At 45.6% G+C, this 57,671-nt stretch carries 52 protein-coding genes (1 of these 52 running past the window's edge); 13 read left to right on the top strand and 39 right to left on the bottom strand.

Annotated features, from left to right (window positions below; translation table 11 throughout):
* From G5B06_RS04350 to G5B06_RS04310, 9 genes are all read right to left on the bottom strand, one after another.
* Nucleotides 1-816, bottom strand: the 5' portion of a protein-coding gene (locus G5B06_RS04350) for an RNA-guided endonuclease InsQ/TnpB family protein (protein WP_244092655.1). 441 nt of this gene lie to the left of the window's left edge; only the first 816 of its 1,257 coding nucleotides appear in the window; its start codon is at nt 814-816; the stop codon falls past the left edge of the window.
* A gap of 54 nt (nt 817-870) precedes the next feature.
* Nucleotides 871-1,281 (bottom strand): IS200/IS605 family transposase, encoded by a 411-nt coding sequence (tnpA, locus tag G5B06_RS04345; RefSeq protein WP_180214424.1) that lies wholly within the window; start codon nt 1,279-1,281, stop codon nt 871-873.
* Between the two features lie 256 nt (nt 1,282-1,537).
* Nucleotides 1,538-2,101: a hypothetical protein gene (locus G5B06_RS04340; RefSeq protein WP_244092656.1), complete on the bottom strand. Its 564-nt coding sequence runs from the start codon at nt 2,099-2,101 to the stop codon at nt 1,538-1,540.
* Nucleotides 2,102-2,439: 338 nt separating this feature from the next.
* Nucleotides 2,440-4,050, bottom strand: a complete 1,611-nt coding sequence (locus G5B06_RS04335) for an amidohydrolase (RefSeq protein ID WP_173745709.1) — start codon at nt 4,048-4,050, stop codon at nt 2,440-2,442.
* A 3-nt stretch (nt 4,051-4,053) separates the two neighbouring features.
* On the bottom strand, nt 4,054-5,505 hold the full coding sequence (locus G5B06_RS04330) for an alanine/glycine:cation symporter family protein (protein ID WP_173762891.1): 1,452 nt from the start codon (nt 5,503-5,505) through the stop codon (nt 4,054-4,056).
* 316 nt (nt 5,506-5,821) lie between these two features.
* Entirely contained in the window at nt 5,822-6,352 is a 531-nt protein-coding gene (locus G5B06_RS04325; protein WP_173771431.1) for a EutP/PduV family microcompartment system protein, read from the bottom strand.
* An 18-nt stretch (nt 6,353-6,370) separates the two neighbouring features.
* Complete coding sequence (locus tag G5B06_RS04320; protein WP_173762890.1) at nt 6,371-6,802, bottom strand: BMC domain-containing protein; 432 nt, start codon at nt 6,800-6,802, stop codon at nt 6,371-6,373.
* Nucleotides 6,803-6,813: 11 nt separating this feature from the next.
* Nucleotides 6,814-7,179 (bottom strand): BMC domain-containing protein, encoded by a 366-nt coding sequence (locus G5B06_RS04315; RefSeq protein WP_021977225.1) that lies wholly within the window; start codon nt 7,177-7,179, stop codon nt 6,814-6,816.
* Nucleotides 7,180-7,441: 262 nt separating this feature from the next.
* The gene (locus tag G5B06_RS04310; protein WP_148447374.1) at nt 7,442-7,945 is read right to left on the bottom strand and encodes an NUDIX hydrolase; all 504 of its coding nucleotides are present in this window, start codon (nt 7,943-7,945) and stop codon (nt 7,442-7,444) included.
* A 315-nt stretch (nt 7,946-8,260) separates the two neighbouring features.
* On the opposite strand from G5B06_RS04310, the gene G5B06_RS04305 reads away from it, so the two are divergent.
* The 3 genes from G5B06_RS04305 to aroD all read left to right on the top strand — a co-directional run bounded on the left by G5B06_RS04305 (nt 8,261) and on the right by aroD (nt 12,151).
* The gene (locus G5B06_RS04305; RefSeq protein WP_173762889.1) at nt 8,261-10,258 is read left to right on the top strand and encodes an FAD-dependent oxidoreductase; all 1,998 of its coding nucleotides are present in this window, start codon (nt 8,261-8,263) and stop codon (nt 10,256-10,258) included.
* Nucleotides 10,259-10,479: 221 nt separating this feature from the next.
* Nucleotides 10,480-11,358, top strand: coding sequence for a shikimate dehydrogenase (locus G5B06_RS04300; protein ID WP_118608570.1), 879 nt, complete (start codon nt 10,480-10,482; stop codon nt 11,356-11,358).
* Nucleotides 11,359-11,389: 31 nt separating this feature from the next.
* Entirely contained in the window at nt 11,390-12,151 is a 762-nt protein-coding gene (gene aroD, locus G5B06_RS04295) for a type I 3-dehydroquinate dehydratase (RefSeq protein ID WP_173762888.1), read from the top strand.
* A gap of 188 nt (nt 12,152-12,339) precedes the next feature.
* On the opposite strand, the gene G5B06_RS04290 is transcribed toward aroD, so the two are convergent.
* The 5 genes from G5B06_RS04290 to G5B06_RS04270 all read right to left on the bottom strand — a co-directional run bounded on the left by G5B06_RS04290 (nt 12,340) and on the right by G5B06_RS04270 (nt 18,962).
* A complete protein-coding gene (locus G5B06_RS04290) occupies nt 12,340-13,731 on the bottom strand; it encodes a hypothetical protein (RefSeq protein WP_173762887.1) in 1,392 nt (463 codons plus the stop codon).
* 194 nt (nt 13,732-13,925) lie between these two features.
* Nucleotides 13,926-15,125: an MFS transporter gene (locus tag G5B06_RS04285; protein WP_173762886.1), complete on the bottom strand. Its 1,200-nt coding sequence runs from the start codon at nt 15,123-15,125 to the stop codon at nt 13,926-13,928.
* A 5-nt stretch (nt 15,126-15,130) separates the two neighbouring features.
* Nucleotides 15,131-16,012 (bottom strand): shikimate dehydrogenase, encoded by an 882-nt coding sequence (gene aroE, locus G5B06_RS04280; RefSeq protein WP_173762885.1) that lies wholly within the window; start codon nt 16,010-16,012, stop codon nt 15,131-15,133.
* A gap of 166 nt (nt 16,013-16,178) precedes the next feature.
* Complete coding sequence (locus G5B06_RS04275) at nt 16,179-18,104, bottom strand: FAD-dependent oxidoreductase (RefSeq protein ID WP_173762884.1); 1,926 nt, start codon at nt 18,102-18,104, stop codon at nt 16,179-16,181.
* Nucleotides 18,105-18,122: 18 nt separating this feature from the next.
* On the bottom strand, nt 18,123-18,962 hold the full coding sequence (locus tag G5B06_RS04270; protein ID WP_148447387.1) for a sugar phosphate isomerase/epimerase family protein: 840 nt from the start codon (nt 18,960-18,962) through the stop codon (nt 18,123-18,125).
* Nucleotides 18,963-19,186: 224 nt separating this feature from the next.
* Between G5B06_RS04270 and G5B06_RS04265 the strand changes: the two genes are divergently transcribed.
* A complete protein-coding gene (locus G5B06_RS04265; RefSeq protein ID WP_148447389.1) occupies nt 19,187-20,095 on the top strand; it encodes a LysR family transcriptional regulator in 909 nt (302 codons plus the stop codon).
* A 94-nt stretch (nt 20,096-20,189) separates the two neighbouring features.
* Here G5B06_RS04265 and G5B06_RS04260 read toward each other — a convergent pair whose 3' ends face one another.
* From G5B06_RS04260 to G5B06_RS04235, 6 genes are all read right to left on the bottom strand, one after another.
* Entirely contained in the window at nt 20,190-20,978 is a 789-nt protein-coding gene (locus tag G5B06_RS04260; RefSeq protein WP_148447391.1) for a shikimate kinase, read from the bottom strand.
* Nucleotides 20,979-21,231: 253 nt separating this feature from the next.
* Nucleotides 21,232-22,131: a LysR family transcriptional regulator gene (locus G5B06_RS04255; RefSeq protein WP_148447393.1), complete on the bottom strand. Its 900-nt coding sequence runs from the start codon at nt 22,129-22,131 to the stop codon at nt 21,232-21,234.
* Nucleotides 22,132-22,174: 43 nt separating this feature from the next.
* Complete coding sequence (locus tag G5B06_RS04250) at nt 22,175-22,846, bottom strand: YkgJ family cysteine cluster protein (protein ID WP_173762883.1); 672 nt, start codon at nt 22,844-22,846, stop codon at nt 22,175-22,177.
* Nucleotides 22,846-23,226 (bottom strand): DUF6483 family protein, encoded by a 381-nt coding sequence (locus G5B06_RS04245; RefSeq protein WP_148447397.1) that lies wholly within the window; start codon nt 23,224-23,226, stop codon nt 22,846-22,848. Before G5B06_RS04245 ends, G5B06_RS04250 begins: the two co-directional genes overlap by 1 nt.
* Nucleotides 23,227-23,250: 24 nt before the next feature.
* Nucleotides 23,251-25,446 (bottom strand): DNA topoisomerase 3, encoded by a 2,196-nt coding sequence (locus G5B06_RS04240; protein ID WP_148447399.1) that lies wholly within the window; start codon nt 25,444-25,446, stop codon nt 23,251-23,253.
* Nucleotides 25,447-25,600: 154 nt separating this feature from the next.
* Nucleotides 25,601-26,275 (bottom strand): response regulator transcription factor, encoded by a 675-nt coding sequence (locus G5B06_RS04235; RefSeq protein WP_148447401.1) that lies wholly within the window; start codon nt 26,273-26,275, stop codon nt 25,601-25,603.
* 180 nt (nt 26,276-26,455) lie between these two features.
* Here G5B06_RS04235 and G5B06_RS04230 point away from each other — a divergent pair, with 180 nt between their 5' ends.
* Both G5B06_RS04230 and G5B06_RS04225 read left to right on the top strand, forming a co-directional pair.
* Nucleotides 26,456-27,388: a diacylglycerol/lipid kinase family protein gene (locus tag G5B06_RS04230; protein WP_148447403.1), complete on the top strand. Its 933-nt coding sequence runs from the start codon at nt 26,456-26,458 to the stop codon at nt 27,386-27,388.
* 84 nt (nt 27,389-27,472) lie between these two features.
* Nucleotides 27,473-28,162, top strand: coding sequence for a phosphatase PAP2 family protein (locus G5B06_RS04225; RefSeq protein ID WP_173762882.1), 690 nt, complete (start codon nt 27,473-27,475; stop codon nt 28,160-28,162).
* A gap of 56 nt (nt 28,163-28,218) precedes the next feature.
* Here the strand turns inward: G5B06_RS04225 and G5B06_RS04220 are convergent, their stop codons facing one another.
* Genes G5B06_RS04220 through sfsA form a run of 3 tightly spaced genes read right to left on the bottom strand, consistent with a single transcriptional unit; the run spans nt 28,219 to nt 30,980 of the window.
* Nucleotides 28,219-29,235 carry a glycosyltransferase family 2 protein gene (locus tag G5B06_RS04220; protein ID WP_148447406.1) on the bottom strand — a complete coding sequence of 339 codons (1,017 nt, stop codon included), beginning with the start codon at nt 29,233-29,235 and terminating at the stop codon, nt 28,219-28,221.
* Nucleotides 29,232-30,287 (bottom strand): A/G-specific adenine glycosylase, encoded by a 1,056-nt coding sequence (mutY, locus tag G5B06_RS04215; RefSeq protein ID WP_148447408.1) that lies wholly within the window; start codon nt 30,285-30,287, stop codon nt 29,232-29,234. Before mutY ends, G5B06_RS04220 begins: the two co-directional genes overlap by 4 nt.
* A 12-nt stretch (nt 30,288-30,299) precedes the next feature.
* Nucleotides 30,300-30,980 (bottom strand): DNA/RNA nuclease SfsA, encoded by a 681-nt coding sequence (sfsA, locus tag G5B06_RS04210; protein WP_173762881.1) that lies wholly within the window; start codon nt 30,978-30,980, stop codon nt 30,300-30,302.
* 149 nt (nt 30,981-31,129) lie between these two features.
* On the opposite strand from sfsA, the gene G5B06_RS04205 reads away from it, so the two are divergent.
* Together G5B06_RS04205 and G5B06_RS04200 are read left to right on the top strand one after the other, a co-directional pair.
* On the top strand, nt 31,130-31,750 hold the full coding sequence (locus G5B06_RS04205; RefSeq protein WP_173762880.1) for an HAD family hydrolase: 621 nt from the start codon (nt 31,130-31,132) through the stop codon (nt 31,748-31,750).
* Between the two features lie 2 nt (nt 31,751-31,752).
* The gene (locus G5B06_RS04200) at nt 31,753-33,111 is read left to right on the top strand and encodes an MATE family efflux transporter (protein ID WP_173762892.1); all 1,359 of its coding nucleotides are present in this window, start codon (nt 31,753-31,755) and stop codon (nt 33,109-33,111) included.
* Between the two features lie 96 nt (nt 33,112-33,207).
* Here the strand turns inward: G5B06_RS04200 and G5B06_RS04195 are convergent, their stop codons facing one another.
* The 7 genes from G5B06_RS04195 to G5B06_RS04165 all read right to left on the bottom strand — a co-directional run bounded on the left by G5B06_RS04195 (nt 33,208) and on the right by G5B06_RS04165 (nt 41,448).
* A complete protein-coding gene (locus tag G5B06_RS04195) occupies nt 33,208-33,507 on the bottom strand; it encodes a DUF3784 domain-containing protein (RefSeq protein WP_148447416.1) in 300 nt (99 codons plus the stop codon).
* Between the two features lie 97 nt (nt 33,508-33,604).
* The gene (locus G5B06_RS04190; protein ID WP_244094486.1) at nt 33,605-35,257 is read right to left on the bottom strand and encodes a L,D-transpeptidase family protein; all 1,653 of its coding nucleotides are present in this window, start codon (nt 35,255-35,257) and stop codon (nt 33,605-33,607) included.
* A 153-nt stretch (nt 35,258-35,410) separates the two neighbouring features.
* Nucleotides 35,411-36,763, bottom strand: coding sequence for an MATE family efflux transporter (locus tag G5B06_RS04185; RefSeq protein ID WP_173762879.1), 1,353 nt, complete (start codon nt 36,761-36,763; stop codon nt 35,411-35,413).
* Between the two features lie 189 nt (nt 36,764-36,952).
* Complete coding sequence (gpmI, locus tag G5B06_RS04180) at nt 36,953-38,494, bottom strand: 2,3-bisphosphoglycerate-independent phosphoglycerate mutase (RefSeq protein WP_173762878.1); 1,542 nt, start codon at nt 38,492-38,494, stop codon at nt 36,953-36,955.
* Between the two features lie 139 nt (nt 38,495-38,633).
* Nucleotides 38,634-39,929: a homoserine dehydrogenase gene (locus G5B06_RS04175; protein WP_148447422.1), complete on the bottom strand. Its 1,296-nt coding sequence runs from the start codon at nt 39,927-39,929 to the stop codon at nt 38,634-38,636.
* 54 nt (nt 39,930-39,983) lie between these two features.
* On the bottom strand, nt 39,984-41,102 hold the full coding sequence (locus tag G5B06_RS04170) for an Mbeg1-like protein (RefSeq protein WP_148447424.1): 1,119 nt from the start codon (nt 41,100-41,102) through the stop codon (nt 39,984-39,986).
* A gap of 124 nt (nt 41,103-41,226) precedes the next feature.
* Entirely contained in the window at nt 41,227-41,448 is a 222-nt protein-coding gene (locus tag G5B06_RS04165; RefSeq protein WP_173762877.1) for a hypothetical protein, read from the bottom strand.
* Between the two features lie 101 nt (nt 41,449-41,549).
* On the opposite strand from G5B06_RS04165, the gene G5B06_RS04160 reads away from it, so the two are divergent.
* Complete coding sequence (locus G5B06_RS04160) at nt 41,550-41,828, top strand: helix-turn-helix domain-containing protein (RefSeq protein ID WP_148447428.1); 279 nt, start codon at nt 41,550-41,552, stop codon at nt 41,826-41,828.
* Nucleotides 41,829-41,945: 117 nt separating this feature from the next.
* Here G5B06_RS04160 and tpiA read toward each other — a convergent pair whose 3' ends face one another.
* From tpiA to gap, 3 genes are all read right to left on the bottom strand, one after another.
* Nucleotides 41,946-42,695 carry a triose-phosphate isomerase gene (gene tpiA, locus G5B06_RS04155; RefSeq protein WP_015527001.1) on the bottom strand — a complete coding sequence of 250 codons (750 nt, stop codon included), beginning with the start codon at nt 42,693-42,695 and terminating at the stop codon, nt 41,946-41,948.
* A gap of 44 nt (nt 42,696-42,739) precedes the next feature.
* The gene (locus G5B06_RS04150; RefSeq protein WP_148447429.1) at nt 42,740-43,936 is read right to left on the bottom strand and encodes a phosphoglycerate kinase; all 1,197 of its coding nucleotides are present in this window, start codon (nt 43,934-43,936) and stop codon (nt 42,740-42,742) included.
* A gap of 186 nt (nt 43,937-44,122) precedes the next feature.
* Nucleotides 44,123-45,142: a type I glyceraldehyde-3-phosphate dehydrogenase gene (gap, locus tag G5B06_RS04145; RefSeq protein ID WP_021652276.1), complete on the bottom strand. Its 1,020-nt coding sequence runs from the start codon at nt 45,140-45,142 to the stop codon at nt 44,123-44,125.
* A gap of 265 nt (nt 45,143-45,407) precedes the next feature.
* Here gap and G5B06_RS04140 point away from each other — a divergent pair, with 265 nt between their 5' ends.
* Together G5B06_RS04140 and G5B06_RS04135 are read left to right on the top strand one after the other, a co-directional pair.
* Nucleotides 45,408-46,226, top strand: coding sequence for a histidinol-phosphatase HisJ family protein (locus tag G5B06_RS04140; protein WP_173762876.1), 819 nt, complete (start codon nt 45,408-45,410; stop codon nt 46,224-46,226).
* A gap of 74 nt (nt 46,227-46,300) precedes the next feature.
* Entirely contained in the window at nt 46,301-48,271 is a 1,971-nt protein-coding gene (locus G5B06_RS04135; RefSeq protein ID WP_173762875.1) for a hypothetical protein, read from the top strand.
* 64 nt (nt 48,272-48,335) lie between these two features.
* Here the strand turns inward: G5B06_RS04135 and G5B06_RS04130 are convergent, their stop codons facing one another.
* The 4 genes from G5B06_RS04130 to G5B06_RS04115 form a co-directional block, all read right to left on the bottom strand.
* Entirely contained in the window at nt 48,336-50,903 is a 2,568-nt protein-coding gene (locus tag G5B06_RS04130; RefSeq protein WP_173771429.1) for an HAD-IC family P-type ATPase, read from the bottom strand.
* A 90-nt stretch (nt 50,904-50,993) separates the two neighbouring features.
* Nucleotides 50,994-51,440, bottom strand: a complete 447-nt coding sequence (nifU, locus tag G5B06_RS04125; protein WP_015526995.1) for a Fe-S cluster assembly scaffold protein NifU — start codon at nt 51,438-51,440, stop codon at nt 50,994-50,996.
* A gap of 28 nt (nt 51,441-51,468) precedes the next feature.
* Nucleotides 51,469-52,656: a cysteine desulfurase NifS gene (gene nifS, locus G5B06_RS04120; protein ID WP_148447435.1), complete on the bottom strand. Its 1,188-nt coding sequence runs from the start codon at nt 52,654-52,656 to the stop codon at nt 51,469-51,471.
* 25 nt (nt 52,657-52,681) lie between these two features.
* Nucleotides 52,682-53,110, bottom strand: coding sequence for an RrF2 family transcriptional regulator (locus G5B06_RS04115; protein ID WP_015526993.1), 429 nt, complete (start codon nt 53,108-53,110; stop codon nt 52,682-52,684).
* Between the two features lie 122 nt (nt 53,111-53,232).
* Between G5B06_RS04115 and G5B06_RS04110 the strand changes: the two genes are divergently transcribed.
* Both G5B06_RS04110 and G5B06_RS04105 read left to right on the top strand, forming a co-directional pair.
* Nucleotides 53,233-54,567, top strand: a complete 1,335-nt coding sequence (locus G5B06_RS04110) for a polysaccharide biosynthesis protein (protein ID WP_148447437.1) — start codon at nt 53,233-53,235, stop codon at nt 54,565-54,567.
* A gap of 41 nt (nt 54,568-54,608) precedes the next feature.
* A complete protein-coding gene (locus G5B06_RS04105) occupies nt 54,609-55,640 on the top strand; it encodes a 3-deoxy-7-phosphoheptulonate synthase (protein ID WP_173762873.1) in 1,032 nt (343 codons plus the stop codon).
* Between the two features lie 159 nt (nt 55,641-55,799).
* Here G5B06_RS04105 and xerD read toward each other — a convergent pair whose 3' ends face one another.
* Both xerD and G5B06_RS04095 read right to left on the bottom strand, forming a co-directional pair.
* Nucleotides 55,800-56,684, bottom strand: a complete 885-nt coding sequence (gene xerD / locus G5B06_RS04100; RefSeq protein WP_173762872.1) for a site-specific tyrosine recombinase XerD — start codon at nt 56,682-56,684, stop codon at nt 55,800-55,802.
* Between the two features lie 204 nt (nt 56,685-56,888).
* Nucleotides 56,889-57,497, bottom strand: coding sequence for a stage II sporulation protein M (locus G5B06_RS04095; protein ID WP_021976877.1), 609 nt, complete (start codon nt 57,495-57,497; stop codon nt 56,889-56,891).
* Nucleotides 57,498-57,671 lie beyond the last annotated feature (174 nt).

Here is a 57,671-nt window from a genome sequence, read left to right as displayed (position 1 = left end):
ATCCTTCACTGTATTCTGCTTTTTTCTGTAAAGTCTCTGGATATGTTTCGATGATCCTGGATATCTTATCCCTCTTTCCGATTGCTGCGCATACCAAACAGACTGCACTCTGGCGATCTCTTTATGAAAGTATCTTTCCAATGAAAGATATTTCCTTCCAAGGATAAAAGTCCGGCCATTTCCGGAATCATAACAGGTCATCAGATTATGAAGTCCAGGATCAATAGATAAATAATGTCCATTCTGGGAAAGCTGCTCTGGTCCTTCAATCTCATAGATAACGATAAGGTCACATTTTCCGTTTTCCGGCGGATAGATCCGCAATTGTTTTATATGATCCATGTCCCTGAAAATCTTATTTTCAAGATATAGAAATCTTTCATGGATCCCATAGGTTTCTTCCATATAGATTTTCAGATCCTTTGGCAGAGACAGCCGCAGCTGGTCTGAACCTTTCTCATGCCGGATCCCCATCTGCATGTATGTGACCGGGATATTGTCCTGTTTAAAACGGGGCGGATTTGGATCTTTGATCCCTCCGGTCTTTTTCAGGACATAGAAAGATCTCCATGCTTTGTCCAGCTGCTTGCAGGTCTCCTGTGCTGTCTGTGACGGAAGCTGTCTGTACCACAGATCTCCTTTATGCGCTTTTTTCTGATAATACCAGTCAGGATACTTTTCCAGTCCCAGCTCTTTATAATGATGACGTTCGTAGTTGCAGACATTCCAGAGTTTGGAAGCTGCATAACACATATGCCCTATGATATTGGAATATTCCGGCCGGATCTTTACAGATGTTCTGTGTGACAGCAGCATTCCTCTTCCCCCTTTGGACAGCTATGCAGATAGAAATCTACACTCCACCTTGGTTTAATACGACTTGCTCTGATGCTCAATATAACGGCGGATATTTTCCTCCGATACAGATCCGATCGTTTCCACATAATAGGAATGGTTCCACAGCTCTCCCTTCCATAGCTGGTCTCTTATTTCCGGAAAACGTTCGAACAGTTTTCTGCCGGTGATCCCCTTCAGATACTTGACAATCGCTGTTATGGACAGTTTTGGTGGAGCTGATACAAAACAGTGGACATGATCACCTTCACCACATTCAAATAAATGAACAGTAAAACCTTTATCCTCAGCGATCTGCTGCACCAGTTCCTTTAGGTATTCCTCAATTTCTGGGTTTAATATCTTCCGCCGGTATTTCACCGACCACACCATATGGTAATTAATATTACACACACAAGTCCTGTAATGTATTAGATTTTCTTTCATACATATAGTATAACATAACAAGTAGAAATGCGCAATAAAAAACGAACATATTTTCGATTGATTATATGCCGGTTACGGCATTAATACCAAGGGATTGGGAGATTATTATATTATTTCAATGTGCAGATATGCACAATCCTGCGCTTTCATCTCGGTAATTGAATTGCCAAGGATTCCCGCTTATTGTCCTAAATATCAAAAAAGGATGCCAACGAATCAAAGCAGATTACGTAACATCCTCTTCTTTTTATTAGTGCTATTTTATAAATTCAACCGAATAGTAATACATGTACTCATTATCTGTATCTATATGCTCCCCTGCAATATCCTGTATTGGCAACGAGCTTAACCCTTTTTCTCCATAAATCAGTGCTGCTAATCCTTGCTCTGTTCCATACTCTATCTTGCATTTGTTTTCAATAGTCGTTGCTGATCTTCCATAATATTCCCTGTTTTTAACTCCCTCCAAAATTGGTATTTCTGTCATATATTTTGAATATTTATCTGCTGCGATGAGCTTTGCAGTAAAATTATCAAAATCCGGTGTAATGACAATCAATCCATTTGTGGAAGATTTCACATCTTCATAGGAAAGTTCCAAAACTTTTTTATGTGAAACTCGTTGTCCAAGCTGATATTCTGACAAGTAAATAGATAACGTTTTAAATGTATCCCTTGAATTGTATCGAAACATCATTGTTCCATCAATTCCTGATAACAATTCAGCAGTTTTCATTTCTATACTATCTGAGTCTACTGCTTCAATATAGTTTTGTGGTTGTCGCAATTTATTACATACGATGGATCCAAAAGTAACCATAGATATTCCCACTACAATAAGAAGCACTATAATGATTGACCAGTTTTTCGATAGCCTGAGGCTGGTCTCCTGTGGGTTGGTATTCGGAGTGTAATTTGAAATGATCCATACGGTTCTCCTTGTTGTTCTGAAATTTGTGGATATGTAAATACTGCCTGTTACTATATGTAAAGAGAGTGCTTTTATCTTTATTATTGTTGCTTTTACAGTATGTCATTCAGCGTAAAAAAGTATAGGGCAACCGAATATTTGTTCTATACTTTTTACTGCACCACACAAAAAGGCAGAGCCTGCTCCACTCAGACTCTGCCTCTCACTTTTTTCTTTTTATACTGCCGTCATTCTTCTACTTTTCTCTCATAAACGATCTCACCGCCAAGAACTGTCATATCCACTTTCGTGGTCTTGATCTCATCCGGATCAATCTTATAAATATCTTTCTCCAGAACTACGAAGTCTGCATTTTTTTCCACTTCGATGGTTCCGTTCTCGTCTTCTGTATAGGAAGCGTAAGCTGCGTTTTTTGTAAAAAGCTTCACCGCCTCATCTACAGACATTTTTTCGGAGGGGATCCAGCCTTCCTGTGGCTGACCGCTGATATTTTTGCGGGTGACTGCAAAATAAATATTCTCCATGGCATCAAAGCTTACCACAGGAGCATCCGAACCGCCGGACGTATGGATTCCCATATCCAGCATGCTCTTCCATGCATACACCTTATCCATACGGTGTGCGCCGATGGCAGGTTCCACTGTGTTCATATCCAGATCGATAAATACCGGCTGGATATATGCCAGAAGATCCTGGTCTTTCATCCCCTGCAAAATACGCGGATTGGTGATCTGGCAATGTACGATACCATGTCTGCCCTTTTTATTATCCTTCCGGTAAAGAGATTTCGCAGCTGCCTCAATGACCATATCCATGGCACGATCGCCGATACAGTGTACCGCTGCCTGCATCTGATGCTGGTCAAAAAAAGCAAACAGATCGTCAAGCTCATCCTGACTGAATGTGATGATCCCGGTATTTCCCGGCGAATCCTCGTAAGGCTCATTCATGGCCGCAGTTCTTGCACCAAGGGAACCATCCTGGATCAGCTTCATTGGTCCGACAGTAAAGTGATCCCCCCTCTGTCCGGTACGATATCCTTCCTCAATAAAAGCCTTCGCATCCTCCGCCCGCTCAAAAAGGCACTGCTCATAATGGCGGATACTCAGCTCCCCTCTGGCATCCAGTGCCTTGTAGGAGGCCATGATCCGACGCCAGTTTTTCCCCGGAAGTGAGGCAAGATCATCGGACTGTACACCTGTAAATCCACATTCATTCAGCTTCTTCGCACTGTATTTGATGTAGCCTTCCACTTCTTCCTGGGATGGTGCTTCCAATACGGAAGAATAAAACTGTACTGCATTTTCCTTCAGAAGTCCGGTATCCAGGTCAACCTCCTTCGCAATCTCCGGGAACTCCGGGATTTTTTTCAGAAGCTCCAGACCGCAGCTGTTGCACACAGCCACATGCCCGCAGACACGCACCATAATGATGGGGATTTCCGTTGAGAGCGCATCCAGCTCATCCTTGTGCGGATAGCGTGGCTTATCAAAATGCTCCTCATTCCAGCCTCTGCAGTAAAGCCAGGTCAGCTTCTGACCTTTGCTCTCCTCCAGTCTTTTTTTTGCTGCGGCAAGCATTTCCTCAACACTTGTACAGTCAAACAGTTTTACAGATCTTTCCACAAATGCATAATGCAGCATATGCATATGTGTATCCACAAAACCGGGCAGCATCAGCCTTCCCTTAAGGTCGATCCGTTTTTTGCAGGAAAAAGCTTCCGCTTCTTTATCAGTTCCCACAAAAACGATCCGACCATTTTCGATTCCCACAGCCTCTGCCACTTTTTCACTGTCATCCAGTGTTCTTATACATCCGTTAAAAAAAATTGTATCCACTGTTTATTTTTCCTCTTTTTCTTTTTTATCCTCGTAGAAAAGTGCCATATCCTTGTCTACCTTTCCGATTCCCATGTAACGCGCCTTGTAATCCTTCAGCAGTTTAAAGAAAGTACCACTTAAGATAAATAATGTGGCAACATTTACAAATGTAGGGAATACGGTTGTAAAGTCTGCAATTACCCACAGCTGCGCCGGTGTTCCGTTTCCGTAAAGAGTAAGCACTGTGACCAGAAGACCCCATAATGGTGTTCCAAGGATAAAAACCTTCTCTGCAATCTTCAGAACCTTCTGATTATTTTTCAGCCAGTGCTTCAGGATCACGCTGTAGTAGGTGAACCATCCGGTTGATGTTGTCAGTCCGAAAAGGAAGATACTGATCGCGATCAGTGCTCTCGCAACAGAGCCCATTCCGGACTCAAATGCTGTCAGTGTCAGCTCTGATCCCTGAAGTCCTGAATTCCAGTAGCCAGTGGTAATAACAACAAGACCTGTCATGGAGCACACTACGATAGTATCTGCAAATACCTCAAATGCTCCCATCAGTCCCTGTTTTACAGGATGATCTGTCTTTGCGGAAGCATGAATCATAGGAGAGGTTCCCCAGCCTGCCTCGTTGCTGTATACGGAACGGGCAAATCCAAGACGCATTGCTGTTGCAACACCGGCTCCCATAAATCCGCCGACTGCCGCCTGTGTTGTAAATGCGCCCTTGAAGATCATTCCAAAGGTTTCCGGCAGTTTGTCAAAATTCACTACCAGTATTGCGAGAGAGCCTACAATGTAAAGCATGCACATGATCGGTGTCATATAGGAAGAGATCACGCCGACTTTCTTTACACCGCCGATGATGATCAGATAAATCGCTGCCACATACAAAAGTGACGGTACGATGTACGGCAGGTGGAAGGTACTTCCGACAGCCTCTGATACTGTATAATTCTGCAAAGTAATGAACCATGTCATGAAAATACAGCCGCCGAACAGTACTGCAAAAAGTTTCCAGAAGGGAAGCTTTTTCTCTCCGCCAAGACCCTTCTGCATGTAGTAGGTCGGGCCTCCCTGGTACTCACCGTTTGGCTGTTTCTCTCTGTAGTATACAGCAAGTGTTACCTCTGCCATCTTGATGACCATGGCAAGAAGCGCCGCGATCCAGAGCCAGAATAATGCCCCAGGTCCTCCTGTTGCAATGGCCGTTGCAACACCGGACATATTGGATACACCAACAGTACCTCCGATCGCAATGGAAATAGCCTGGAACGGTGTCAGGCTCTTTCCGTCATCTCCGCCTTCCTGGCGACGTTCTTTACTGAACATGTTTTTCACAATGTAACCAAAATGGCGAAACTGGAAGAAACCGGAACGTACTGTCAGATATACGCCTGTAGCGAGGATCGTAATCAGCAACGGCAGTCCCCAGAGCCAGTTAGTCAGATTTTCAAATAACGCAAACATCTTTTTCCTCTCCTGTTCTTTGTATTCTTTTGTTTTTGCAACCCCATTCAGAAAATCCGTGTTTAACGCATAAAAAATCCCCGGAACATGAAGTGATGGGTCATCGGTGTTCTCGACATACAGCCGTTTGCCGTATATCTTCGAGCCCCGTTTTTATCATCTTTATCCTTCATGCCCTGGGGATCTTATATTCAGTCCACTAAATCTTCCAAACTGTTGTAGTATAACATAATTTCTGAATTATTTCTACTTATTCCGCAGGAAAATATGCATTTTTATTCACTAATTTATTCATTAATTAAAGATACCTTTTTTCCTACCGGATCGACTCCGGATACTCCACACCTTCCGGCATGGGGTCCCACTCATTGAGTCCAAGGCTCTGTTTAAACTTCGCCTGTTCCAGAGTGAGCTTCGGGAGATCATCTTTCAGATAATCCATCAGCTCGCCGATGCCTTCCCTGGTTTTATTATTTACCATAAAAATGCGCTCACAGCCCATGTTCTCCATCCACTGTCTGACCATGGGGATATTGGCATGGGGGGAATCCACCTTGGTAATGATCCCAATCAGCGGGCGGAGGAGAAAATTCCTGCTGCCATCACTGAACAGATTAAATGGCTCGTTGCCCGCCTGTACAATGGCAATCACATCCGCCTCAAAAGAGAAACAGGCAAGTCCCACGCTGAAATGCTTGGACTCTGCATATTCTCCCGGTGAATCAATGGTATCTTCATTTGTATTGGTATACTGGGTTTTATGATAATGAAGCTCCTCCCCTTTCAACGCCTGTGTCAGGGATGTTTTGCCGGCTTCACTTCGACCCATCAGAAAAATTTTTTTCATTTTTTATCCCGTCCTGCTCTAGCTTCTGTGGATCTTACAGACATCGAATTTCAATGTCTCATGGAAAAACCGCACCACTTCCTCCACAGCTGTCATCACTTCCGTAAAACCGCCTGTCAGGATCAGTGTCCCACAGAAACGATCCATAAATCCCACTTCCACATGAGCAGCCTTCACTGCAACATCTGCAGCCACTACAATAGCCTCCCAGGGTGTAACCCTGACCATACCGATGGCATCTCCCGTATGGTCCTCTCCTTCGTGAACTCCGATATGTAACGCAAGATTCTCATATACCGACTTGTCACTTGGTGTAAAAACATGTGCAAAAGAAAGCTCTTTTCCAGGTACTCTCACCCGGGTCAGTCGCAGCCTTTTTCCCTTAAGGTTCTCATAATCATCATGGAACAGCCGCTCCAGCAGTTCTTCCTTCGTTATCCGTTCTTCCATGGTGCACTTCCTTATCTCTTGGTGATCTTGCAGACTACATATCCAAGAGTATCGCGGAAATAGTCCACGATCTCTTCCATTGCTGTCTGCACATCGGAAATCTCTCCTGTTATGATCAGTGTTCCTGTAAAACGGTCTGCAAAACCAAGATATACATTGCCGCTCTTCACTGCGATATCAGATGCGATCACAGCGGATTCGGAAGGGGTCATATTCATGATTCCGATCGCAGATGAGCCATAGTCCACCTGTGGATTCAGTCCAAGCTTCTGATATATGATCGGTGCCGGACCACCCATGATATGGGCAAATGTGATCTCCTTACCGGCTACGGTCTCCTGTACGATTCTGATCTGGTCTTTATGTTCATCTGCCATTGATGATTCCTCGCTTTCAAAAATTTTGTAACATAGCATTGTCAAGATCCATGCTATCGATTTCTCGATCGATCTAATATTCGATAAGCCGGATTTTGTTCATCCGGCTTACAATTTCCCTACGTTAAATTTTACTATCTGTACCTCTTAATGTCAATACAATTCTTCGAAAACAAGGCAAAAAACAACGTTTTCAAAAATAAAAATCCACAGAAAACAACACTCATTTTCACATCAGTCCGGAAAACCAGTCAAAATCTGCTTAGAACTCAAACGCCTTCTTAATGCTGTCATAATGCAGGAATTTTCCCTCAGCTGCAAACGCTTTGATCTGATCCAGCGTTGCAAACATATATCCGTCTGTCTCTTCTGTCTGAAGTTTCAGATCCTTGTCTTCCACATCCATGACAAACCGGTACACATCTACAAAGTAATTATCTCCTTCCCCAGGGTTCTCTCTTTTATAGGTAAAAAGATATCCGCCTTCTGCCTGGCTAGCATCCAGTCCTGTCTCCTCTTTTACTTCACGGAGTACCGCATCCCTGGATTCTTCACCTGCCTGGGCAGCGCCGCCGGAAACTTCCCACCAGCCTGGAGCCCAGGCTTTTGTCATCACGCGTTTGGTAATGAGAAAAGTTTTGTCCGGTCTTGCCACCACACCTAAGACTGTCAGATGATATTCTCCATCTTTCAGGCACCAGTCGTTGCGCTTCATGGTACGTCCTGTCGGTTTCTTATCTGCATCGTAAATATCCCAGAATTCCATTTTTCTATCTCCTGTCTTTTTTACATTTCACGGTAATATGGTCTTACATTTCCGTCTCCCCGTGTTCTGTATCTTTTTTATTTGTTATGATACCACGCTAAAGTCCTGTATGTAAACCCTGGAATCTGCTACCCTTTTCCAGTTATTTTTTTTCAGCTGCTATCTGCACATTCTGCTCCTTTTATCTCATAAGAAAATCTATAGATTATTTTTATTATATCACTTGTATTATGAATTAGTTTTATAGATATTTTTGTTATATAATTAACACAAACAAACGATTCTATTTAAAATAACCAGGGAGGTTTTTTTCAGATGAAGAATGATTATCCGCATATTTTTTCCCCATTAACCGTTAAAAATATGACTATCAAGAACCGTATTGTTATGATGCCGATGGGCACCAACTACGGTGAACAGAACGGCGAAATGAGTTTTCTTCATATCAATTATTATGAGCAGCGTGCAAAGGGTGGCACAGGCCTCATCATCGTAGAGAACGCAAGCATCGATTCCCCGCAGGGCTCCAACGGAACCACACAGCTGCGCATCGATCATGACAACTATCTGCCACGTCTTTTCAAATTCTGTGAGAATATCCACAGATATGGAACAAAGATCGCGATTCAGATCAACCATGCCGGAGCTTCCGCTGTTTCTTCCAGGATCAACATGCAGCCGGTTTCCGCATCTGACATTCCATCCAAAGAAGGCGGTGAGATCCCGCGTCCTCTTTCCAAAGATGAGATCCTTCACATCGTAAAAAAATATGGTGAGGCTGCAAAACGTGCACAGACAGCTGGCTTTGACGCGGTAGAGATCCATGCAGGCCACTCCTATCTGATCAGTCAGTTCCTCTCCCCGATCACAAACAAGCGTACCGATGAGTTCGGCGGATCTGTTGAGAACCGTACCCGTTTCTGCCGTATGGTCATCGATGAAGTAAGAAAACAGGTAGGACCTTTCTTCCCGATCATGCTCCGTCTCAGTGCGGATGAGCTGATGGAGGGTGGAAATACACTGGAGGATACCCTGGAATACCTGGATTATCTTCAGGAAGAGGTTGATATCTTCGATGTTTCCTGCGGACTTAACGGTTCCATCCAGTACCAGATCGATGCAAATTATCTCCCGGACGGATGGCGTTCCTACATGGCAAAGGCCGTAAGAGAAAAATTCAACAAGCCATGTATCTCCATGGGTAATGTCCGTGACCCGAAGGTTGCTGAGCGTATCCTGGCTGACGGTGACGCAGACCTGATCGGTATGGGCCGTGGTCTGATTGCAGACCCTGCATGGGTAAACAAGGTTGCCACAGGTCATGAGTGTGACCTCCGCAAATGTATCTCCTGTAACGTTGGCTGTGCCGGAAACCGTATCGGTGTAAACCGTCCGATCCGCTGTACTGTAAACCCATCTGTTCTTGAGGGCGATGTATATAAGAAAAAACATGTAAATAAAAACTGCAACGTAGTTGTTATCGGCGGAGGCACTGCCGGACTGGAAGCTGCCTGTACAGCCGCAGAGGTTGGCTGCAACACCTTCCTTCTGGAAAAAGGCAATGAACTTGGGGGACTTGCATCTCTGATCTCCAGAATCCCAGCTAAGAACCGTCTGGCTGATTTCCCGCATTATCTCATGCATCGCGCAGAACAGCTTGAGAACCTTTACATCTTCAAAAACACAGAAGGAACACCGGAGAACATCCGCAAATTCCATCCGAATATCATCGTAAGCTCCACCGGTTCCGCTCCGCTCCTTCCTCCGATCACAGGACTGAAGGATCGTATTGACAACGAGAACTATAATATTTATTCTATTCTTGGTATGATCAGCCACATTAATGATTTTCCGAAGGATCTGGAAGGCAAAAAAGTCGTTGTGGTAGGCGGCGGTGCTGTAGGTCTTGATGTTGTGGAATTCTTCGCAGACAGAAACGCAGATATCTCTATTGTTGAGATGATGGATCAGATCGGACGTGATCTTGACCCTGTAAGCAAAAACGACACAAAGACCATGATGAAAAAACATAATGTACATCAGCTTACAAAAACTGCTCTCCTTGAGGTTAAGGATTCTTCCTTCCTTGTCAAGGGTGACGGCGAGCCTTATGAGCTTCCATTTGAGTACGGTTTCGTATGTCTTGGAATGAGAGCTCAGGGACAGCTTTACCAGAGCCTCACAGAGGAATTTTCTTCTGAGGATGTTGAGATCATGAACATCGGCGACAGCCAGAGAGCAAGACGAATCATTGACGGTACCCAGGAAGGACGCAATATCCTTACCATTCTTGAGCAGAAGGGATACCTTTAATATTTTTCCGCTATACCCTTTCCGGGAACATTTCCATCCTTCTACCGGAAAGTGTATATAGATCTGTTACAGTTCACTCGGTGATCCGTAACATAGATTTTCCACGTCTTCCTCCCCCGCAGCCGTTCGGAGATGTCCACAGCTTCTTCAGATCTATGTGGCGGGAGGTTTAAAAAAGACAAATCTTCATCCAGATTTTACCAACGAGAGGAGTTATTACCATGTCAGAAAGAATCACAGGACATACCGAACTGATCGGTCTTATGGCATATCCGATCCGTCACTCCAGCTCACCGGCCATGCAGAATGAGGCTTTCGCAAAGCTTGGCTATGATTATGCATACCTTGCATTTGAGGTTGGCGCAGACGAGATCGAGGATGCTGTAAAAGCCATCCGTACTCTGAAAATGAGAGGTTCTAACGTTTCCATGCCGAACAAAACTCTAGTAGGCCAGTACCTTGACGAGCTTTCACCGGCAGCAGAAATGTGCGGCGCTGTAAACACCATCGTTAATGATCATGGTCATCTTACAGGCCATATCACAGACGGTATCGGATTTATGGCAGCACTGAAAGACAATAACATCGACGCCATCGGAAAGAAAATGACCATCGTAGGTGCAGGTGGTGCCGCAACTGCTATCGAGATCCAGGCAGCACTTGACGGTGTAGGCGAGATCGTGATCTTCAACCGCAAAGATGAATTCTGGGACCGTGCAGTATCTACGGTAGAAAAGATCAACACCAGAACTTCAAGCCATGCTGTTCTCTATGATCTGGCAGATCTTGACCAGCTGAAAAAAGAAATGGCTGACAGTTATATTTTCGTAAATGCGACAGGTGTTGGAATGAAACCGCTGGAAGGTCAGTCCGTTGTTCCTGACAAGTCTTACTTCCGTCCGGAGCTTATCGTTGTTGACGTGCCTTACTCTCCTCTTGAAACTGCTATGCGTTCCATGGCAAAGGAAGTTGGCTGCAAGACAATGAACGGCCTTGGCATGATGCTTTTCCAGGGCTCCGCTGCATTTGAACTGTGGACCGGCGAGCCGATGCCGATCGAGCATATGAAAGAGATTCTTAACATCAGATACGATGACTGATAAAATCCCATCCGTATCGGAAAGGACCATTATGAAAACAGTTCAGGTAAGAAATATCACAATCGGAGAAGGCAGGCCGAAAATCTGTGTCCCGATCGTTGGACAAACAAAAGAAGATATCCTTCTTGAGGCAGGAACCTTCGCAAGAATCCCCGTAGACGTTGTAGAGTGGCGTGTTGACTGGTTCGAAGATGTTTTTGACACAGACAAGGTTCTGGATGTGGCAAAAGATCTCCAGACCGTTTTAAAGGACACTCCGATTCTTTTCACCTTCCGTACTGCAAAAGAAGGCGGAGAAAAAGCAATCTCCAACGAAGATTACAAAGCCCTCAACATGGCTGTCGCAAAAAGCGGCTATGTAGATCTCATTGATGTAGAAGCCTTCACAGGCGAGGAGATCGTAAAATGCATGATCCAGGAAGCACACAGCTATGGCGTAAAGGTCATCGCTTCCAACCATGATTTTGACGCAACTCCTGAGAAAGATGAGATCGTGCGCCGTCTTCGCATGATGCAGGACTATGGCGCAGATATCCCGAAAATGGCTGTTATGCCAAGAAACAAACAGGACGTGCTTACACTCTTAAGTGCCACGCTGGAAATGTCCCAGCAGTTCGCCGACCGCCCGATCATTACCATGTCCATGGCAGGTACAGGTGTTGTCAGCCGTCTCGCCGGCGAAACCTTCGGTTCCGCCCTTACCTTCGGTGCAGCTACCAAAGCTTCCGCACCGGGACAGATCAATGTCAGCGAACTTGAACAGGTTCTTGACATTATCCACAAAAGCCTGTGATCCCGTAACCTCCCATTGAAAGGATCTACGGCTTCGTTTAAGAAAGAACGTAAATTATAGACCAGATTTTAATCCCGTAAATAGCAAATCTATTTTGTAACAAAAACAAATCTCATGACCCAAAAAGAGGAACTGCGCTGACCCATCCAGTGCAGTTCCTCTTTTCTTATCTTTTGTAACTTTATTTATTATTTCTCAGCTTTTTCCTCAATGGCAGTTTCCTGAGCTTTTTTCCTGGGATCCCAGTTGGAAAGGAAAATGTTCAGTCCGAAACCTACAGCCAGCGCCCATGCGGATGCCCATGCAGTTCCCTGGGTTGCAAGGACAGCTGCCATAACACCGGCAATCATCTTGTCACGGTCTGTCTTACAGTAATCCATACCGATCCTTGCACAGACAAACGCCTGGAACATCAGAGTGATGGAAGAACCAACTCCGAAGATCGGCCGGAAGAAACTTACAACCGGAATGATCAGCACACTTAAAAAAGTTGCAATACGGAAGGATGCCATACCGCCAAGAAGAGATTTCATGGCTTTCTTTCCTTCTTTGTAGCGAATAGAGACAGATACTGTCATGCCAACCCATAACGGACCGGAAAGCGGCGGGAACGGTGCGATGATGGAAAGGATCAGATTTCGAAGACCGCTGACCAGGTTGGAGCGGCTGGAATTGAAATCAATGTACTCATCATCTCTGGACTGACGCGCCTCTGTGACAAGTGTCTCTGTGGTAACAAAATCACCAAACGCGATCACATAACATACAAGTGCCAGCGGAAGAGCCTTGATAAACATGGAAAGTGGCGGGATCCCCACACCGAAGATACTTACCTGTGAGATGATCTCTTTAAACTGCGGGATCTTGATAAAAGTTCCGATCTCAAGTCCCGGTTTATCCAGTTCTCCAACAAGAAGTCCTACCACCATAGCAATCAGATACGGGAAAAGATTTCCGTACCGGGCAACAAGATCCAGAAATTTATTATGCTGTCTCTTTTCCTGATATTTGTCGGAAAAGCTGATCAGGATCAGAAGACCAACACCGGCAACGATTGCCAGAGGATATTTATGCATGTTGCCGCCCTCTCCCAGCTGTCCTGCCATAACCGTAACCGGCGCAGCAAGAAGGATTCCACCCTTGACGGAATCCGGTACAGCATGGACAAATTTATCCGCAAGTTTGGTAACGCCCATAAATATGAACACAAGACCAACCAGCATCTGCAGGGCGATCATTGCCTGGATACGCTCTTTTCCCAGAGGAAAGCCTTCCAGGAATACGATAGTCAGCGGAAGGGTCGGCGTGATCCATCCGGGAACTACCGGATCACCAAGTAAACTGTGTAGCATATACAGCATGGTCTCTATGATCACACAGCTCCATGCCAGCTCATAAGGCAGCCCCAGATACTGTTCCAGATAAGGGACAGCCGCCAGTGCCGTAACACCAAGGATCAGACCCTGGATAAACTCTACGGACTCAAGTTTGTAGTGAATAAAGGGAAGACGAATCTGAAATGGCCCAAACGGAATGTAGGGCAGTTCGTTTTCTCTTCTCTGTCTTGCTGCACGCGCCATAACGATTCTCCTTTGTCAGTTTTTTTGATAATACATATATAGTATCTTCTGTTCTGGAAGTTTGTTAATTAACAAACATTTTCAGAAACGGCAAAGTCCAACCCGGGAATTGTTCCCGAATTGGAACTTTGATTTGCATAGATTCAGTCATCTTCGTCTGAATCCATACAATTATTCACTTATTTCACCCTGTCTCAGGCCTCTTTTCCACGGTTCATCTTGACGAACAGTGCAAGAAGGATTCCAACGAATGTCACTGCCATGTTAAGAAGCAGGATCATTCTCGGAGCGCTGGTTCCGGCAGTTTTTGTGATATAACCTGCCAATGTCAGGATCGTATAGTTTGCAACACTGGATGCGATCATAACCATGGATGTTGCAGTTCCCTTGTTCTCCGGGAAAAACTCAGCGGTTGTGGAAACAGCCAGCTGAAGCACTCCGCCTGCACCTGCGAAACCGATGACAAATCCACCAACGAGACAGATGGTCGGGTTCTGGATAAAGTAGCACAGTCCCAGCATGATAAAGGAGATCAGCGGATAGATGATCAGGATGTTGATCTCTTTCAGTCCTTTTTTGATAAATACGGAGGAACACAGGATCGCTGCAAAAGTTCCTACTGCGTAGAAGGACTGGATCTTGGACGGATCACTTAAGTTGTAAAGTTTTCCAAGTTCCTGGTTACAGTTCAGCCACAGCATGAATGTGGAAGAACTTGTAAATCCGATGAGGATCGCCGCAATTGCCGCAGGAGTGATCTTTAATTTTGTTTTTTCTTTCTTTGCCGCACCTGCTGTATTTCTGTCAGGGAATGGCAGGAACAGGATCAGGATTCCATCAATAAAGATCGCAGCACCTGCAACGATAAAGATGGTTCTGTAGGACATATTGGCCGCTGATACGAATCCAATGAGGAAAGGAAGCAGGAACTGGCTGATACACATGGAGAATTTTGTAAACAGGTTCGCCACAGAAGGATTGTTTACATAGATCTCCATACATGTAGGGCTTACGCAGGTGTCCAGGAAGGAGTTTGCGATACCGCCTACAATGGCAAAGGCGTAGGCAACTCCCATAGATGGAGCAAATGCGATCCCCATAAAGTATGCTGCATAACAGATCACACCGATGATTCCGCTTAATCTGCGTCCGAATTTGTCGGACAGGGGACCGGAAAACGGAAGCGAGATCAGTCTTCCAAGTCCAAGTGCAGCAATTACAGATACTACCATGCTGACATCCATAGTTCCATCACTTAAAGCCTTTGCTCCCCAGTGAGCTGCAAGCTCCGGCTTGTACTGGCCCATGATGGAAGCTCCGATTCCGTGGATGAAGTATGTAAAATACAGTGCGATAGAAGTAATCACTAAGTTTTTCTTACCTGTCTGGCTCATGATTCTTATTTCCCTTCGTTCTCAGCCTGGAATTTCTGGTACTCATCTGTCGGCATCTCAAGTCCTGTGTACAGTTTATAGGACTCAGCACCCTGCCACAGAAGCATTCCTTTTCCACCTACTGCAAGTTTTACACCTGCCTCTTTTGCTTCTTTTACCATTCTTGTCTCTGCAGGATTGTATACGCAGTCAGCAACAACAAGATCTTTATGGAACATGGATTTGTCAACCAGTGTAAGGTCGTCATGCGGTTTCATACCTGCAAGTGTTCCGTTTGCAAGGATATCTGCGTTTGCGATCTCTTCTCTCAGTTTGTCCTGATCGTCAAGGCAGTATACGCTTACTTTGCAGTCCGGTACTTCTTTTGCAAGCTTCTCTGCTGTTCCTTTTGCTCTTTCAAGGAATGGATCGTTCGGATTAAAGATCGCGATGGATGCTGCTCCGTCAAGGGCACACTGTACAGTAAGAGCTGTAGCTGCTCCACCTGCTCCAAGAACTACCATCTTTTTGCCTTTTACGTCAACGCCGTGCTCTTTTAAGTTGCGGACAAATCCGATACCGTCTGTGATATGTCCTACAAGTTTTCCATCCTCATTAACAATAGTGTTTACAGCACCGATGATCTTTGCTGCCGGTGAAAGCTCGTCTACACACTGAGCTACTTTGTTCTTGCAAGGCATGGTTACGTTGCATCCTCTCATTTTGAAAAGGCGCATTGCATCAAGAGCTGCCGGAACCTGATCCTCTTTGATATCGAATGCCATGTAAGCATAGTCCAGGTTATGGTACTGGAAGCTGAAGTTGTACATAGCCGGGCTTCCTGAATGTCCTACCGGGCTTCCGATCAGTGCGAGTAAACCAGTTGTTCCTTTAATTCTCTGTTCCATTTCTTATTACCTCCTGCATTTTCCCATTGACAGACACCGGAAGTGTCTTTCCAGGTGCCTGCCACAACGTCTTTTTGATTTTTATACTGTCCTTTTTATTGGACTTTTATTTTCTTTTTGTATGATACGATCCGATAGCTGGTAACGCTCTCAGACAGATATCTGATCAAAGTTTGGAAGCTACGGCATAAGCCTCTTTTGTTGCATCCAGTGCACGTCTTGCACGGATGGCATCTCCGATCACGTGTGTCTCAGGTACAAGATCTTTGATCTTTTCTTCCAGTGGATTGTAGTTGCGGAATCCCATGGAAAGGATAACAGAATCATATCCTCTTGTCTCGTGACGTACTCCGTCAGCTGTCTCGTACTCTACACCGTCTTCATAGAATTTGCATACCTTTGCTCCGGTGATCTCTTTGATTCCGTAGTCCTCGAAATCTTTCATGAGATATACTCTATGCTCGTGGATCACGTCTGCACCTACAGTATCACGGAACTCGATAACTGTTACATCATGCTCCTGCTCGCCTAAGAATGCAGCTGTCTCGCATCCTACCATTCCGCCGCCGACAACGAGAACTTTTTTGCCTGCTGCTCTCTTTCCGTCCAGAAGGTCTGAACCGTGGATGATGGCCGGGTTGTCGATTCCCTCGATCGGAAGGATCAGAGTCTTGGAACCAGTTGCGATGATCACGCTGTCCGGTTTTTCCTCTTTGATAAGCTCCGGAGTTACCTCGCAGCTCATCACGATCTTAACGCCGTCTTTCTGGCAGCGGTGGATGTAGCTGCGGATCATGTTTGTGATATCACCTTTTCCTGGCGGGTAAGCAGCCAGTCTCATGTTTCCACCGAGAACATCTCCTGCCTCGTAAAGTGTTACTTCATGACCTTTCTCTTTTGCGATAAATGCTGCACAAAGTCCTGCAACACCGCCACCGATCACCATAACTTTCTTCGGATTCTCTGTTTTCTCGATGGGCTCTGCCTCATGGCCGAGGAATGGGTTTGTCAGACAGCATACCGGATTTCCTGCATACATGTTTGCGACGCATCCCTGAAGACAGGCGATACATGGAGTCATATCCTCCAGACGCTCTTCCAGTGCTTTTTTCGGCATAGCCGGATCTGCAAGGCTCTGACGTCCGAATGCCACAAGGTCTGCTCTTCCTTCTTTTACCATCAGTTCTGCAAACTGTGGCTCTGTATAACGTCCAACTGTGATCACCGGGATATTTACCGCACGTTTGATCTCCTCAACCTCTGATGCGGAGAATCCGCCGTGGATAACGGTCGGTGCCCACATGAATTCATCTTTGATATGAACGGCACGGGATACGTGGATGGCATCCAGTCCGCAGCTCTCCAGGTATGCTGCGATTGCCGCACTGTCATGGATGTCAAGACCGCCCGGAACCTCATCTGCACAGTTGATTCGTGCGAGGATCGCGATCTTGCCCTGTGTTGTTTTCTTGATCTCCTCAATGATCAGGCGGGAGAAACGCATACGGTTTTCAAAGCATCCGCCGAACTCGTCTACTCTCTTGTTTGTTCTTGGAGAAAGGAATGTACTTACCAGATAACCGTGTGCCATATGGATCTCTACAGCATCTGCGCCGGCTTCCATGGCTCTTCTTGCTGCCTCGCCGTATCCTTTGATCAGCTCATAAACTTCTTCCGTTGTAAGCTGTTTCGGAATGTCACGGCCACATACTGATGGAATGCTTGTTGCTGCTGTGATCGGTGCTCCTGCGTTCTTTGCATTTCCTTCCGGGCCTGCATTCTGAAGCTGGATGGAAACTTTTGCACCTTCCTCATGACATCCGTCGATGACTTTGCGGAAGCTCTCGATGGTGGAATCATCATAGAGACATGGTTTACGCGGGCCGCCTTTTGCACCTTTGTGAACGACGGTAGCCTCGATGGTGATTAAACCGAAACCACCTTTTGCTCTTTCCTTATAATATGCAGCGGACTGCTCGCTCATAGTTCCGTCTGTGTTTGCAAAGTTATTTCCCATTGGCGGAACAACGAAACGGTTCTTTACTGTCATAGGGCCGATTTCGATCGGCTGAAACATCGCATTGAATTTCATGTGTGTTCTCCTTTCTGATTAGAGTACTTCCGGCCAAGCCTCTTCCAGTACTTTCTTGGTGTTCTCGTATGTATGTTTTGCAGCATACTCGATACCTTTTTCAAGGTTTGCATCGCTGATAACCTCTACACCGATTGCATTTGGTTTGATACCTTTTTCTTTGATCATTTTTACGAACGGTACGGTTGTTCCGATTCCTGTTCCAGGAGCAAGACGATCATGCATGGACTCATCTCTTAAGATTGTTGTTGCGTATGGTCTTTCCCATACATCGTTGATCTGGATGGATACGATCTTGTCTGCCGGGATTCCCTCAAGTACGGAAAGCTCGATGGGCTGATTTGCTCTTACCCAGTGCCATGTATCAAGAATCAGTTTTGCGTTCTCACAGTCAGCAGCTTTTACAACAGCCCATCCTTTTTTCACATCCGGGATTCCGCTGTATGGCATTGGCTCAACACCGATGATGTATTTGCCTGCTCTGTGGCAGAGCTCACGGAGTTTCTGTGCTGTGTACTCTACGGAATAGTTCTCCATCAGTCCACAGTTGATCTGTTCTACGTTAAATAATTCACACATATGGAAGCAGAGCTGCTCTTTGTATTTCTGCTCATAGGAACGATGTTCCTCTGCCCACTGTACGATGTACTCAACCTCTGTTACCTTCATGTCATATTTATCCAGGATTGCCAGGATATCCTCGTCGAAAAGTCCCTCATTCAGGGCATCTACGTAGGTTTCCGCTCTCAGGCCGATTCCCTCATAGCCAGCTTCTTTGGCTGCTTTTACACGGTCCTCAAATTTGCACTGATCTCCAAGTGTCCAGGAACTGATTGTAATTGGAAATTCTTTTGACATGGTGATTCCTCCTGAAAATATAAATAATTTTTTTTGTTTTTTTTAAATTATTTTGTATCTTTTTTCTATAAGCATTATATAACTTTGTTAAATACAAAACAAATTGATTGTACCAGGAGAATTCATAGATTTTATCAATATATCGTGGTATACTATATAAAACATTTTCACTGGAATCTGCTTAAATAAAACCTTCAGATAAACTTACGAAAGGAGCTTTGAAAATGAACCTGTATCATCTTCGATATTTCGTGACACTGGCCCATCTGGAACATTACACGAAAGCTGCTGATGTTCTGGCGATCACACAGCCCAGTTTAAGTCACGCGATCTCTTCCCTGGAGGAAGAACTTGGAGTGAAATTATTTGAAAAAAACGGACGGAATGTTTCTCTCACCAAATATGGCAAAACTTTTCTGGGGGATGTGGAAGAAACCCTGAACCGGCTGGATTCCTCTGTAAACGGTCTCCAGCTTGCCGGAAAGGGAGAAGGACAGATTGATGTGGCCTTTCTCCGGACTCTGGGTGTTGATTTTGTGCCGAAGATCATCCGCAGTTTTCTCACTGCCAACGAGGGAAAACAGATCAATTTCAATCTGTTCTGCGACAAGGTGCTTACCGGCGATATCCTTACCGGCCTGAAAGAGAAGAAATATGATATCGGCTTCTGTTCCAAATTTGATGACGAACCGCTGATCGAGTTTATCCCCGTTGCCAAGCAGGATCTGGTGGTTATTGTTCCTCCCGGACATCCTCTTGCGGAGAAATCCGAGATCCATCTGGAGGAAACTCTTCCATATAAACAGATCATCTTCAAGAAGAGAAGTGGTCTCCGCCAGATCATTGACCAGCTGTTTAAGAGTATCGGCCAGTACCCGGATGTTGCTTTTGAAATCGATGAGGACCAGGTTGCCGCAGGATTTGTTGCCAATGATTTCGGCATCTGCATTGCCCCGGATATCCCCATCCTTCATTCTCTGGATCTTAAGATCCTGCCACTTGTTTCCCCAAGCTGGCAGAGAAATTTCTACATGGCCATGCTGAAAGATGTATACCATCCTCCGGTTGTGGAAGCCTTTAAGAAGTTTGTGATCGAGAAAACATCCAAGGAAATTTTTTATAAGACCAATTAAAAGGACAGCTGCCCGATTCCGTCTTGTTTCTGTACGGTTTATCGGACAGCTGTCCTTTAATTATGTAAAAAATATTCTGTTTTATGATCAGCGATTATTTATTCGCATCTGCCTCACGAAGTCTGTGGATCAGCTCCTCGCAGATCTCAAGCTCGCTCTTTCCGTCTGTCTGGATCACGATGTCGGCTGCTGCCTCATATTTTGCGCGACGTTTCTCCATCAGGTCTGCGATAAATGGAACTGTCTTGTTGTTTTCAAGAAGCGGACGGTCATGGTTATCTTTTACACGCTCAAGGATTGTCTCCGGTTTTGCGGTAAGGAGTACCACACGACCGTTTTTCTTCATCTCAACAACGTTGCGCTCTCTCATTGGAACACCGCCGCCGCAGGATACTACAACATTGGACTGAGACTGCATCTCGATAAGAAGATTTGTCTCAAGCTCACGGAAATACTCTTCTCCGTAAGTCTCAAAAATATCGGAAATACTCATTCCCTGTCTCTCCACGATACACTGATCCATCTCCACAACGTCCATGGCCAGTGCATTCTTCAGGTAATCAGAGATTGTGGATTTACCTGCGCCCATGAATCCGATCAGGAAGATATTGTAATTGAAAAGATTTCTGGACTGAATTCTCTTACTGTTCTGTGTGATGCTTGCGAAAACATCATTCACTTCTTTCTTGTGGCGTCTGCCTTCCATTCTGGCTTCCAGCCATCCTTTCTGCTTCGCCTCCTGCTCTGGCTGAAGTACCGGAAGATCATGTGCTTCCTTGTATACCATGATGTCCTCTACGATTCTGTTTCTCATAAGCAGTGCATCCAGGATGATCTCATCGCACTGTCCAAGGCTCTCTCTTAATACTTCTAACTGGTTCATAATTTCTCCTTTGCTTCGTTCATTTTATTACGGATTTCCGTCATCACTTTATCACTTTAAATCAAGTGTCTGTCCTTATTATACCAACTGGTCATTTTTATCTCAACCTAAACTTTTATTGAATTTATACATGTAATCTATAGATATTTTCTATAAATTCCTCTATAGATTCGCCATTCTCCTCCCCTGTAAAAAAATCTCTGCCTCCTCATAAGAAGCAGAGATTTTTCACAAAAATTTTTTCGCAGGTATTCTACTGTATCACTTCATAGATCCGGTAATGCTTGAAGATATAATCCCGAAACTGCTCTACAAGAGAACTTGGATACCGGTTTTTCAGCATTCCCATGTATATGTAACGGCGGTAATGAAGATTCTCGATATTTAAGATCTTCACAGGCAGGGTATGGATCACCGGCACATCCGGCACAATCCCCACACCGAAACCTTCTGCCACCATTCCCGCAAGGGCACCATCCTCTTCCACTTCAAAAGCGGTTTCCGGTACGATTCCCTCCTTTTCAAAAAGTTCCCGTACCACAAAATACAGTCCGCTGGTGGGGGTAAACGTCACCTGGGGATACTGGCCCAGTTCTTCTATGGTCACTGTATTTTTTCCGGCAAGGGCATGATCTTCCGGTACAACAGCCACCAGTTTTTCTTCTGCTACCGGCACAAAGCTGATTTCTTTTTCCCCTTCCGCACGGGAGCAGAAGATCACGTCAAACTTCTCTTCCTTCAATCCACGGATCAGAGTACCTGTTGCCGCATTCTGAAAATGAAAATCTATTTTTTTCCCTTCCTGTTCATTTAAGAACCCACGGACAAGCTCCGGAATAAACCTGCGTCCCTGGGTATGGATATACCCGATGGAAATACTTCCACCTGGAATCCTTGCCGCTTCCTGAATCCTCTCCACACCAAGATTCAGGATATGTAAGGAGTCCTGCACATATTTCAGAAACATTTCCCCGTATTTTGTCATGGTCACATTTCTTCCGTGGCGCTCAAAAAGGGGCACCTGAAGTTCCTTTTCCAGGTTGGAAATCGCATGGCTCAGGCTTGGCTGCGTAATATCCAGCCTCTTTGCCGCCCTGGTATAATTCTCGATCTGGGCAAGTGTCACAAAATATGTGAGCTGATTTAAGTTCATATGTTAAAAAATCCTTTCTTTCCTCCGCTTGAGAGAACCTGTCTCACACCCCAAGGCTCAGGAGCTCTTTTCCAGCCGCAAGTCTCTCGTAAAACTGCTCATAAAAATCCCGGTTCCCGTCATAAGGCTTCCGGTAGAACTGGTTTACCACATACATGTTCAGATTTCGGATCAGGTCACTGTCCTCACTCTCATAGAGAACTTCCTGCACATCCAGAAGAAAATAATGCCAGTCACAGACAAATTTTTCGTAGTTTTTGAAATCCGGTGTATCTACCCATTTCCGGACCTTAATCTTACTGCGGCTGGTCTTTTTGCACTCGTGAATCTGAAGGATGTATTTAAAGCCACCATCCTCATAATATCTTCCCAGCGGGAACAGACGGCAGAATCCCGGACGGAAACTGTGGATGGAACACCTTCCGTTTCCATCCAGAAATACGCATCGTTCCTCTGCACCTGCCATCTTAAGATGCGGCAAAATATTCCCGTCTGTAACGCCAAGCTCGATTTTTCCCGCAAGAAGCTGATCCACACTTAAACCAAGTCCCTGGCTTAAACGCCATACGTCCAAAGGATCCAGCACAACGGAATCTCCCATTCCGGTACAGCAGTCAAAACATCCTTTACAGTCCTGGCAGTCTGCCTTTACCATGTCATTTGCTTCGTATAAACGGCCGTCGGAAATCTCCTCCAGCGTAACTTCCCGCCGCATCAGACCAGGGTCTCCAGTCCGGTAACGCCCCAGTCTTCCGCAAGGCTTTTCACCCCGTCCAGGACCTCTTCCCTGGAATAACCGTGGTCATCCAGGTAATCGCCATCCATATCATTGAGATACAGATAAAATGTAAGGGCAAGTTCCAGATAATCTGGATCATCGTCCTCCATATTCATAAGAAGCTCATTTTCCGCTCCATTGATGTCGCCCTCATCGGCAAGTCCGATAACTTTCTTAAAAAGATGATCTGCTTCTGTATAATCTGCCTCTGCTGCAGGAAGTGTATACTGCGGCATATCTCCATTAAGAAGAAGTCTTGTGATCAGTCTTGCGATATCCTGAATATTTCCTGACATTCTGTCATCCTGTAATCCCATGTCCGTTTCCTCTCTTTCTGCTTCTTAATCCAGTTTAATCCCGGATAATGCCTGTGCAAATGCGTTGTTCACCGGCTCATTTGCCTCTTTCTGCTGCTTTTTCAGATAACGCTGCACATCCCGTTTATTGACACCTGCACCTTCTTTAGCACGTCTCGCCTGGAAGGATGAAAGTTTCTCTTTATATCCGCACTGGCATACAAAGGTTTCTTCTTTTCCCTTCAGAAGCATCTCCATACGCTTGTGGCATTTCGGGCAGCGTGCATTGGTGGTTCTGGATACCGTCTCCCTGTATCCACATTCCCGGTCTTCGCACACCAGCATCTTTGCATTCTTGCCGTTTACTGCCAGAAGATGTTTTCCGCAGTTGGGGCATTTCTTGTTTGTCATATTGTCATGGCGGAAGGTTCCCTGTCCGCTCTTGATCTCATCTACGATCTCGCAGGCATACTCACGGATCCCTGTGAGAAATTTATCCTGACGGAGTTTCCCGTTTGCAATATCGCTAAGTTTCATCTCCCAGTCTGCGGTAAGTTCCGGCTTTTTCAGTTCTTCCGGAACCAGTTCCAGGAGCTGTTTTGCCTTGGAGGTAATGTAGATCTCATTGCCTCTTTTTTCCATCATAAAACTGTTAAAAAGCTTCTCGATGATATCGGCTCTTGTAGCTACCGTTCCAAGTCCACCGGTTTCGCCAAGGGTCTTCGCCGCCTTTTTGTCGTGGCTTTCCATAAAGTGGACCGGATTCTCCATAGCCCCGAGAAGTGTGGCCTCTGTAAATCTTGCAGGCGGTTTTGTTTTGCCATTTGTAAGAGATGCAGATTCCACAGTAAGAATCTGGCCTTCCGTGAGCTCCGGAAGTTTCTGGTCTTTCAGCTTATCAGAGGAATCCTCTTCTTCCTCATCCTGCCAACCACCTTCATAGACTTCCCTCCATCCGGCGCTTTTTACGATCCGTCCGCTTGCGGCAAAAGTTTCTCCTGCTGCAGTTCCTTCCATACTTACCTGCTCATATACAGCCGGCGGATACAGCACACTTAAGAAACGGCGGACTACCATATCATAGATCTTCCGTTCCTCATTTGTCATGTGATCCAGCTGTACAAACTGTTCTGTAGGAATGATGGCATGATGATCACTGACTTTCTTATCATCCACAAAACTTGCATTGGCCTGGATCGGTTTGTTTGCCAGCGCACCGGCAAGTTTCCGGTAGGGGCCTGTTCCGCATGCCTGAAGGCGTTCTTTAATCGTAGGAACTACATCCTTTCCGATATATCTGGAATCGGTTCTTGGATACGTAAGAACCTTGTGGTTCTCATAGAGCCGCTGCATGATATTCAGAGTCTCTTTTGCGGAAAAACCATATTTCTGATTGGCTTCTCTCTGAAGGGTTGTCAGGTCATAAAGTCCCGGCGCATAGGTCTTCTTCGGTTTTCTGGAAACTTTGGTTACTGTAAGGCTGCTTTTTCCGGCTTTTGCCTGGATTTCCTGGGCCCGTTCCTTCTTAAAAGTCCGGAGACTTCCGCTCTTTTTGTCTCTCCAGGTCCAGCGCACGTTTCCTGCCTGCAGGGTGATGCCGTAATAATCTTCCGGTTTAAATTCCCGGATATCCTGCTCTCTTCTTGCGATCATGGCAAGGGTCGGTGTCTGCACACGTCCACAGGAAAGCTGGGCATTGTATTTACAGGTCAGTGCTCTTGTTCCGTTCATTCCCACCAGCCAGTCTGCTTCTGCCCTGGCCTGTGCCGCACGGTAAAGATTATCATAATCATGGCCGTTCTTCAGGTGGGCAAAACCGTCACGAATCGCCTTATCCGTTACCGATGAGATCCACAGACGTTTGATCGGTTTATGACAGTCTGCCTTTGCAAGGATCCATCTGGCTACCAGTTCTCCCTCACGTCCGGCATCTGTGGCAATGATGATCTCCCCGATATCCTTCCGGTAAAGCTGTTTTTTTACCGTATTGTACTGTTTGGATGTCTGGCGGATCACCACCAGTTTCATTTTTTCCGGCATCATAGGAAGGGTGGAAAGTTCCCATTTGGTATATTTTTTATCGTATTCTTCCGGATCTGCCAGGGTTACCAGATGTCCCAGTGCCCAGGTCACTACATAATCTTTTCCTTCCAGGGTTCCGTTCCCTTTTTGGCTGCAGTGAAGGACTCTTGCAATGTCTCTGGCAACCGACGGTTTCTCCGCGATCACTAATGATTTCATATTTTTTATTTCACCTCTTAGTCTTTGGGACATTTCTTCGGATATGCCCCAGGGTTCACCTATTATAGCATGAAAAAAGCACTTCGTCCAGAAAAGGGCTGAAGCCTTTTTCCTGCGAAGTGCCTGTCTGTTTTGTATGGTTCTTAACCGTTGGTCACGCGCATTTTCCGCTGATCTTATAGCCCACGCCACGGACTGTTTCCACCAGATCTCCGGCAGAACCAAGTTTCTGGCGGAGGGTACGGATATGTACATCTACGGTTCTGCTTTCCCCGTCAAATTCATAGCCCCAGATCTGATTTAAAAGCTGGGTTCTGGAGAGAACCGTGCCACTGTTTTTCAGAAGGAGACAAAGCATCTCGTATTCTTTCAGTGTCAGATTTACAGGTTCCTGGTCAACCGTCACCTCATGTCTTCCCGGGCACACATAAAGATTTTCCATGCGGTACTCCTCTGCACCGTTGTCCTCGGATCTTCGAAGGAGGGCACGTACCCTGGAGATCAGCTCCATCATACGGAATGGCTTCGGAATATAATCATCTGCACCGCTGTCCAGGCCTACCACGGTGTCAAACTCACTGCCTTTTGCGGTAAGCATGATTACCGGAAGTTTCCGGACATCCGGACGGATACGGATTTTCTTTAAAATGGACAGTCCGTCCTCCTCCGGAAGCATAATATCCAGAAGCACCAGGGAAGGCAGTTCTTTTTCCAGCGCCTTCCAGAAAAGTGATGGCCGTTCAAATCCCTGTGCCTCCAGGCCCTGACTGTTTAATGTATATACAACAAGTTCACGGATACTTTCATCATCTTCCACCAGATATATCATAATTTTCCTCCAACTTTATTTTTCAACTGATAGTTGCAAGTATAAAATGCCTTCGTAAAATCCAGCATAGAAAAAACGTTAAGTTTATGTAAAATATAGAAATCCTTAAGAAATTTTAATTTGTAAAAGCCGGACGTCAATGTTATGATAAAGCTGACAGTTGTTTGGAGGTTTTTTATTATGTATTCTTTTATTGTGAATCCCAATTCAAGATCCGGAGAGGGGCGTAATGTCTGGAACCGGCTTCGCAGCATCATGGAAAGTCAGGGGATTTCATATCAGTATTTTCTCACAGAATATGTGGGACACGCCACAGTACTGGCGAAAAAAATCAGTGCCGCCGGAACACCGGAAAGTCCGGTAACACTGGTAACTGTAGGCGGCGATGGCACAATTTACGAAGTACTTACCGGGATCAGCGATCTGTCTTCGGTCATCTTTGGATTTATCCCAGTTGGGTCCGGCAATGATTTCTGCCGCAGTATGGGGCTTCCTTTTGATCCTTTTGAGGCGCTTCGCTCCATCCTTGAGAACAAACGGACGATTTCCATGGATGTTCCTGTGATCCATCTCGGCAGCCATTCCTACCGGTTCGGTATCAGTGCGGGAATGGGCTATGATGCGGCGGTCTGTCAGGAAGTCCTGATCACCCCCGGGAAAAAATTTCTCAACCGTCTCCATATGGGTAAACTGATCTACCTTATGGTGGCTCTGAAACAGTTTCTCTTCCTCACACCGTCCTCGGTTACGGTAACCCTTAACGGAAAAGAACCACAGACCTTCCAGAAGACCTGGTTCGCGGCTGTAATGAACCAGAAATACGAGGGAGGCGGCTTTAAGTTCTGCCCGGATGCCAGTCCGGATGACGGCCTCCTGGATGTGATCGTCATTGAAGGGATCTCCAAACTGAAAATGCTTTTCTGTCTGCCGGGCGCACTCTGGGGGAAACATACACACCTTCGCGGTGTACATATTTTACAGTGTAAAGACGTACATATTACAAGTGACCGCCCTCTTCCTGTGCATAAAGACGGAGAATCCGGCGGAATCCAGCGTGAATTTTCTGTGACCATTGAAAAGAAACCTTTAAAAATCATAATGCCTGTGTTATAGTAGCAGGTAGATACTTAACAAAAAAGAAGCTTAAGACTGACACCCGTGGCATTTTGGCCATACATCAAGAAAAGGAGCGGCAAAATGTTGAGTAAGATAAAAAAATACAGGCACGGTTTTATCATAGCAATCTATTTCGTTGTGTATCTTATCCTGTTCGGATATCTGGAACAGCGGCCTGTACGTGCCTACCATGTTGTACATACTGTTTTTGATGATATGATCCCGTTCTGCGAGATCTTTGTTATCCCGTACCTTTTATGGTTTCCATATGTGATACTGACGGTTGTGTATTTCCTGTTCCGCAATAAGAATAAACGGGAATATTTCCAGCTGATCTTCAACCTGATGATGGGAATGACAGTTTTCCTTGTTGTTTCTTACATCTATCCGAACATTCAGCATCTCCGCCCTGCGGTATTCCCGAGAAACAACATCTTTACACAACTGGTTGCAGGAATCTACCGGACAGATACCCCTACTAATATCCTGCCAAGCATCCATGTATTTAATTCCCTGGCTGTTTATTTTGCCATCCATCACTGCCAGGCTTTGAAAGATAAGAAATGGATCCAGAGAGGATCTCTGATCCTTTCCATTCTGATCATCCTGTCCACCATGTTTATCAAGCAGCATTCGGTGATCGATGTATGCCTCGGTACCACGATGGCACTGTTCGGACACCTTATGTTCTATCCACAGAGAGTGGAAGATTATGAGGAACAGCGTGCTATGGCACAGATGAGCAAGAAAAAAACTAAACAGAATTTATAATAAAAAAGCCCCCGTCTTGGGGGCTCTTTTTTATTCAGGCTCTTGTATAAAAATCTTTAGTTAAATCCATAAAACTTCTGGCAGATCTTATAGGCTGCCACAAACATCTTTCTTCCACCTCTTCCCGGAAGGTTTGACACCCTTCCGAAGAGACTTCTCCGAAGTTTCCGGTACAGTCCCATATTCTGGTCTTTGATATAATCCTGCAGCTCCTGTTTTTTGTCCAGGCATTCCTGCGTTGCGGCTCTTACCAGCATGATCGAGGAAACGGTTGTGATGATATCCAGATAACTGAACATATAGGCACGAAGTCTCCGGTTGCTTACATTGGCTTTCAGATAGGCGTCTACCATCAGCTTGTTTACACGAATCTGCTGATCGATACGTTTGATCATCACTTTCTCATTGACGGACTGGTCATCTCTTCCGATAAAATACCGGTAGAAATTCACATCCAGATAATAGAGATTTTTTACATAGGGAAGCGGCTCAAATGCAAACAGGTTATCTACATAGAACGTATGCTTCGGAAGCTCCATTCCACAGTCATGGAGAAGTTTGGTACGGTAGATCATGGAATGCATAAGAAGGTACTGGCCTTTTTTCATGTGGCGTACTTCGTCCCAGCCAAAGATCTGGTTTGTCGGGAAACAGTGTCTGTACTGCATGACTTTTTTACGGGTAGCACCCTGCTTCTCATAGACAAAATTGCTGATGAGAAGATCCACCGTATCGGCTCCGCGGGTAAGATCATAAAGTGTCTTCAGGATCTCATAGTAAGCGTCCTGATTTACCCAGTCATCGCTGTCCACAACTTTGAAATAAAGGCCGGTTGCGTTTTTGATTCCTGTATTGACTGCCTGTCCATGGCCGCCGTTTTCCTGGTGGATGGCTTTTACGATAGTTGGATATTTCTCTGCATAGTCATCCGCGATCTCGGCAGTACGGTCGCTGGAGCCATCATCTACAATGATGATCTCCACTTCTTCTCCTCCGATCAGCAGGGAATTGATGCATTTTGACATATAAGCCTCTGAATTATAGCATGGTATTGCTACGCTCAAAAGTTTCATGAGTTTTCCTCCTTCATGTATCTGGTGTATGCGCGAAACGCAGATGGTATTGCATATTTTTTATCGGATTCTCTCTTATCCGCAAACAGGAACTTTTCCCCAGGTGCTTCTTCCAGGGAGGATACGGCGATACGATAGGCGCACATTCTCCATTCAATATGGGAAAAAATGTGCTTCGCATCCGGCAGTGCTTCGATCCTTAAGGGTTCCAGTCCCATATCTTTCACCTGGGCAAGCGCTGCCTTTTTGGTCAGGTGTCCTTCCACATTGGGAAGTTCATAAAGGCCTGCCAGAAGTCCTGTATCCGGGCGTTTCCGGATCGCTGTGCTGGCCCCGTCCTGGATCACAAGGACTGTGCGCTGTTCTATGGTGCGGGCTTTTTTCGGTGCTTTTACCGGAAGTTCTTCTACAGTTCCGTGTTTTCTGGCAAGACAGAACTGCCCAAGGGGACATTCTTCACACTTTGCCGTTCCGTTTGGAACACAGACTACAGCTCCCAGTTCCATCATGGCCTGGTTGAAATCCCCTGGCCGATCCTTAGGCATCCGCTCTGTAAGCTCGTTTTCCACGGCTTTCCGCACAGACTGTTTCATGATATCTCCCCTGTTTTCGGTCAGTCTTGCATATACCCGCAGCACATTTCCATCTACTGCCGGGACTTTCTTCCCATAGGCAATGGACGCAATGGCACCTGCCGTATATCTTCCTATTCCTTTTAACGAGAGAAGTGTCTCAAAGTCTTCAGGAATCCTGCCATCATATTCTTCCATGACCTGAATGGCCGCTTTCTGCATATTGCGAACACGGCTGTAATAACCAAGGCCTTCCCACAGCTTGACGATCCGCTCTTCCGGCGCTGCTGCAAGGGCTTCCACATCGGGAAGTTCCTGGATAAACCGTGCAAAATAAGGTTTCACAGCTTCCACCCGGGTCTGCTGGAGCATGATCTCTGATACCCAGGTATAATAGGCATTATTCTTATCACGCCAAGGCAGGATCCTCTTGTTTTTATCGTACCATTTCAGAAGGGGTTCTGCAATGTTTTCGGTCATATTGTTTCCTTTCTATAATTTCACCGGTACCGGATCACAGATCTTCATGGAATCTTCCGTGATGGCGCAGTCATAGGCCAGGATATGGACACCGGCATCTGCTGCCTCCTTAAGTGTTTCTCCGAACTTCGGATGTGTCTCCCGGTTCGGTTCAAAATACCGTACGTCCTTCATCTGGATTACCAGAAGAAGGTAGGCTTCATAGCCGTCAGCTGCCGCCTTCATCAGTTCGTAAAGATGCTTGATCCCACGCTCTGTAGGCGCGTCCGGAAAACGCACGATATTATTTTCTTCCAGGGTGACGCCTTTTACCTCGATAAAAGCCTTCCGCTCTTCGGATTCCACATACAGGTCAAAACGGGAGTTTCCGTATGTCTTCTCACGCCTGACCGTCACTTCCTCCGGAAAAAGGTTTCCGGCTGCCACCCACTCTTCTGCTGCTTTATTTGGGGCCTGGGAATCCATATTGATCCAGCGGCCCCCTTTGTTCACACAAATCAGATCGTATTTCGTTTTTCTGGCAGGGTTGTCACTCTTTTCCAGGATCACTTCCGTTTCCGGAACAAGAAGTTCCCGGCATCTGCCTGTGTTCTTTACGTGGACCGTCTCCAGCTGATCCCCGATCTGTACATGGGCGATAAACCGGTTGGGCCTGTCTTTGAAAATACCTCTGATCGTATTTTTATAGTTCATATTTTTTCCCTCGTATCTTTTACTATAACATAAAATCTTCAAAAGCGCAGTTGCTTTTTTTTCTTTTCTCATATAGAATTGTTTTGTACTATGTCCAGTACAAAGGGTTACTTTTTTACATATTACAGATTTTTTGGGAGGTTTTTCTGATGGACAGTATTATATTTGATGTTGACGGTACGCTCTGGGATTCCACGGGGATCGTGGCTGAGGCCTGGAGCGATTACCTTATCCATACGGAACACATGGATACTGATGTAAGTTCTGCGCGACTGATGGGGCTTTTTGGCCAGCTGCTGCCGGATATAGCAAAGGCTCTTTTCCCTGAGCTTCCGGAAGCAGAACAGCTTCGTATCATCGACGGCTGCTGCCAGGCAGAGCACGAGGCACTGCTTCGCAAATGTGCTCCGCTGTATCCGGATCTTGAGAAAACACTGAAGATTCTTTCCAGCCGTTTTCCTCTTTTTATCGTCAGTAACTGCCAGGCCGGATATATTGAAGTGTTCCTGAAATCCACAGGCTTTGGCCACTATTTCAAGGGCCATCTCTGTCCCGGTGACACCGGCATGGCCAAAGCGGAAAATATCATGAAGATCCGCGAGGATAATAATCTTTCCGATCCGGTTTATATCGGTGATACTATAGGAGACTTTAATGCCTGCCGGAAAGCAGGAGTTCCTTTTATCTTTGCTGAATACGGTTTCGGTCAGGTGGATAAACCGGATTACCGGATCACCAGGCCTTTTGACCTTACGGAGATATGCAGATGAGTATGAAAAGATCAAAATCCATAGACCTTACTTCCGGTCCAATCCTGAAAACTCTTGCGGAACTGGCCCTTCCTATCATGGCCTCGTCCTTTCTGGGAACTGCCTATAATATCACGGACATGGCCTGGATCGGGCTTCTGGGATCCAAGGCAGTTGCCGGTGTGGGGGTAGGCGGCATGTATGTGTGGCTTTCCCAGGGACTGGTCGCCCTTCCCCGAATGGGAGGACAGGTAAACACAGCCCAGGCCTGCGGCAGGAAAGATTATAAAGAAGCCGGTTTCTACGCAGCCAGTGCCTTGCAGATGACCATTCTGTTCGGCCTCTTATTTGCTGTGGCAAGCATCGTTTTTCTCGATCCGCTGATCGGATTTTTTAATCTGGCAGACCCTGATGCCTATGCTTCTGCCAGATCTTATATGCTGATCACCTGCGGACTGATCATTTTTTCCTTCCTGAACCTGACTCTCACCGGACTTTTTACAGCCCAGGGAGATTCCAGGTCTCCGCTGATGGCCAATTTTCTTGGACTTGTGGGAAATATGCTCCTGGATCCGCTCCTGATCCTTGGCATTGGACCTTTTCCACGGCTTGAAACGGCAGGTGCTGCCATTGCCACAGTAACTGCACAGTTCCTGGTTTTTGCAGTGCTGATTTTCCGGATCTTTACTTCCGGGCTGGAAACAAATGTACTTCGTGAACTTCATCTTTTTTCACGTTTTCCGGGAAAATTTTATAAAAATATCTTCCGCATTGGTTTTCCAACCGCTATCCAGAGCATGCTCTACTGTATGATCTCCATGGTACTGACCAGAATGGTTTCCGCCTTCGGTGCTGCTGCCATTGCTGTCCAGCGTGTGGGCGGACAGATCGAATCCGTTTCCTGGAACACCGCGGACGGCTTTGCCTCTGCCTTAAATGCTTTTACCGCACAGAATTTCGGTGCAAAAAAATACGACCGCATCCGCCAGGGCTACCGTATTTCCTTTGGTATCCTGACAATCTGGGGCCTTATCATAACTGCAGCCTTTGTGCTGCTCCCACGCCCGATCTCCGGACTGTTTTTCCATGATCCGGAATCCCTTGGGATTTCTGTAAATTACCTGATCATCATCGGCTTCTGTGAGGCTTTCATGGCCATTGAGCTGATGACCATCGGTGCACTGTCCGGCCTTGGTATGACCAAGCTCTGCAGTATCATCAGTATTATTCTGACAGGGGCCAGAATCCCGCTTGCCATGCTGCTGACTCATGTGGGAATGGGCCTTGATGGTATCTGGTGGGCACTTTCCCTTACATCTATAGTGAAAGGTATTGTCTTTACACTGACCTTCCGGCATACCAGCCGTACAAAATTAAAATAATTTTTCCCATGTCAGGGACAAAAAGGACTCCCCGTAAATAAGGAATCATTCGGATACAGATTTCTTATTTACGGGGAGTCCTTTTTATTTTCTTCCTTATTTTTTCAGGCATTTTGTTCTGAGAACAAACAGATATACCGCAAGTATCACAAACAGCACAACCACATAAACAATCTTCGCTGTCACACTTGTGGTAAACGCATCAATTCCTGTTGCGATTCCAATCAGAATCAGACCGATTCCGGAAACTTTTTCCATTTTTTTCTCATCATACTTCTGCGCTCTGGCCTGGGTGTTTCCACCTTTCATAAAAACAGAACCATGGCCGGTAAGAATCATAATACCAATTACCAGTGCCGCAATTGCCAGTATGTAACTGAATGACTGATCAAACATAATTATTTTCCTCCTTATAAATAACAGGAGCCCTGCACCGGATCACCGGCTGGCTCCTGTCTGATTTTAACCGAATATCCGCTTGATATGGGTTCGATCAATAGAAACAGATAATCGGAACATTGTACTGAATAATATTGTAAAGTTCTCCTGCCTTATCCGGTGGCATGTTGATACAGCCGTGGGAACCTCCTGTAAGATACCGGTCACCACCAAAGTATGGCTGCCAGTCTGCATCGTGGAATCCAATTCCTCCGTTAAACGGCATCCAGTAGGTTACCGGCTGTTCATAGGAATATGTTCCATCTGCCTTCTTGGTACCACGGAGCACATCCGGGCTCTTCTTATAATACAGGGTAAAGATTCCTGGAGGTGTTTTCCTCTCCGGATCACTTGCAAGTCCGGATACAATATCGGACTCAAAAATCACACTTCCATCCTGATAATACCGCATATACTGTTCTGTAAGATCTACTTCAATGTAAGTATTACCAAGATCATTAACGCCATAGGAATTGGCTGTCATGGAATATACCGGCTCTCTTGTTGTCTGTGTACCGGACTGAATCTCCTGGGTAAGCTGTGCTACCTCTGCGTCCTGGTCAATTTTCCATCCATATGCAGAACCATATACCGATACCGTTCTTCCACTTGTGGTCTGGAACTGTCTCTCAGTACCTACCGTATCATGAGAAGCTGCAAGTTGTGCTACATAATCCACAATATGCTGTTTAAAAGACGCATCGTCCTGTATCAGCTGTCCTTTTTCATCAAACTGCAGCCAGTCCTTAATGGTGTTTCCATCAAGTGTTACTGTTTCATCTCCAAATGTATAGGTGATGCTTGCTTTTGCAAAGTTATTATATGCATCTACCGTTGCCTGAAGATCTGCACTGTCACTGGTAACATCCGCTGTGACATATGCATCCGGATTACTGCCCAGATCTACTTCCGCATCATCACTGCTGATGGCTTCGCTGATCATCTGGTATGCTTCCTTCACCTTCAGCTCCGTACCCTCGGTTTCCGGCACAATGGTAAATTCCGAATTATTAAAACTTACATATGCATTCTCCGGCGCCACCTGGTTTTCTTTCTGTGCACAGTTCAGTGCTTTCACCTGTGTTTCCAGCTTACTCTTGTCAAAAGCAGTTTCTTCCTTGGCTGTGTAAGTGGTTTCTCCAAAAAATCCCTTCACCCATTCATATGGCTTCTGAGATTTCAGAAGTTTCAGAATCTCACCACTGGATATATAGCGATAATCAATATCTGATCCTGTAATGGTCTGTGATTCCTGATCTCTCGCTTTTACCTCGATGGTGTAGTTCTCCATCTTACTGGCAATCTCCTGCTCCACCTCATAGGCAGTCTTGTTGGAACTGTCAATTCCGTTGATCGTTGTCCCTTCAAAAAAGTGGTTCGTGTAATAATAAGACACTCCGGCATATGCACAGCCAGCTGCTACCAGAACCATGGCCGCGATCATTCCGGTTACTTTTAACGCCTTATGCTTCTTTTTTTGGGGGAGAACGATTGGGGCAAATTCAGACTCATCAATCGGCACATATGTGATCTTCTTCGGTCTTGCCGACTTGGAAGGTCTTGCTGACTTCGAAGGCCGGGCTGACTTTTGAGAAGCAGATGCATCTGATTTTTTCTCAGGCTGGGCATCTCCGGCTGTATCGCTGACAATCTTGGCCATGGCGTCGTTGATTTTATCTTCGATGTCCCTCTTCTCCTCGTTGCTCATATTTTTATTTCACCTCTATGTTCATGTGTCTTTCGAAAAGACACCTTTCCATTGATACTTTCCGGGCTGATCCACGCTTATGTACACAGATCAGTTACCAGCTTTTTCATTATATCATACTTTCTGGAAATTGCATCTCATTTCACGGTTTTTTTATAACTTATTTGTACCGTACAATTTCCGGGACATATCTTTCATAACGTAAAAATACATAACCCAGAGAAGCACCGTTGCAAAAATCCATGCCACCGGACTTGCCAGACAGGTGCCAATATAACTGCTTTTTCCTGCCGCAATCGTAGCTGTGATTCCTCTTCCCGCCAGTTCTGCCACGCCGGCCATCATAGGAAGGAGACCATATCCCATTCCCTGGATTCCATTTCTAAGTACATTGACAAAATACAGCGGAATAAAGAACAACGCCACACATTTTACATAGATTGCTACCATAGGAAGCACTTCTTCAATGTTATCCGAGATAAACAGATATGCAAAATATTTTCCGGCAAAGAACAGAAAACCTCCCACAATAATCGAGTATACAATTCCGATAAAATGAGAAGCCCGGAATCCTTCCCTCACTCTTTCAAGCTTTCCGGCTCCGATATTCTGTGCGTTGTAGGTAGCGCTGGCAGTTCCCTGTGCTACAAATGCCTGGGTAAAAATCTGCTCGATCTTACTTCCTGCGGTAAATGCTGCCACTGCATAGGACCCCAACATATTTAAAGCAGACTGTACCATCATAGTTCCAATTGCTGTAATGGAATACTGAAGTCCCATGGGAATTCCAACACCGATCTGCTTGAAAGCAAGACTGCGCCGGAAATACCAGTCTTCTTTTTTCATACGGAGTTCCGGCACAAACTTCCAGATATACAGAAGGCACAGAACTCCGGATACTCCCTGGGAAATAATGGTAGCCCAGGCTGCTCCGGGCGCTCCCAGCTTAAACACTATGATAAATACAAGATCCAGCACGATATTCAGCATCGCAGATAAGATCAGAAAATACAGTGGTATCTTACTGTTTCCCAGTGCACGGAGGATACTGGCCAGAATATTATATAAAGCCTGGGCAAAAATTCCTCCGCAGATAATCATAACGTAAGCATATGCATCCTTAAAAATATCATCCGGTGTATGCATGAATTTCAGAAGTGCATGCATGCCTGTCATGCTGATGGCTGTCATAACTGCGGAAATCACTGCTGTCAGAATCAGTGCATTTCCTACTGTCTGGCGCATCTCATCCATTTTTCCCGCACCATACTTCTGCGCGGTCAGTACGGTAAAACCGGCAGTCAGTCCCAGAAGAAAACCTATGATCAGAAATATGATGGTTCCTGTTGAGCCCACTGCCGCCAGCGCCTTTGTTCCTACAAATTTTCCCACCACCACAGCATCTACCATATTGTAGAACTGCTGAAATACATTGCCGATAAATACCGGGATCGTAAATCCCAGGAGCACTTTTACCGGCTTTCCCTGTGTCATGTCTGTTTTCATGAAATATTCTTTTCCCCCAAATTACCCAAAAGTTACCTGTTTTTATGTATCAGAGGGATTATAGTTGAAATGGAATGATTTTACAAGATGATTTTGAAAAAATTTTTTATGTGTGGAAACAGAAACAAGGAAATGCAAAAAAATCCCCGCAGATCTGTGAAAATCTGCAGGGATTCCATAATATCTTATTTATTTCTCAACAAGAAGAGACTCTCCTGTCATTTCCTTCGGCTGCTCCATGCCCATAAGCTGGATCAGTGTCGGAACGATGTCTGCAAGGCATCCGTTCTCACGAAGTGTGTATTTCGGATCTGCGTTTACCAGGATAAACGGAACCGGGTTGGTTGTATGAGCTGTCCATGGCTCACCTGTCTCATAGTTTACAAGCTGCTCTGCGTTACCGTGGTCAGCACAGATAAAGAGCTGTCCGTCAACCTCTTTGATTGCCTCTACAGCCTTACCAACACACTCATCAACAGTCTCAACAGCCTTGATTGCAGCTGCCTCAACACCTGTATGACCAACCATATCCGGGTTTGCAAAGTTGATGATAATCACATCATATTTGTCAGATTTGATTGCATCAACAAGTTTCTCGCAAACTTCCGGTGCGCTCATCTCCGGCTGCATATCATAGGTCGGAACCTTCGGGGATTTTACAAGGATTCGATCCTCTCCCTTGTTCGGCTCCTCAACGCCACCGTTGAAGAAGAATGTAACGTGTGCATATTTCTCTGTCTCAGCGATACGTGCCTGTGTCATATCATGAGCTGCAAGGTACTCACCGAATGTATTGTGAAGAAGAACTTTGTGGAATGCTACCAGTTTGTTCTGGATGGTATCGTCATACTCTGTGAAGCATACGAATGTGGTATCCAGTCTCTTAGCTCTCTCAAAGCCTTTGAAATCATCATCACAGAAAGCTCTTGTGATCTCTCTTGCACGGTCCGGACGGAAGTTGAAGAATACAACGGAATCCTTATCGGAAATCGTTGCAACCGGTTTGCCGTCTTTCTCGATAACTGTCGGAAGTACGAACTCATCTGTCTTGTCATCGTCATAGGAAGCCTGAACTGCTGCTGCAGCGTCTGTTCCCTTTACGCCTTCGCCCTGTGTAAGTGCTTTGTATGCAAGCTCAACACGATCCCAGCGGTTATCACGGTCCATTGCATAGTAACGTCCGGAGATCACACCGATCTCACCAACACCGATCTCTTTCATCTTGGCTTCCAGCTGCTCTACGAACTCTTTACCGGATGCAGGCGGTGTGTCACGTCCATCCAGGAAGCAGTGTACGTAAACTTTCTTGAGACCTTCTCTCTTGGCCATCTCGAGAAGTCCGTAAAGATGTGTGTTGTGGCTGTGTACACCACCGTCAGAAAGAAGTCCCATGAAATGGATTGCGGAATCGTTCTCTTTTGCGTTCTTCATAGCAGCAAGAAGCGCCTCGTTCTTGAAGAAATCTCCGTCCTGGATCTCTTTTGTGATTCTTGTAAGCTCCTGGTATACGATACGGCCTGCGCCCATATTCATATGACCAACCTCGGAGTTACCCATCTGTCCGTCCGGAAGACCTACAGCAAGACCGCTGGCATTACCTTTTACAAACGGATAATCTTTCATAAGTCCGTCCATAACCGGTGTCTTCGCCTCATATACAGCATTTCCGTCATGTCTGTCATTGAGTCCGTATCCATCAAGGATCATTAAAACTGTTGGTTTTTTACTCATAATTTTCCCCTTCTTATCTTTGATCGAAGTTCCAGCCGGCGTAAGTTTCCGGAAATCCTGAAATGTCCTGCGCCATCTGGGATTCTTTTGTTTTCCATTTTATATAGTACCAAAATCCAGGAATTTTGCAACGCTTTTTTTATTTCTCATATACACGGATCATAGAAGAAATCTTTCTTACAGAGGCACTGTTCTCCAGCTCTTCCTTAACCTTAAAGAAAGCACCCTCACTTACCAGCTTGGTAATCACAACAACCTCGGCGGTATCCGGTCTCTTGCTCTCTTTCTGCATGATCTGTGCGACACTTGCCTGATATTTTGCAAAGTGCTCCAGGATCTCTGCCAGCACACCGCAACGGTCCTCAACCTGCAGACGGAGGAAGTAACGGTTGTGGGTATCTGCCATGGCTTTTACAGGAAGTGTCTTATAGCAGGTGCAGCCCACACGGCCGCAGCAGTCTGCCTTCATGTTGCGGACTACCTCAAATACATCTCCAACAACCGCACTTGCTGTTGGAAGTTCTCCTGCTCCACGTCCGTAGAACATAGTATCACCTACAGCATCTCCATGTACAAATACTGCATTGTAGGAATCATTGACAGATGCAAGAGGATGCTCTGCAGGGATCAGCATTGGGCATACATAGGCCTCAACGCCATCCTCCTGGCAGCGGGCAACACCCAGAAGTTTGATCTCACAGCCCATTTCCTTGGCGTAACGGATATCTTTCGCTGTGATCTTGGTGATTCCCTCGATATGAACATTGTCAAGGGTAACTCTGGAATTAAAAGCAACAGAAGCAAGGATCGCTACCTTTCTTCCTGCATCAATTCCTTCTATATCTGCAGTCGGATCTGCCTCTGCATATCCAAGCTCTGTGGCAAGGGCAAGGGCATCGGAAAATTCCATTCCTTCCTGGGACATCTTGGTAAGGATAAAGTTCGTAGTTCCGTTTACGATTCCCATAACTTCCGTTACATGGTTGGCCTCGAGGCTGTTCTTAAGTGGGCTGATGATCGGAATTCCTCCGGCAACAGCAGCCTCAAACAGGAAATCTTTCTGTGCAGCCTTGGCAGTTTCCAGAATCTCTTTTCCGTGAACTGCAATCAGATCTTTGTTTGCAGTTACTACATTCTTTCCGGCTTTCAGTGCTGCAAGAATGTAAGTACGGGCCGGCTCAATTCCACCGATCAGCTCGATCACAATATCAATAGAAGGATCTCCTTCGATATCTGCCCAGTCTGTTGTAAGAACAGATGGATCTTCTACTTTTTTAGATGCTTTTTCGAGGTTACGCACCAGGATCTTTGTGATCTTTACCTGACATCCAAGCTTGGCTGTCATTTCCTGCTCCTGATTTTTGATAACTTTATAGACTCCGGTTCCTACTGTTCCAAGACCAAGAAGGGCCGCATTTACGACTTTTTCGCTCATTTTCTGATGTCCCCTTTCCGTTTTTTCCAATTTTTATCAGAGTTAACTCCTATGTTATGGCAGAAAACGCTTTTTGTCAAGCTCCGGCAGCGGAAGGAGTTCCAGCCAGCTGCCAAAAATTCCGACAATCAATTCCTGTACCATAGCTTTGGAGTGAGGCTCCATTTTATCCAGCTGTCGTACCATGGCAGCCAGACTTTTCAGGCCTCCATCCTGAATCTGGGAAATCGTATCCGCGCCGGTGGCCTCAAGCACAGAAAAAAGTTCTCCTATCAGATGTGCCCTTTCCTCTTCATTCATAGTATCAATCCATTTGTGAAGACTCCGGTCTGATGCCGCCGCCCTCCTTGTCAGTGTTTCTTTCTGAATAAAAGACGGCCCCATCACCTCCCAGGTAAAAGCATCGTGCTGCAGGATGCCTTTCTGACTGCTTGCCACGATCAGCGGTTCTTTCTGATGCGTAAGAAGCATGCCGATCACAGATGCCTCCGGTATAATACGGGTGACTTTTGGCAGAACCTTCTCCACTCTCTCAGGGCTGAAAAATTCCTCCGGAAATCCTGGTCCGTCGTTATCGTAAACAGAAAGAATCTTCTCCTGAAGTATTTCATTACACTGCATGGCAGCATACATAGCAAGATTGCCACCTTTGGAATGTCCTCCGATACGCAGCATGGACTGCAGATAGGTTCCGTGTTCTTCCAGATATTCCAGAGCTTTTCTGTGGGATGGGACAACTCCATTGCTCAAATTAAAATCCTCTTTCCATCCCACAATTGTATCATCGGTTCCCCGGAAAGATATATAGGATGTTCCATCTCCCAGTCCGATCATCACTGCCGCAAACTGCTGTGCCTGTCTGGACAGAATTTCATTCACAAATCCTCCCACTATGCATTCCCGGAATCGTTTCGAACGGGCCATCTTTTCAAGAAGAACCGGCGTATTCTGCAAAAACGCACTTTCTGCTTTCATATCCTGTTCTTTTTTTTCTGTGGAAAATCTCTCTGAGAGATCCTTTATGCAAAGAGTATCTCCATTTTTCAGCTCGGTTATCTCATCCAGATCCAGATAGGAAAAGCATGACAGTATCAGATTGTCAACTTCATTAAACGGTGACTGTTCAAAAGTAAGGTCCCCTCTCCAGTCAAGATAATCCAGAATATTTCCCATAAAACCCTCCACAAATAATCACATAAGCGTCTTCCGCACAGTTACAGTCTTTCTTTCTATTATAATACATAACTGTCCGGTTTCATCCATCCTCTGTTTTTCTTTATCATACCATAAAACCTGATTATTTGCCCTGTTTATCCAGTTTTTTCCTGAGATAGATAATGTAATGAATACAGCCACAGGTAAAAGCCGGAAACAGAATTGACAGGCCTGCTGCTGACACTACATAAATTACAGCTCCTTTTCCATTCTGCGGTGCTCCGGCCACAAAACAATAGAACATGGTAGTCGAAAAATATATGGTAACCGCCAATGAAAAAAATACCTTCAAAAATTTCCTCATTGTTTCTCCTTTCCATAGTGTCTCTATAAGGACACTGTTGTGATTCCAATTTTACATTCATAATAAGATTAATTCAAGGACGAATCGGACAGGATAAACATATGATAAAGTATGACAGATTTTGGGTCACAATGAAAGAACGAGGTATTACTCAGTATGATCTTTATGAACACTATGAAATTACCCGTTCTCTTCTGGACAGGCTTAGAAAAAACAAAAACATTGAAATTTTTACAATAGACAGGTTGTGTTCCATTCTTCACTGTGATATTGAAGATATCGTAGAACATATTCCTGATCCGGATGAAATGAATAATAATCCAAAAGAAATTTCGGAGAAAAACAGTTCTTCCTCCGAAAATAAGAAAAACTCTCTCTGAGCATAAACACCGAATTTTTATTTCTGCGTATTTATGTCAGAGAGAGTTTTTTTTGACAAATAGATTTTCCATTATTCCACAAAAAAAAGGGGCCGAAGCCCCTTTCTTTGTTTATTCTTATTTGTAGTTTACGATCTTTCCGAAATCTGGTTTCAGGGAAGCGCCACCTACAAGACCGCCGTCGATGTCAGCCTGAGCAAATAAGTCAGGAGCTGTTGCAGCGTTTACAGATCCGCCGTACTGGATACGAATCTCTGCTGCTGTAGCGTCATCATAGATTTCAGCGATGCATTTACGGATGTCAGCGCAAACTTCCTGAGCCTGCTCTGTTGTAGCTGTCTTACCTGTTCCGATAGCCCAGATCGGCTCGTAAGCGATAACTGCTGTCTTAGCCTGATCAGCTGTAACACCCTGGAATCCAACCTTAACCTGCTGACGGATGAAGTCCATTGTTACGCCCTGCTCTCTCTGAGTAAGTGTCTCACCGCAGCACATGATTGGTGTGATACCATGCTCGAAAGCTTTGAGCATTTTTTTGTTAACGTCTTCGTTTGTCTCACCGAAGTACTCTCTTCTCTCGGAATGTCCAAGTACTACATACTTAACGCCTGCATCTACGAGCATAGCCGGAGCGATCTCGCCTGTGTAAGCACCTTTCTCCTCGAAGTACATGTTCTCAGCACCAACCTGGATGTTTGTTCCTTTAGCTGCCTCAACAACAGGGATGATGTCGATAGCCGGTACGCAGAATACTACGTCAACTTCGTCGTTAACAACAAGCGGTTTTAAAGTCTCAACAAGCTTTACAGCCTCGCTTGGTGTCATGTTCATTTTCCAGTTTCCAGCAATAATTTTCTTTCTTGCCATTGTTTTTATCTCCTTTTTGTGTTCGTGGAACACTTTATTTTTTATCAGTCTTTATCGTTAGCTGCTGCTACACCTGGGAGCTCTTTGCCCTCAAGGAACTCAAGAGAAGCACCGCCACCTGTGGAGATGTGTGTCATCTTGTCGCCATATCCGAGGATATTTACAGCTGCTGCGGAATCACCGCCACCGATGATTGTTGTTGCGTCTGTCTCAGCAAGAGCTTTTGCAACTGCCTCTGTACCATGTGCGAAGTTCGGCATCTCGAAGCATCCCATCGGTCCGTTCCATACAACTGTCTTGGCATCTTTTACAGCATCTGCAAAGATTTTCTCTGTCTCTGTTCCGATATCCATTCCTTCCCATCCGTCCGGAATCTCACCACGTTTTACGATCTGGATGTTGCAGTCGTTGGAGAAGTCATCACCGATTCTGTTATCTACAGGAAGAAGAAGTTTTACACCTTTCTCCTCTGCTTTCTTCATCATATCGAGAGCATACTGAAGGTAATCATCCTCGCAGAGGGATGTTCCGATATGTCCGCCCATAGCCTTGGAGAATGTATAGGACATACCACCACCGATGATCAGTGTATCTACCTTGTCAAGAAGGTTGTTGATAACAGAGATCTTGCTGGAAACCTTAGCACCGCCAAGGATTGCTACGAATGGTCTCTCCGGATTGTTTACAGCGTTTCCGAGGAAATCGATCTCTTTCTGCATCAGATATCCTACAACTGCTGTCTTCACATATTTGGTAACACCTACGTTGGAGCAGTGAGCTCTGTGAGCAGTTCCGAATGCATCATTTACGAATACATCGCAGAGAGAAGCAAGTTCTTCGCTGAACTTGTCTTCGTTCTTTGTCTCTTCTGCACGGTAACGTGTGTTCTCAAGAAGAACTACATCGCCATCTTTCATCTCTGCTACAGCAGCTTTTGCGTTCGGTCCTACTACCTCAGGATCTGCTGCAAATTTTACTTCCTGGCCAAGAAGCTCAGAAAGACGAACTGCTACAGGTGCAAGAGAAAGCTCCGGTTTCGGCTCTCCCTTCGGTTTTCCAAGGTGGGAGCAGAGGATAACTTTTCCGCCGTCTGCGATCAGTTTCTTGATTGTAGGAAGAGCAGCTACAAGACGGTTCTCATCTGTGATCTTTCCATCCTGAAGCGGAACGTTGAAGTCGCATCTTACAAGTACTTTCTGTCCTTTTACATTGATATCGTCAACACTTTTTTTGTTCAGCATCTCTATATCTCCTTAACTTTTATTTCTGCAAAAGCAGATGAATAAGGGCGAGCGGTATTGTTGTCCGCTCTGTTAACAGTCATTTCCTCAGACATTTTTTTGTTTGGTCTTTTGGAAAAAAAGGGCCCGGTCCTCTTCAGACCGGACCCTTTCTGAGTCTATTCTTCTACACCCGTTCGCAGAAAATTAAGCGTTCAGAAGTTTTCCGAAGTGCTTGATTGTACGAACCATCTGGCTTGTGTAGGAGTTCTCGTTGTCATACCAGGAAACTACCTGAACCTCTGTTGTGCCATTCTCAAGTGGAAGTACCATTGTCTGAGTAGCATCAAAGAGGGAACCAAATCTCATACCAACGATATCGCTGGATACGATCTCATCCTCGTTGTATCCGAAGGACTCGTTAGAAGCTGCTTTCATAGCTGCGTTGATCTGCTCTTTTGTAACATTTCCTTCAACTACTGCTGTAAGGATTGTTGTAGAACCTGTTGGGGTAGGAACACGCTGTGCAGAACCGATAAGTTTGCCGTTAAGCTCTGGGATAACAAGTCCGATAGCTTTAGCAGCACCTGTGCTGTTCGGAACGATATTAACTGCAGCTGCACGGGATCTTCTCAGATCGCCTTTTCTCTGCGGTCCGTCAAGTGTCATCTGATCGCCTGTGTAAGCGTGGATTGTGCACATGATACCGGATTTGATCGGTGCAAGATCGTTAAGAGCCTTAGCCATTGGTGCAAGGCAGTTTGTTGTACAGGAAGCTGCGGAGATGATCTTGTCCTCGTTTGTAAGACCCTGATGGTTTACGTTGTAAACGATTGTCTTAAGGTCGTTTCCAGCCGGAGCGGAAATAACTACGTGCTTAGCACCTGCATCGATATGAGCCTGAGCTTTGTCTTTAGATGTGTAGAAACCTGTGCACTCAAGAACTACGTCTACACCGATCTCTCCCCATGGAAGCTCTGCAGCGTTAGCCTTAGCATAGATTTTGATCTCTTTTCCGTCTACTGTGATGGAATCCTCGCCTGCTGTTACTTTATCAGCAAGAGCGTATCTTCCCTGTGTAGAATCATATTTTAATAAGTGAGCAAGCATCTTAGGAGATGTAAGATCGTTGATTGCTACGATCTCAAATCCCTCTGCTCCAAACATCTGACGGAATGCAAGACGACCGATACGTCCAAAACCATTAATTGCAACTTTTACTGCCATGATAAATTCCTCCTATGAATTGAATGGTGATTTAGTGTTTCTCCTCCGATTGTTAAAGAAACATCAACCTGTTTCATATTGTACCTAATTCCAAACAAAAATTCAAGAGCTATTTATAAAAAAGCACATTAAAATAAATATTAAGAAAATTCCCGAAAAATGTGTTATAATTCTGTGAGAGAAATTTCTGTCCTGCCAGCTGTAACACAACAAGCAGGTACAGCATCTGTTACACACTACACAGACTTGAATATGGAGGTACAAAATGGGCCAGAAAATTTTATGGGACTGCCATATGCACTCCTCTTTTTCCGCAGATTCCGAAACACCCATGGAAAATATGATCCAGGCCGCAGTTGATAATGGTCTTACAGGAATCTGTTTTACGGAACACCTTGATCCGGATTACCCGGAAACGCCGGAAAATCTGGACTTTTCCCTGGATATCCCGGCATACCGCCAGCGTCTTTTTGAACTGGCTGATGCTTTTCGGGACCAGATCACTGTAAATTTCGGAATCGAACTTGGACTTCAGCCCCATCTTTCTGAATCTTTCTCCGGACTTCTGAAAGAAATCCCCTTCGATTTTGTTATTGGTTCTTCTCATGTCGTACACGGATACGATCCCTATTATCCTTCTTATTTTGAGGGACGGAAAGAATCCGCCTGCTATATGGAATATTTTGAATCCATTCTGGAAAATGTCGCTGCCTTTGATGAAATGGATGTCTACGGACATATTGATTATGTGGTGCGTTACGGCCCCAATCAGAACCGTCAGTACTCCTATGGCCGCTATAAAGAAATCCTGGATGAAATTCTCCGCACACTGATCCGTAAGAACATTGGAATCGAATTAAATACCGGCGGTTATCACTACGGCCTTGGCGAGCCAAATCCATGTGTAAATGTAATCCGCCGCTATCATGAACTTGGCGGTGAAATTATTACCATCGGTGCAGACGCCCACACCCCGGATAAAATCGCCTATGCTTTTGACAAAGCAGCAGATGTTCTCCGTGAATGCGGCTTTTCCTATTATACTGTGTTTAAAAACCGTCAGCCGGTTTTCCATAAGCTGTAGATCTATTTCTCTCTCCGGTCAGAGAGTTTACATTTTTATACCGAAAATACCATTTATCTAAGGAGGAACTCTATATGTCAACAAAAAGACTCCAGAAAAAGAAAGCTGCCATGCAGGCAAAAAAAGAACAGCAGCTGAAGAAAAATACAGTTGCTGCTAAAATTGAAACTTCCAAGACGGAACCGCTGAAAGTAGGAACAAGCAAAACCGAACCGGTCAAAGTCGAGACTTCCAAGACTGAGCCACTCAAGGTGGAAACCTCAAAGACCGAGCCGATCAAAGTTGAGACTTCAAAAACCGAGCCGATCAAGGTGGAAACCTCAAAAACCGAACCGATCAAAGTCACAACTGCAAAGACCGAACCGGCAAAAGTAACTACTTCCAAAACAGAACCTCTGAAAGTTGAGACTTCCAAAGAAGACACCGCCTACGATGCCCTCTACGAGAAACGCCTGAACCACTACTACAATGATCTGAAATGGCTCTACTGCGAGCTGTTCCGTAATCATCCGGAGGTTTCCGGCACATTCTCAAGCCTCACAAAGAAGATGAAAGAGATCTACCGTGAGCGTTCTCTTTCCATGAAAGAAGCTGACCAGAACTGTGCTGCGGATCCGGACTGGTTCCGTAAGACCACGTTCACCGGAATGGCTATAAATCCTGCGGATTTCGCAGATACCCTTGCCGGACTGTCCAGTAAGCTGGACTATATCAGTGAATGCAAGGCAGACACTCTGTACCTGACAGATCTTTTCCAGGCAACTTCCAACTGCTCTCTTCGCATTATCCCGGAGATTGGAAGTTCAGAAGATCTGCACGACCTTGCAGTTAACTGCCAGAAAGCAGGTATCCGCCTGGCTCTTGAAATCCCGTTAAGCCTTTCTGTGGACGACCCACATTCCGGTGCTCCATGTGTACTTCAGACTCCGGCCTTTTTCAATGCAATGCTTCTCCAGATCTTGGAACTTGCAAATGAGGGGGCTTCTGTATTCAGCCTTGGTGTCCTCCCTGTGATGAACAGCGAAAACCTCTGGAAGCTGCATTCCCTTCTCCGTATGACACGAATGGTCTGCGAGATCGTATGCCCAGGAGTCCTTCTCCTTGGCGAGACAGACCGCACCCCTTCCGAAGCAGCTGCATTCGGCGGAACTTCCGATATGCCGGAACTTCACATTGTAAACAGCACACAGCTGATGTCCGATATCTGGCACACGGTTGCCACAAAGGATACTGCTCTTCTCCGCCACGGAATTGATAAGACTGCCAATCTTCCACAGGCACCGGTATTTCAGAATTATCTCCGCAACCGCAACACGGTACGCTGGAATCTGGACTATGATTTTCTGAAAGACAGCTTTATCACAGAAGGCCCTCACAGAGATTATCTGAATGAATTCCTCGCCGGTCTTTTCCCGGATTCTTTTGCCCGGGGCGAGATCTATGTAAATCCGGAAACCGAAGAAGCAGAACTCTGTGGAACAACTGCCTCCCTTGCAGGAATCGAACGTTTTGATTATGAAGGAAATGCCGATGGTGTCAGCCGCGGAATCCGCTATGATGTAACACTCCACGCACTGCTTCTTTCCCTTCCAGGAATTCCGGTACTTCGAAGCGGTGACGAAGTCGGACAACTGAACGATTACACCTACAAAACCGACACTTCCAAGGCTTCTGATCCCCGCTGGCTCCACAACGGACGCTTCAACTGGACACTTGCCCAGAACAGAGCCGATGCCGAAACGATCCAGGGACGTATCTTTAACAGCCTAGAACAGCTGGAATCCATCCGCGCCAGCCATCCGGTATTTGCACCAGATGTTCCTGCACACACACTGGAAACCTGGGAAAAATCCCTCCTTGCCCTGGTAAAAGAAACTTCTGAAGAAAAACTGATCTGCATCTACAACTTCAGCGACCAGGACAAAGTAGCCTGGATCAACGAGCAGGACGGTACTTACACAGATCTCCTTACCGGAGTTCAGAGAGACGCTCAGGCCGTAGAGCTCCCTGCCTTTGGATTTATCTGGCTTATGCATACGAAATAACGATTTCCACCAAAAAGGACACTGCCCGTAAAATGGCAGTGTCCTTTTACATTTCTCATATTTTTTATTTTCTCAGCTTATCAATGAATGCGGCAAATTTCCCCTGCTCTCCCTTATCCAGCGAACGGCTGTAGATATTCTTGATCCAGGCCGTGATCACATCGATCAGGATCGGAGAAAACGTCATCAGAAGGAATACCAGAATGATCATTCCGAATTCCAGGGATCCCAGAGTCAGCAGATTCTGCAGAATCACGGCTGCCCCGAAAAAGATCACCTGCATACTGTAAATGATCACCTTACGATAGGTATTCAAAGGTGCGTAAACCGTCTTAAGTGCCGCCATATAATTCCAGCCTGTCACAAGCACACAGGCCGTATTCAGCATTGCATTGGAATGATACACATTCTGACATACCAGCATCACACTGAACACACAGCCTGTAATCGTCACAGCGCCCGGAAACGCATTCATAAACACGTGACGCAAAAATGTATGGTCGATCTTCTCATAATTGTTCTCCTGAGCCAGAAGAAACGTAGGAATACCAACTGCACAGGCACTGATCAAAGACATCTGAATCGGTTCAAAAGGATAGGAATCCCCAAAGAAGATCGTGATCAGTGACAGCAGCACGGAAAAAATCGTCTTGATCAGAAACATGGATGCTGCAGTACGGATATTATTTACAACCCGTCGTCCCTGATTCACGATCTCCGGCATCGCCGCAAAATTGGAATCCAGCAATACCACATTTGCAATATTCTTGGCCGCATCACTACCCTCAGCCATGGCAATACTACAGTCTGCCTCTTTAAGAGCCAGAACATCGTTTACGCCATCACCGGTCATTGCAACCGTATGCTTCTGTGCCTGCAAAGACTTCACCATCGCCTGCTTCTGCTGCGGTGTCACACGTCCGAACACACTGTATGTTGCAACTGCCTCGTCCATCTGTTCCTGGGTTGTGATCGTTGTTGCATCTACGTACTGCTCCGCATTTTTAAGGCCTGCACGTCTGGCAATGGCAGAAACCGTCACCGGATCATCTCCGGAGATCACTTTCAGATCCACGCCCTGGCTCTCAAAATATGCCAGCGTATCCGGTGCCTCTGCACGGATCACATCCGTAAGAAGCAGAAGTCCGATGGGTTCAAGTCCTGCCGGGATCTCCGTGCCTTCATTTACATTCTCACTGTGAGCAACAACCAGAACACGAAGTCCCTCTTTCGCAAAACCACTACAATATTCTGCCAGCTGGGGATTTCCTTCCGGAAAAAGAAACTGCACAGCACCCATCAGATACGTACCTGTATCTTTAAAAGCAGCTCCACTGTACTTTCTGTCGGAAGAGAACGGGATCACATGGTCCAGCTCCATATCCTGGGATACTTTAAATCTTGCACGGAGGGCATCGGCAGTGGCATTCTGATCTTTCAGCACAGAAAGAAGATTTCCCATGATATGTTCGATCTCCCGGATTTTCTCTGGATCTTCCTGGCTGCGCGTCTCTGAACCAGCCTCAAATTCTTCCTGTGGTGAGAGAATCGAACTCCCATCTTCTTTTGCGATGGCTTCTGCGGCCGAAGCTGCTGAAATCGCAGTCATATCAGAACTCTCAGTTCCATCGTTCTTGCTTTCACCAGACTCGGGCGCATTTTCTGTTGTTACACCTGAAATCTCCTCATCCACCGGCGGATAACTCTCCACCGCTTCCACACACATGGTACCCTCTGTGATGGTTCCTGTCTTATCCAGACAGAGTGTATCCACACGTGCAAGAGTCTCAATACAGTACAATTCCTGCACCAGCGTTTTCTTCTGAGCCAGCTTCAGGGCTCCCAGGGTCAGTGCCACACTGGTAAGAAGGACCAGTCCCTCCGGGATCATTCCCAGGACCGCTGCAACCATATTGACAACAGAATCCCGGATATTGTCTCCCACAAAATAATACTGTTTATAAAAAAGCATCGCACCCATTGGTACGATAATGATACTGATCACCTTCAGGATGGCATTCAGGGAATTTCTAAGCTCTGAATTATGGCGTTTGAATTCCTTGGCCTCGCTGGTGATCCTTGACGCATAGTTGTCGCTTCCTACATGGATGATCTGACAGCAGGCCTGTCCCGCCGTCACAAAGCTTCCGGAAAAAAGCTCATCTCCCGGATTCTTCGGAAGATTGTCCGCCTCACCGGTAAGCAGAGATTCATTGACCTCCAGGTTTCCTTCCAGGATCTTCGCATCTGCCGGGACCTGTTCTCCGGCCTTCAGAAAGATCAGGTCATCGACAACCAGCTTCTCTGTAGAAATTTTCCATTTTTTTCCTTCACGCAGAACAACCGTCTTGGATTCTGTCAGGATGGCCAGCTTGTCGATCGTCTTCTTGGCACGGACCTCCTGAATGATCCCGATCACGGTATTAATAAAAATGATTCCTACAAACATGGAGTTTTTGTAGGAACCAACCAGCAGTACGAGAACCAGCAGCACCAGGTTCAGAAAATTGAAGAATGTCAGTGTATTCTCCATAATGATCTGTTTATATGTCCTGGTGTTGGGGTTTTCGTTATTATTTACCTGGCCCTGCGCAATTCTTTCCTGAACTTCTTCGTTCGTAAGTCCTGTCATGCTTCTTACTTACCTGTCCTTTCAATGGCTTACGGTTTCTGTTCGATTGAAGCTTGCTCATGCCTCGGTTATGATCGTAAATATAAGGAATTAATATTCCTCTTCTGTGTCCTCTTCACCTTCGTGGATATCAGACTTCGGTTTGGAAAGACCTTCGATCTTAATGTGATGTTTCTCTGCATAATCCCAGAGAGCCGCATGAATTGCTTCCTCAGCAAGCAGGGAACAGTGAATCTTTACTGGCGGAAGTCCGTCCAGAGCCTCCATAACGGCTTTGTTTGTTACTTCCATAGCTTCCTCAATGGTTTTACCCATTACAAGCTCTGTTGCCATGCTGCTTGTTGCAACTGCCGCACCGCATCCAAATGTTTTGAATTTGCAGTCTTTGATAATATGAGTTTCGTCATCAATGTCAAGGAATATTCTCATAATATCGCCGCATTTTGCATTTCCTACAGTACCCACGCCGCTTGCGTTCTCAATCTCACCTACATTACGTGGATGCTGAAAATGATCCATTACTTTTTCACTATACATTATTTTTTCCTCCTGGCAAGTGTTTTTATTATTTTTTCTGCTTTTTAATAAAATCTTCATATAATGGAGACATACTTCTTAAGTTTGCAGTAATATCTTTCAGTTTATCTACTACAAAATCAACGTCCTCCATTGTTGTCTCCTCGCTTAATGTCATACGGAGTGATCCGTGTGCGATCTCATGAGGAAGGCCGATAGCCAGCAGAACATGTGACGGATCCAGAGAACCGGATGTACATGCAGAACCGCTGGATGCACAGATTCCGAAGTTGTCAAGCATCAGAAGAAGGGACTCACCCTCGATGAACTGAATGCTTACGTTTACGTTGTTCGGAAGACGTTTTACCTTATCTCCGTTAAGACGTACGTACGGGATCTCTGTGAGAATTCTGTTAATCATATGATCTCTAATCTCGATCTCTTTTGCAGTACGCTCTTTCATGGATTTGTTTGCACGCTCTGCTGCAAGACCGTATCCTACGATACCAGGAACGTTCTCTGTACCTGCACGACGTTTTCTCTCCTGTGCTCCGCCGTGTACGAAGGAACGGATCTTAACACCTTTACGGATATAGAGGAAACCGATTCCTTTCGGTCCGTTGATCTTATGTCCGCTGGAGCTGAGCATATCAATGTTAAACTCATCTACATTGATCGGGATCTGGCCGAATGCCTGAACAGCGTCTGTATGGAACAGGATTCCATGCTCATGTGCGATCTGTCCGATCTCTTTCAGCGGCTCAAGAGTACCGATCTCATTGTTTGCAGCCATAACAGAAATCAGGATGGTCTCCGGTGTGATGGCTTTCTGAAGTTCATCCAGGTCAATGAAACCGTTCTCATCCACATCCAGATATGTGACCTTCGCACCGCGCTCTTTTTCAAGGTATTCGCAGGTATGAAGGATTGCATGATGCTCGATCTTTGTTGTGATGATATGGTTACCTTTATTCTTGTATGCCTCAAAAGTTGCTTTCAGAGCCCAGTTGTCAGACTCGGAACCGCCCGCTGTGAAATAGATCTCCTCTTTCTTGGCTCCGATCACGTCTGCGATCTGCTGTCTTCCTTTTGCGATGGCAGCTTTACTGTTTGCCGCAAAATCATAAACGGTTGAAGCATTTCCGTAAAACTCTGTAAAATATGGCAGCATTGCCTCCACAACTTCCGGTGCGGTCTTTGTGGTAGCCGCATTGTCCAGATATATCATTTTTCCCATTTTCTTTTCCTCCTGTTCAGGATAATTATTTTTCGTGTATTCTCCGGCTTTCTTCGATCAGCTCACTGAGCATCAGTGTATCCACCGCATCTGTGATGCTGTCGTTGATCCTCTTCCACACTAATTTAGCTACGCAGAGATCAGAACCCTGGCAGCCTCCGTCACCTTCTGTTCCCGGGCATGTAGCAGCCTCCAGGCCGCCCTCCAGAACACGAAGGATATCTCCCACTGAAATCTCTTCTGCCGGTCTTCCAAGAAAGTATCCTCCGGCAGCACCGCGGACACTCTTCACAAGGCCCGCTTTCTTCAAAAGCGCCATCAGCTGTTCCAGATAGCTGACTGATATATTCTGACGGCCCGCAATACTCTGAAGCGAGACCGCTTCTTTTTCACTGTAAAGACCAAGGTCTATCAGGGCCTTAAGTCCGTATTTTGCTCTTGTTGACAGTTTCATCCGCTCACCTCTTTTTCAATTCCCAGTGTTTTCCTCAGATTTCATGTTTACTCTATCAGAAACCTATGGTTCTGTCAAGACTAACTTCTTCATATACTGACAAAAAAGGCTCCAGGTTATCCATGTCAAAAAAAGTATTTCTCAAAGGAACCTTGATTCTTGCCTGCACGGGACTTGTCAGCCGTATTGCTGGTTTCTTTTATAGGATATTCCTATCCCATGCCATTGGTGCGGAAGGTCTTGGTCTGTATCAGCTGATCCTTCCTCTGCAGGGACTTATGGCTGCTCTTTCTTATACCGGAATCCAGTCTGCACTTTCCCGGCTGATTGCGTCCAGACTTGCTCTTCAGGAAAAAAAGGAGGCATATTTTTCTCTGGTTACGGGAATCTTTGCGGCTGTCTTTTTTTCTGCTGTAACCGGTTTTCTGCTTTTTCGGCATGCAGATTTTTTTGCTTCCACAATCCTGAAAGCACCCGGGACCTCCGATCTTCTTCGGCTGACGGCTGCCAGTATACCACTCTGCGCCATTCACTCCTGCATTGACAGCTATTATTATGCCCGGAAAAAAGCTTCTGTACCCGCAGCTGTGCAGCTTAGCGAGCAGGCTGTCCGGATCGGTGCCACTTATATCCTGTATCTGATCTTTCTCTCCGAAGGCCGTCCGGTCACTGCGATGATCGCAGCCGGCGGTTCCCTCGCAGGAGAAGCTGCCGCTTCTCTGATATCACTCCTTATGGTTTCTTTTCATTTTGGAAATCATCCTGTAAAAGAAAAAACTTCCGTTAAAATTTTTCCGCTGATAAAAGATCTTTTTACCCTGTCTTTCCCCATATCCCTGAACCGCATCCTCCTGACACTTCTCGGAAGCATAGAAGCGGTTCTGATTCCACAGATGCTGATTCGCTGTGGAATGACTTCTTCAGAGGCACTGAAAATTTACGGGATCTTTACGGGAATGGCCCTTCCCCTGCTCCTGTTTCCTTCCACCCTTACAACTTCCGCAGCTGTAATGCTGATGCCCTCTGTCGCAAGAATGGATGCCCTTGGAGATCAGAAACAGATCCGCCATGTCACAGACCAGACTTTTTTTCTCTGCATGTTTCTGGGATTTTTGTGTGGAAGCGGATTCTTTCTCTTTGGACCATTCCTTGGAACACTGCTTTTTCACAGCCAAACTGCCGGAACTTACATACGGTATCTTTCTTTCAGCTGTCCTTTTCTTTATACCAACACCATGCTCGCCAGCATCCTTCAGGGGCTTGGAAGGCCGGGGCGCTGCCTGATCCACAGCGCTGCCGGCATTCTCATCCGTATTTTTTCTGTTGTTTTTATGATTCCGGCAATTGGGATTCGAGGCTATTTTTACGGCATTTTTCTGGGTGAACTGCTCCTTTCCCTTCTACACGTGAAAGCGCTAAAATTTCCCTATCGACAAGCGGGCGATAATCGTTTATAATTAATAACCGAAATGTTATAATTATGGAGGAATAAAGTACTATGAGTTTTGAATTCATAAAAAAACTGCCAACTCCTGAGGAAATCCGCAATCAGTATCCCATCGATGCTGAACTTCAGGCTCTCAAGGAGAAACGCGATGCTGAGATTCGCGACGTTTTCACCGGAAAATCTGATAAATTCCTCGCTATCATCGGACCATGTTCTGCAGATAACGAAGATGCTGTATGCGATTATCTTTTAAGACTTCGCAAAGTACAGGAAAAGATCGAGGATAAAGTCCTCATTATCCCGCGTGTTTACACAAACAAACCACGTACAACCGGAGAAGGATACAAAGGAATGGTCCATCAGCCGGATCCTGAGAAGAAACCGAACCTTCTTGCCGGACTGATTGCAATCCGTAAGATGCACATACGTGCCATCCGCGAAAGTGGTTTTACCTGTGCAGATGAGATGCTTTACCCAGAGAACTACCGTTATCTTTCTGATCTTCTTTCCTACGTTGCTGTAGGTGCACGTTCTGTTGAAGATCAGCAGCACAGACTGACAGTCAGCGGCATGGACGTTCCGGCTGGTATGAAGAATCCTACCAGTGGCGACTACAGCGTTATGCTGAACTCCATCGTTGCAGCACAGGGCGCTCACCGCTTCATTTACAGAAGCTGGGAAGTTGAGACCACCGGTAACCCGCTCTCCCACGCAATCCTTCGTGGTGCGGTAAACAAACATGGGGAAGCCATCCCGAACTACCATTATGAGGATCTTCGTCTTCTCTATGACAAATACCACGCAAAGAACCTTGCCAACCCGGCAGTGATCGTGGATACCAACCATTCCAACTCCAACAAGCATTACGAACAGCAGGTTCGTATCGCAAGTGAAGTTCTTCACAGCCGTCAGGTAGATCCTGAGCTTCATACCATGGTAAAAGGTCTCATGATCGAGAGCTATATCGAGCCAGGCAACCAGAAGATCGGTGGAGATCACATCTACGGTAAATCCATCACAGATGCATGCCTTGGATGGGATGAGTCAGAGAAACTGCTTTATACGATTGCTGAGAACTGCTAAGATCTGTCCGATCTGCAGTTTTAACAAATCAAGGGGTCCCTACGGGATTGCAAATATTCCCTTGACTGAAATGCACATCAAAAGAACCGGCGTTCTTCCTTTCTTTGGAAGCGTCGGTTCTTATTTTTTTCTGCTTAATATTATATTTCTGTTTACAGGTTAATGCCTCGGATGCGCCTTCATATACACATCGCGCATTTTTGCAACACCAAAATTCAAATAGATCTGTGTAGTGGAAATGTCCGAATGTCCCAGCATTTCCTGTACACTCTTTACATCCGCCCCGTTCTGCAGCATATGTGCGGCAAAAGAATGTCTCAGGGTATGTGGTGTGATATCATGCTGGATTCCTGCTTCTTCCGCATATCCCTTCAGCACTTTCCAGAACCCCTGTCTGCTCATGGACTTTCCTGAACAGTTGGTAAAAAGGCTCTGTGTCTCATTTTCTTTCACAAATGTTCCACGGGCTTCTTTCAGATATTTCTCCATGGCATTCCTGCACACATTTCCCACAGGAATGACCCGTTCCTTCTCTTCATCGTGACAGACCACATAACCAAGCTGAAGATTCATATCCTCCAGATTCAGGTGAAGCAGTTCACTGACACGCATTCCTGTCGCATAAAGAAGTTCCAGCATGGCGCTGTCCCGAATTCCTTTCGGGGTATTCAAATCCGGCTGTCTCAGAAGTCTGTCCACTTCATCCACAGAAAGAATCTCCGGCATCCTCTTCTCAACCTTAGGTGGCTTCAGTTCCAGGGATGGATCTCTCTCAATCCGGCCTTCCTGCTGAAGATACTGAAACAGTGCACGGATCGAAGCCACATTTCTGGAAATGGTAGAAGAGGCAAACTGTCCTCTCTCCATGTAACTGAGATATCCCCCCAGTTCCAGCTCTCCCACTTCACGGATATCATAAATTCCACGCCCTTCAAAATATGCTGCCATCTTCTTCAGATCTCTCTGATATGACACCTCTGTATTATGAGATGTTCTTTTTCTATTATGTAAATATGTAATAAATTCCCGTATCTCTATGTCCATTCTCTTACATCCCGTTTCTAAATAACTCATTATCAACAAAATCGTAAAATCTGTATTCTTTTATGACTGAATTATACTGTGTATTTTACATAAAATCAAACGGTTTTTCAGCGCAAAACCACGCAATTTCAACACTTTCCGCCTCAAACCACCAAATATCGCAGATTTTATGGAAACCATCACTACATATTGTAAAAAATTTTTTCAAAAAAATTTCAGCCCCTTTACAACTTTCTCAAGAATCCACGGATTCAGGAAACTTTCCGCAAGAATTCCCCCTGTATACACCAGAAATGCAGTCATTCCCTGCCGGATATATAGCCTCGATTTCTGAGGTACAAGCCCATAGTTTTTCCAGATATCATAGGACTGTCTGTATACAAGACCAGCAAGATAAAAATACACCGGAATATAGATCACATACTGAGGAATCAGAAGTCCGGCCCCGGCCACACCTCCGTAAATACCAAATTCCAGCACGGATAAAGTCAGGATAAGTCCTGTCTCCATCCCAAGAATCAGCATATAAGCCACTGACAGCGGTACCCCAAATATGGTAAACCCACAGAAAAACAGAAAAAGAAAGAGTACTCCCCTGTGTCGTAACACTTCCAGCAAATATGCTCCGCCGGAAATATCTTTCCCCGCAAAATTCCGGATCAGATAGAAAGAAGCCAGGGTTTTCTGTTTCCATTCCATTTTCCAGATCAGATTCGGTATGATATTTCCCACCAGAAAACCGGTCAGAAAAAGAATCTCTGCCGGAAAACGACCAGCTGTTTTCCATTTTCTGCTTTCATTTCTTTTTTCCATTCACTCACCCTGTACCAGTTTACGTCCAAACTCTCCGTAATATAACCTGTTTCCGGGCAATCGAGTAGGAGGGAAAATTAAATAAATTTTCCCGACCTCTCACACCACCGTGCGTACGGTTCCGTACACGGCGGTTCAACCAACTTAACAAGTAACACACCTTTCGGTGTAGTA

This window comes from Blautia luti, from assembly GCF_013304735.1.
Lineage (GTDB): Bacteria > Bacillota > Clostridia > Lachnospirales > Lachnospiraceae > Blautia_A.
This window is presented reverse-complemented; position numbering and strand designations above follow the sequence as displayed.

What these genes read in the sequence shown, in the direction of transcription:
- G5B06_RS04165 (WP_173762877.1), bottom strand. Translation starts at nt 41,448, where the DNA reads ATGAGGAAATTTTTGAAGGTATTTTTTTCATTGGCGGTTACCATATAT.
- G5B06_RS04105 (WP_173762873.1), top strand. Translation starts at nt 54,609, where the DNA reads ATGAGTTTTGAATTCATAAAAAAACTGCCAACTCCTGAGGAAATCCGC.
- G5B06_RS04310 (WP_148447374.1), bottom strand. Translation starts at nt 7,945, where the DNA reads ATGGAATTCTGGGATATTTACGATGCAGATAAGAAACCGACAGGACGT.
- G5B06_RS04140 (WP_173762876.1), top strand. Translation starts at nt 45,408, where the DNA reads ATGGGCCAGAAAATTTTATGGGACTGCCATATGCACTCCTCTTTTTCC.
- G5B06_RS04150 (WP_148447429.1), bottom strand. Translation starts at nt 43,936, where the DNA reads ATGCTGAACAAAAAAAGTGTTGACGATATCAATGTAAAAGGACAGAAA.
- G5B06_RS04275 (WP_173762884.1), bottom strand. Translation starts at nt 18,104, where the DNA reads ATGAAATTCAATGCGATGTTTCAGCCGATCGAAATCGGCCCTATGACA.
- aroD (WP_173762888.1), top strand. Translation starts at nt 11,390, where the DNA reads ATGAAAACAGTTCAGGTAAGAAATATCACAATCGGAGAAGGCAGGCCG.
- G5B06_RS04265 (WP_148447389.1), top strand. Translation starts at nt 19,187, where the DNA reads ATGAACCTGTATCATCTTCGATATTTCGTGACACTGGCCCATCTGGAA.
- G5B06_RS04250 (WP_173762883.1), bottom strand. Translation starts at nt 22,846, where the DNA reads ATGCGGCGGGAAGTTACGCTGGAGGAGATTTCCGACGGCCGTTTATAC.
- G5B06_RS04130 (WP_173771429.1), bottom strand. Translation starts at nt 50,903, where the DNA reads ATGACAGGACTTACGAACGAAGAAGTTCAGGAAAGAATTGCGCAGGGC.
- G5B06_RS04330 (WP_173762891.1), bottom strand. Translation starts at nt 5,505, where the DNA reads ATGTTTGCGTTATTTGAAAATCTGACTAACTGGCTCTGGGGACTGCCG.
- xerD (WP_173762872.1), bottom strand. Translation starts at nt 56,684, where the DNA reads ATGGACATAGAGATACGGGAATTTATTACATATTTACATAATAGAAAA.
- tpiA (WP_015527001.1), bottom strand. Translation starts at nt 42,695, where the DNA reads ATGGCAAGAAAGAAAATTATTGCTGGAAACTGGAAAATGAACATGACA.
- G5B06_RS04190 (WP_244094486.1), bottom strand. Translation starts at nt 35,257, where the DNA reads ATGAGCAACGAGGAGAAGAGGGACATCGAAGATAAAATCAACGACGCC.
- G5B06_RS04260 (WP_148447391.1), bottom strand. Translation starts at nt 20,978, where the DNA reads ATGAACCAGTTAGAAGTATTAAGAGAGAGCCTTGGACAGTGCGATGAG.
- G5B06_RS04255 (WP_148447393.1), bottom strand. Translation starts at nt 22,131, where the DNA reads ATGAACTTAAATCAGCTCACATATTTTGTGACACTTGCCCAGATCGAG.
- G5B06_RS04325 (WP_173771431.1), bottom strand. Translation starts at nt 6,352, where the DNA reads ATGAAAAAAATTTTTCTGATGGGTCGAAGTGAAGCCGGCAAAACATCC.
- G5B06_RS04185 (WP_173762879.1), bottom strand. Translation starts at nt 36,763, where the DNA reads ATGAAAACAGACATGACACAGGGAAAGCCGGTAAAAGTGCTCCTGGGA.
- G5B06_RS04200 (WP_173762892.1), top strand. Translation starts at nt 31,753, where the DNA reads ATGAAAAGATCAAAATCCATAGACCTTACTTCCGGTCCAATCCTGAAA.
- G5B06_RS04235 (WP_148447401.1), bottom strand. Translation starts at nt 26,275, where the DNA reads ATGATATATCTGGTGGAAGATGATGAAAGTATCCGTGAACTTGTTGTA.
- G5B06_RS04320 (WP_173762890.1), bottom strand. Translation starts at nt 6,802, where the DNA reads ATGGAAGAACGGATAACGAAGGAAGAACTGCTGGAGCGGCTGTTCCAT.
- G5B06_RS04245 (WP_148447397.1), bottom strand. Translation starts at nt 23,226, where the DNA reads ATGGGATTACAGGATGACAGAATGTCAGGAAATATTCAGGATATCGCA.
- G5B06_RS04135 (WP_173762875.1), top strand. Translation starts at nt 46,301, where the DNA reads ATGTCAACAAAAAGACTCCAGAAAAAGAAAGCTGCCATGCAGGCAAAA.
- G5B06_RS04115 (WP_015526993.1), bottom strand. Translation starts at nt 53,110, where the DNA reads ATGAAACTGTCAACAAGAGCAAAATACGGACTTAAGGCCCTGATAGAC.
- G5B06_RS04225 (WP_173762882.1), top strand. Translation starts at nt 27,473, where the DNA reads ATGTTGAGTAAGATAAAAAAATACAGGCACGGTTTTATCATAGCAATC.
- gpmI (WP_173762878.1), bottom strand. Translation starts at nt 38,494, where the DNA reads ATGAGTAAAAAACCAACAGTTTTAATGATCCTTGATGGATACGGACTC.
- G5B06_RS04300 (WP_118608570.1), top strand. Translation starts at nt 10,480, where the DNA reads ATGTCAGAAAGAATCACAGGACATACCGAACTGATCGGTCTTATGGCA.
- G5B06_RS04170 (WP_148447424.1), bottom strand. Translation starts at nt 41,102, where the DNA reads ATGGGAAATATTCTGGATTATCTTGACTGGAGAGGGGACCTTACTTTT.
- G5B06_RS04160 (WP_148447428.1), top strand. Translation starts at nt 41,550, where the DNA reads ATGATAAAGTATGACAGATTTTGGGTCACAATGAAAGAACGAGGTATT.
- sfsA (WP_173762881.1), bottom strand. Translation starts at nt 30,980, where the DNA reads ATGAACTATAAAAATACGATCAGAGGTATTTTCAAAGACAGGCCCAAC.
- G5B06_RS04340 (WP_244092656.1), bottom strand. Translation starts at nt 2,101, where the DNA reads ATGGTTACTTTTGGATCCATCGTATGTAATAAATTGCGACAACCACAA.
- mutY (WP_148447408.1), bottom strand. Translation starts at nt 30,287, where the DNA reads ATGACCGAAAACATTGCAGAACCCCTTCTGAAATGGTACGATAAAAAC.
- G5B06_RS04175 (WP_148447422.1), bottom strand. Translation starts at nt 39,929, where the DNA reads ATGAGCGAAAAAGTCGTAAATGCGGCCCTTCTTGGTCTTGGAACAGTA.
- G5B06_RS04305 (WP_173762889.1), top strand. Translation starts at nt 8,261, where the DNA reads ATGAAGAATGATTATCCGCATATTTTTTCCCCATTAACCGTTAAAAAT.
- tnpA (WP_180214424.1), bottom strand. Translation starts at nt 1,281, where the DNA reads ATGAAAGAAAATCTAATACATTACAGGACTTGTGTGTGTAATATTAAT.
- G5B06_RS04315 (WP_021977225.1), bottom strand. Translation starts at nt 7,179, where the DNA reads ATGGCAGATGAACATAAAGACCAGATCAGAATCGTACAGGAGACCGTA.
- G5B06_RS04270 (WP_148447387.1), bottom strand. Translation starts at nt 18,962, where the DNA reads ATGTCAAAAGAATTTCCAATTACAATCAGTTCCTGGACACTTGGAGAT.
- G5B06_RS04095 (WP_021976877.1), bottom strand. Translation starts at nt 57,497, where the DNA reads ATGGAAAAAAGAAATGAAAGCAGAAAATGGAAAACAGCTGGTCGTTTT.
- nifS (WP_148447435.1), bottom strand. Translation starts at nt 52,656, where the DNA reads ATGGGAAAAATGATATATCTGGACAATGCGGCTACCACAAAGACCGCA.
- G5B06_RS04220 (WP_148447406.1), bottom strand. Translation starts at nt 29,235, where the DNA reads ATGAAACTTTTGAGCGTAGCAATACCATGCTATAATTCAGAGGCTTAT.
- G5B06_RS04195 (WP_148447416.1), bottom strand. Translation starts at nt 33,507, where the DNA reads ATGTTTGATCAGTCATTCAGTTACATACTGGCAATTGCGGCACTGGTA.
- G5B06_RS04230 (WP_148447403.1), top strand. Translation starts at nt 26,456, where the DNA reads ATGTATTCTTTTATTGTGAATCCCAATTCAAGATCCGGAGAGGGGCGT.
- G5B06_RS04240 (WP_148447399.1), bottom strand. Translation starts at nt 25,446, where the DNA reads ATGAAATCATTAGTGATCGCGGAGAAACCGTCGGTTGCCAGAGACATT.
- G5B06_RS04290 (WP_173762887.1), bottom strand. Translation starts at nt 13,731, where the DNA reads ATGGCGCGTGCAGCAAGACAGAGAAGAGAAAACGAACTGCCCTACATT.
- gap (WP_021652276.1), bottom strand. Translation starts at nt 45,142, where the DNA reads ATGGCAGTAAAAGTTGCAATTAATGGTTTTGGACGTATCGGTCGTCTT.
- G5B06_RS04110 (WP_148447437.1), top strand. Translation starts at nt 53,233, where the DNA reads ATGTCAAAAAAAGTATTTCTCAAAGGAACCTTGATTCTTGCCTGCACG.
- G5B06_RS04285 (WP_173762886.1), bottom strand. Translation starts at nt 15,125, where the DNA reads ATGAGCCAGACAGGTAAGAAAAACTTAGTGATTACTTCTATCGCACTG.
- G5B06_RS04205 (WP_173762880.1), top strand. Translation starts at nt 31,130, where the DNA reads ATGGACAGTATTATATTTGATGTTGACGGTACGCTCTGGGATTCCACG.
- aroE (WP_173762885.1), bottom strand. Translation starts at nt 16,012, where the DNA reads ATGGAACAGAGAATTAAAGGAACAACTGGTTTACTCGCACTGATCGGA.
- nifU (WP_015526995.1), bottom strand. Translation starts at nt 51,440, where the DNA reads ATGTATAGTGAAAAAGTAATGGATCATTTTCAGCATCCACGTAATGTA.